60 protein-coding genes (1 of these 60 running past the window's edge) are annotated in these 53,630 nt (G+C 69.1%); 35 read left to right on the top strand and 25 right to left on the bottom strand.

The features are described from left to right. The 5 genes in view from AB4Z01_RS01290 to AB4Z01_RS01270 are tightly spaced (each overlapping or abutting the next) and all read left to right on the top strand, a layout consistent with a single transcriptional unit that may run on beyond the window. Positions 1–428 carry the 3' portion of an ABC transporter ATP-binding protein gene (locus AB4Z01_RS01290; RefSeq protein ID WP_441689692.1) on the top strand. Its footprint begins 370 nt before the window's first position, so only the last 428 of its 798 coding nucleotides appear in the window; its start codon lies beyond the left edge, outside the window; its stop codon occupies positions 426–428. Further along, complete coding sequence (locus tag AB4Z01_RS01285; RefSeq protein ID WP_441689690.1) at positions 428–1,165, top strand: ABC transporter ATP-binding protein; 738 nt, start codon at positions 428–430, stop codon at positions 1,163–1,165. Before AB4Z01_RS01290 ends, AB4Z01_RS01285 begins: the two co-directional genes overlap by 1 nt. Then, the gene (locus tag AB4Z01_RS01280; protein WP_441689688.1) at positions 1,162–2,073 is read left to right on the top strand and encodes a branched-chain amino acid ABC transporter permease; all 912 of its coding nucleotides are present in this window, start codon (positions 1,162–1,164) and stop codon (positions 2,071–2,073) included. Before AB4Z01_RS01285 ends, AB4Z01_RS01280 begins: the two co-directional genes overlap by 4 nt. Beyond that, positions 2,070–3,065 carry a branched-chain amino acid ABC transporter permease gene (locus AB4Z01_RS01275; protein ID WP_441689687.1) on the top strand — a complete coding sequence of 332 codons (996 nt, stop codon included), beginning with the start codon at positions 2,070–2,072 and terminating at the stop codon, positions 3,063–3,065. The genes AB4Z01_RS01280 and AB4Z01_RS01275 overlap by 4 nt, the downstream gene beginning before the upstream one ends. Next, positions 3,049–4,512 (top strand): aldo/keto reductase, encoded by a 1,464-nt coding sequence (locus AB4Z01_RS01270; RefSeq protein ID WP_441689686.1) that lies wholly within the window; start codon positions 3,049–3,051, stop codon positions 4,510–4,512. The genes AB4Z01_RS01275 and AB4Z01_RS01270 overlap by 17 nt, the downstream gene beginning before the upstream one ends. Positions 4,513–4,516: 4 nt before the next feature. Here AB4Z01_RS01270 and rhmD read toward each other — a convergent pair whose 3' ends face one another. From rhmD to AB4Z01_RS01255, 3 genes are read right to left on the bottom strand one after another with little or no spacing between them, the layout of a single operon-like run. Beyond that, positions 4,517–5,707 (bottom strand): L-rhamnonate dehydratase, encoded by a 1,191-nt coding sequence (rhmD, locus tag AB4Z01_RS01265; RefSeq protein WP_441689684.1) that lies wholly within the window; start codon positions 5,705–5,707, stop codon positions 4,517–4,519. A gap of 28 nt (positions 5,708–5,735) precedes the next feature. Next, positions 5,736–6,491 (bottom strand): SDR family NAD(P)-dependent oxidoreductase, encoded by a 756-nt coding sequence (locus AB4Z01_RS01260; protein WP_441689682.1) that lies wholly within the window; start codon positions 6,489–6,491, stop codon positions 5,736–5,738. A 14-nt stretch (positions 6,492–6,505) separates the two neighbouring features. After that, positions 6,506–7,711, bottom strand: coding sequence for a mandelate racemase/muconate lactonizing enzyme family protein (locus tag AB4Z01_RS01255; protein ID WP_441689680.1), 1,206 nt, complete (start codon positions 7,709–7,711; stop codon positions 6,506–6,508). 140 nt (positions 7,712–7,851) lie between these two features. On the opposite strand from AB4Z01_RS01255, the gene AB4Z01_RS01250 reads away from it, so the two are divergent. The 8 genes from AB4Z01_RS01250 to AB4Z01_RS01215 are packed head-to-tail and all read left to right on the top strand — an operon-like array spanning position 7,852 to position 15,239. After that, complete coding sequence (locus AB4Z01_RS01250; RefSeq protein WP_441689678.1) at positions 7,852–9,042, top strand: sugar ABC transporter substrate-binding protein; 1,191 nt, start codon at positions 7,852–7,854, stop codon at positions 9,040–9,042. 8 nt (positions 9,043–9,050) lie between these two features. After that, a complete protein-coding gene (locus AB4Z01_RS01245; protein WP_441689676.1) occupies positions 9,051–10,589 on the top strand; it encodes a sugar ABC transporter ATP-binding protein in 1,539 nt (512 codons plus the stop codon). Further along, positions 10,586–11,572, top strand: coding sequence for an ABC transporter permease (locus AB4Z01_RS01240; RefSeq protein WP_441689674.1), 987 nt, complete (start codon positions 10,586–10,588; stop codon positions 11,570–11,572). The genes AB4Z01_RS01245 and AB4Z01_RS01240 overlap by 4 nt, the downstream gene beginning before the upstream one ends. 2 nt (positions 11,573–11,574) lie before the next feature. Continuing rightward, entirely contained in the window at positions 11,575–12,294 is a 720-nt protein-coding gene (locus tag AB4Z01_RS01235) for a FadR/GntR family transcriptional regulator (protein WP_441689672.1), read from the top strand. Further along, on the top strand, positions 12,291–13,331 hold the full coding sequence (locus AB4Z01_RS01230) for a Gfo/Idh/MocA family protein (RefSeq protein ID WP_441689671.1): 1,041 nt from the start codon (positions 12,291–12,293) through the stop codon (positions 13,329–13,331). Before AB4Z01_RS01235 ends, AB4Z01_RS01230 begins: the two co-directional genes overlap by 4 nt. Positions 13,332–13,334: 3 nt before the next feature. Then, positions 13,335–14,147 carry a sugar phosphate isomerase/epimerase family protein gene (locus AB4Z01_RS01225; protein ID WP_441689670.1) on the top strand — a complete coding sequence of 271 codons (813 nt, stop codon included), beginning with the start codon at positions 13,335–13,337 and terminating at the stop codon, positions 14,145–14,147. Then, a complete protein-coding gene (locus tag AB4Z01_RS01220) occupies positions 14,144–14,908 on the top strand; it encodes an acetoacetate decarboxylase (RefSeq protein ID WP_441689669.1) in 765 nt (254 codons plus the stop codon). Before AB4Z01_RS01225 ends, AB4Z01_RS01220 begins: the two co-directional genes overlap by 4 nt. A gap of 16 nt (positions 14,909–14,924) precedes the next feature. Beyond that, a complete protein-coding gene (locus tag AB4Z01_RS01215; protein WP_441322590.1) occupies positions 14,925–15,239 on the top strand; it encodes an L-rhamnose mutarotase in 315 nt (104 codons plus the stop codon). A 10-nt stretch (positions 15,240–15,249) separates the two neighbouring features. Here AB4Z01_RS01215 and AB4Z01_RS01210 read toward each other — a convergent pair whose 3' ends face one another. From AB4Z01_RS01210 to AB4Z01_RS01195, 4 genes are all read right to left on the bottom strand, one after another. Further along, positions 15,250–15,438: a DUF6726 family protein gene (locus AB4Z01_RS01210; protein ID WP_441689667.1), complete on the bottom strand. Its 189-nt coding sequence runs from the start codon at positions 15,436–15,438 to the stop codon at positions 15,250–15,252. After that, positions 15,435–15,578, bottom strand: a complete 144-nt coding sequence (locus AB4Z01_RS01205) for a hypothetical protein (protein ID WP_441689665.1) — start codon at positions 15,576–15,578, stop codon at positions 15,435–15,437. The genes AB4Z01_RS01210 and AB4Z01_RS01205 overlap by 4 nt, the downstream gene beginning before the upstream one ends. A 161-nt stretch (positions 15,579–15,739) precedes the next feature. Beyond that, positions 15,740–16,426: a DUF3313 domain-containing protein gene (locus AB4Z01_RS01200; RefSeq protein ID WP_441689663.1), complete on the bottom strand. Its 687-nt coding sequence runs from the start codon at positions 16,424–16,426 to the stop codon at positions 15,740–15,742. Between the two features lie 155 nt (positions 16,427–16,581). Beyond that, on the bottom strand, positions 16,582–16,884 hold the full coding sequence (locus tag AB4Z01_RS01195; protein ID WP_441689662.1) for a hypothetical protein: 303 nt from the start codon (positions 16,882–16,884) through the stop codon (positions 16,582–16,584). Positions 16,885–17,169: 285 nt separating this feature from the next. Between AB4Z01_RS01195 and AB4Z01_RS01190 the strand changes: the two genes are divergently transcribed. Beyond that, the gene (locus AB4Z01_RS01190; RefSeq protein ID WP_441689661.1) at positions 17,170–17,637 is read left to right on the top strand and encodes a hypothetical protein; all 468 of its coding nucleotides are present in this window, start codon (positions 17,170–17,172) and stop codon (positions 17,635–17,637) included. A gap of 81 nt (positions 17,638–17,718) precedes the next feature. Beyond that, positions 17,719–18,432, top strand: coding sequence for an N-acetylmuramoyl-L-alanine amidase (locus AB4Z01_RS01185; protein WP_441689659.1), 714 nt, complete (start codon positions 17,719–17,721; stop codon positions 18,430–18,432). 60 nt (positions 18,433–18,492) lie between these two features. Here the strand turns inward: AB4Z01_RS01185 and AB4Z01_RS01180 are convergent, their stop codons facing one another. Continuing rightward, positions 18,493–19,107 (bottom strand): TetR/AcrR family transcriptional regulator, encoded by a 615-nt coding sequence (locus AB4Z01_RS01180; RefSeq protein WP_441689658.1) that lies wholly within the window; start codon positions 19,105–19,107, stop codon positions 18,493–18,495. A gap of 112 nt (positions 19,108–19,219) precedes the next feature. After that, positions 19,220–20,107: a hypothetical protein gene (locus AB4Z01_RS01175; protein ID WP_441689656.1), complete on the bottom strand. Its 888-nt coding sequence runs from the start codon at positions 20,105–20,107 to the stop codon at positions 19,220–19,222. 282 nt (positions 20,108–20,389) lie between these two features. On the opposite strand from AB4Z01_RS01175, the gene AB4Z01_RS01170 reads away from it, so the two are divergent. From AB4Z01_RS01170 to AB4Z01_RS01140, 7 genes are all read left to right on the top strand, one after another. Continuing rightward, entirely contained in the window at positions 20,390–21,526 is a 1,137-nt protein-coding gene (locus tag AB4Z01_RS01170; RefSeq protein ID WP_441689655.1) for an ABC transporter ATP-binding protein, read from the top strand. Between the two features lie 18 nt (positions 21,527–21,544). After that, on the top strand, positions 21,545–22,651 hold the full coding sequence (locus AB4Z01_RS01165; RefSeq protein WP_441689654.1) for an extracellular solute-binding protein: 1,107 nt from the start codon (positions 21,545–21,547) through the stop codon (positions 22,649–22,651). Positions 22,652–22,654: 3 nt separating this feature from the next. Further along, positions 22,655–23,536 (top strand): ABC transporter permease, encoded by an 882-nt coding sequence (locus AB4Z01_RS01160; protein ID WP_441689652.1) that lies wholly within the window; start codon positions 22,655–22,657, stop codon positions 23,534–23,536. Further along, a complete protein-coding gene (locus tag AB4Z01_RS01155; RefSeq protein WP_441689651.1) occupies positions 23,536–24,333 on the top strand; it encodes an ABC transporter permease in 798 nt (265 codons plus the stop codon). Before AB4Z01_RS01160 ends, AB4Z01_RS01155 begins: the two co-directional genes overlap by 1 nt. Further along, entirely contained in the window at positions 24,330–25,409 is a 1,080-nt protein-coding gene (locus AB4Z01_RS01150; RefSeq protein ID WP_441689650.1) for an aromatic ring-hydroxylating oxygenase subunit alpha, read from the top strand. Before AB4Z01_RS01155 ends, AB4Z01_RS01150 begins: the two co-directional genes overlap by 4 nt. An 8-nt stretch (positions 25,410–25,417) precedes the next feature. Continuing rightward, the gene (locus tag AB4Z01_RS01145) at positions 25,418–27,064 is read left to right on the top strand and encodes a phytoene desaturase family protein (protein WP_441689648.1); all 1,647 of its coding nucleotides are present in this window, start codon (positions 25,418–25,420) and stop codon (positions 27,062–27,064) included. Positions 27,065–27,263: 199 nt separating this feature from the next. Beyond that, positions 27,264–27,887, top strand: a complete 624-nt coding sequence (locus tag AB4Z01_RS01140; RefSeq protein WP_441689646.1) for a cupin domain-containing protein — start codon at positions 27,264–27,266, stop codon at positions 27,885–27,887. Positions 27,888–27,899: 12 nt separating this feature from the next. On the opposite strand, the gene AB4Z01_RS01135 is transcribed toward AB4Z01_RS01140, so the two are convergent. The 6 genes from AB4Z01_RS01135 to AB4Z01_RS01110 all read right to left on the bottom strand — a co-directional run bounded on the left by AB4Z01_RS01135 (position 27,900) and on the right by AB4Z01_RS01110 (position 32,539). After that, positions 27,900–28,103, bottom strand: coding sequence for a hypothetical protein (locus AB4Z01_RS01135; protein ID WP_441689644.1), 204 nt, complete (start codon positions 28,101–28,103; stop codon positions 27,900–27,902). 64 nt (positions 28,104–28,167) lie between these two features. Further along, entirely contained in the window at positions 28,168–28,386 is a 219-nt protein-coding gene (locus tag AB4Z01_RS01130) for an acetyl-CoA carboxylase biotin carboxyl carrier protein subunit (protein ID WP_441689643.1), read from the bottom strand. Between the two features lie 163 nt (positions 28,387–28,549). Next, positions 28,550–29,524, bottom strand: coding sequence for a biotin-dependent carboxyltransferase family protein (locus AB4Z01_RS01125; protein ID WP_441689642.1), 975 nt, complete (start codon positions 29,522–29,524; stop codon positions 28,550–28,552). A gap of 10 nt (positions 29,525–29,534) precedes the next feature. Beyond that, positions 29,535–30,404 carry a 5-oxoprolinase subunit B family protein gene (locus AB4Z01_RS01120; protein WP_441689640.1) on the bottom strand — a complete coding sequence of 290 codons (870 nt, stop codon included), beginning with the start codon at positions 30,402–30,404 and terminating at the stop codon, positions 29,535–29,537. 37 nt (positions 30,405–30,441) lie between these two features. Next, complete coding sequence (locus AB4Z01_RS01115) at positions 30,442–31,800, bottom strand: acetyl-CoA carboxylase biotin carboxylase subunit (RefSeq protein ID WP_441689638.1); 1,359 nt, start codon at positions 31,798–31,800, stop codon at positions 30,442–30,444. A 10-nt stretch (positions 31,801–31,810) separates the two neighbouring features. Further along, complete coding sequence (locus AB4Z01_RS01110; RefSeq protein ID WP_441689637.1) at positions 31,811–32,539, bottom strand: LamB/YcsF family protein; 729 nt, start codon at positions 32,537–32,539, stop codon at positions 31,811–31,813. A gap of 228 nt (positions 32,540–32,767) precedes the next feature. Between AB4Z01_RS01110 and AB4Z01_RS01105 the strand changes: the two genes are divergently transcribed. From AB4Z01_RS01105 to AB4Z01_RS01085, 5 genes are all read left to right on the top strand, one after another. Beyond that, a complete protein-coding gene (locus tag AB4Z01_RS01105; RefSeq protein ID WP_441689636.1) occupies positions 32,768–33,679 on the top strand; it encodes a LysR family transcriptional regulator in 912 nt (303 codons plus the stop codon). 247 nt (positions 33,680–33,926) lie between these two features. Then, entirely contained in the window at positions 33,927–34,211 is a 285-nt protein-coding gene (locus AB4Z01_RS01100) for a GIY-YIG nuclease family protein (RefSeq protein WP_441689635.1), read from the top strand. 302 nt (positions 34,212–34,513) lie between these two features. Further along, on the top strand, positions 34,514–35,716 hold the full coding sequence (locus AB4Z01_RS01095) for an ABC transporter substrate-binding protein (protein ID WP_441689634.1): 1,203 nt from the start codon (positions 34,514–34,516) through the stop codon (positions 35,714–35,716). Positions 35,717–35,787: 71 nt separating this feature from the next. After that, positions 35,788–36,645, top strand: coding sequence for an ABC transporter ATP-binding protein (locus tag AB4Z01_RS01090; RefSeq protein WP_441689632.1), 858 nt, complete (start codon positions 35,788–35,790; stop codon positions 36,643–36,645). Positions 36,646–36,658: 13 nt separating this feature from the next. Next, positions 36,659–37,537 (top strand): ABC transporter permease, encoded by an 879-nt coding sequence (locus AB4Z01_RS01085; protein WP_441689631.1) that lies wholly within the window; start codon positions 36,659–36,661, stop codon positions 37,535–37,537. A 10-nt stretch (positions 37,538–37,547) separates the two neighbouring features. Here the strand turns inward: AB4Z01_RS01085 and AB4Z01_RS01080 are convergent, their stop codons facing one another. The 6 genes from AB4Z01_RS01080 to AB4Z01_RS01055 form a co-directional block, all read right to left on the bottom strand. Continuing rightward, positions 37,548–38,954 carry a sensor histidine kinase N-terminal domain-containing protein gene (locus tag AB4Z01_RS01080; protein WP_441689630.1) on the bottom strand — a complete coding sequence of 469 codons (1,407 nt, stop codon included), beginning with the start codon at positions 38,952–38,954 and terminating at the stop codon, positions 37,548–37,550. Beyond that, the gene (locus AB4Z01_RS01075) at positions 38,944–39,618 is read right to left on the bottom strand and encodes a response regulator (protein ID WP_441689628.1); all 675 of its coding nucleotides are present in this window, start codon (positions 39,616–39,618) and stop codon (positions 38,944–38,946) included. Before AB4Z01_RS01075 ends, AB4Z01_RS01080 begins: the two co-directional genes overlap by 11 nt. A 58-nt stretch (positions 39,619–39,676) precedes the next feature. Beyond that, entirely contained in the window at positions 39,677–39,907 is a 231-nt protein-coding gene (locus tag AB4Z01_RS01070; RefSeq protein ID WP_441689627.1) for a hypothetical protein, read from the bottom strand. Further along, positions 39,904–40,659 (bottom strand): COG4280 domain-containing protein, encoded by a 756-nt coding sequence (locus AB4Z01_RS01065; protein ID WP_441689625.1) that lies wholly within the window; start codon positions 40,657–40,659, stop codon positions 39,904–39,906. The genes AB4Z01_RS01070 and AB4Z01_RS01065 overlap by 4 nt, the downstream gene beginning before the upstream one ends. Further along, the gene (locus AB4Z01_RS01060) at positions 40,656–41,549 is read right to left on the bottom strand and encodes a MurR/RpiR family transcriptional regulator (protein ID WP_441689624.1); all 894 of its coding nucleotides are present in this window, start codon (positions 41,547–41,549) and stop codon (positions 40,656–40,658) included. The genes AB4Z01_RS01065 and AB4Z01_RS01060 overlap by 4 nt, the downstream gene beginning before the upstream one ends. Positions 41,550–41,643: 94 nt before the next feature. Further along, on the bottom strand, positions 41,644–41,880 hold the full coding sequence (locus AB4Z01_RS01055) for a hypothetical protein (protein ID WP_441689622.1): 237 nt from the start codon (positions 41,878–41,880) through the stop codon (positions 41,644–41,646). Between the two features lie 253 nt (positions 41,881–42,133). Here AB4Z01_RS01055 and AB4Z01_RS01050 point away from each other — a divergent pair, with 253 nt between their 5' ends. Together AB4Z01_RS01050 and AB4Z01_RS01045 are read left to right on the top strand one after the other, a co-directional pair. Then, positions 42,134–42,811, top strand: a complete 678-nt coding sequence (locus AB4Z01_RS01050; protein WP_441689620.1) for a response regulator transcription factor — start codon at positions 42,134–42,136, stop codon at positions 42,809–42,811. Beyond that, entirely contained in the window at positions 42,795–44,153 is a 1,359-nt protein-coding gene (locus AB4Z01_RS01045) for a sensor histidine kinase (protein WP_441689619.1), read from the top strand. Before AB4Z01_RS01050 ends, AB4Z01_RS01045 begins: the two co-directional genes overlap by 17 nt. Positions 44,154–44,165: 12 nt before the next feature. Here the strand turns inward: AB4Z01_RS01045 and AB4Z01_RS01040 are convergent, their stop codons facing one another. Together AB4Z01_RS01040 and AB4Z01_RS01035 are read right to left on the bottom strand one after the other, a co-directional pair. Then, positions 44,166–44,936 carry a COG4705 family protein gene (locus AB4Z01_RS01040; protein ID WP_441689618.1) on the bottom strand — a complete coding sequence of 257 codons (771 nt, stop codon included), beginning with the start codon at positions 44,934–44,936 and terminating at the stop codon, positions 44,166–44,168. Further along, positions 44,933–45,193 (bottom strand): hypothetical protein, encoded by a 261-nt coding sequence (locus AB4Z01_RS01035; RefSeq protein ID WP_441689616.1) that lies wholly within the window; start codon positions 45,191–45,193, stop codon positions 44,933–44,935. Before AB4Z01_RS01035 ends, AB4Z01_RS01040 begins: the two co-directional genes overlap by 4 nt. A gap of 354 nt (positions 45,194–45,547) precedes the next feature. Here AB4Z01_RS01035 and AB4Z01_RS01030 point away from each other — a divergent pair, with 354 nt between their 5' ends. The 5 genes from AB4Z01_RS01030 (at position 45,548) to AB4Z01_RS01010 (ending at position 51,356) form a co-directional block, all read left to right on the top strand. Continuing rightward, on the top strand, positions 45,548–46,393 hold the full coding sequence (locus AB4Z01_RS01030; protein WP_441689614.1) for a hypothetical protein: 846 nt from the start codon (positions 45,548–45,550) through the stop codon (positions 46,391–46,393). A gap of 382 nt (positions 46,394–46,775) precedes the next feature. Beyond that, positions 46,776–49,427 (top strand): alanine--tRNA ligase, encoded by a 2,652-nt coding sequence (gene alaS / locus AB4Z01_RS01025; protein ID WP_441689612.1) that lies wholly within the window; start codon positions 46,776–46,778, stop codon positions 49,425–49,427. Positions 49,428–49,539: 112 nt separating this feature from the next. After that, entirely contained in the window at positions 49,540–50,004 is a 465-nt protein-coding gene (locus tag AB4Z01_RS01020; RefSeq protein WP_441689611.1) for a GcrA family cell cycle regulator, read from the top strand. A 244-nt stretch (positions 50,005–50,248) separates the two neighbouring features. Continuing rightward, positions 50,249–50,767, top strand: a complete 519-nt coding sequence (locus AB4Z01_RS01015) for a hypothetical protein (protein ID WP_441689609.1) — start codon at positions 50,249–50,251, stop codon at positions 50,765–50,767. Positions 50,768–50,822: 55 nt separating this feature from the next. After that, a complete protein-coding gene (locus AB4Z01_RS01010; protein ID WP_441689607.1) occupies positions 50,823–51,356 on the top strand; it encodes a hypothetical protein in 534 nt (177 codons plus the stop codon). Positions 51,357–51,410: 54 nt separating this feature from the next. On the opposite strand, the gene AB4Z01_RS01005 is transcribed toward AB4Z01_RS01010, so the two are convergent. Both AB4Z01_RS01005 and AB4Z01_RS01000 read right to left on the bottom strand, forming a co-directional pair. Further along, the gene (locus AB4Z01_RS01005; RefSeq protein WP_441689606.1) at positions 51,411–52,625 is read right to left on the bottom strand and encodes an NADP-dependent isocitrate dehydrogenase; all 1,215 of its coding nucleotides are present in this window, start codon (positions 52,623–52,625) and stop codon (positions 51,411–51,413) included. Between the two features lie 74 nt (positions 52,626–52,699). Next, entirely contained in the window at positions 52,700–53,284 is a 585-nt protein-coding gene (locus AB4Z01_RS01000; RefSeq protein ID WP_441689604.1) for a TIGR00730 family Rossman fold protein, read from the bottom strand. A gap of 163 nt (positions 53,285–53,447) precedes the next feature. On the opposite strand from AB4Z01_RS01000, the gene AB4Z01_RS00995 reads away from it, so the two are divergent. Next, positions 53,448–53,630: hypothetical protein (locus AB4Z01_RS00995; protein WP_441689603.1), on the top strand; the 183-nt coding region annotated here is incomplete at its 3' end.

Below are 53,630 nucleotides of genomic sequence, written 5' to 3'. Positions count from 1 at the left end.
GGCTGAACCTGGTCCGGCCCGGCCGCGTCGCCGCCGAGGAGCGGGCGGCGGTGGCGAAGGCACGGGCGCTGCTCGACTTCGTCACCCTGTCGCATCTCGAGCACGAGCCGGCGCGCGTGCTGTCCGGCGGCCAGCGCAAGCTGCTGGAGCTGGCGCGGGTGCTGATGGCCGACCCGCAGGCGATCCTGCTCGACGAGCCGGCCGCCGGGGTCAACCCGACGCTGCTCGAGCTGATCATCGACCGGATCCTCGAGCTCAACCGGCAAGGCAAGTCGATCCTGCTGATCGAGCACAATATGGAGATGGTGGCGCGGCTGTGCGGCCGCGTCGTGGTCATGGCCGGGGGCCGGTACCTGACCGAAGGCGCGCCCGCAGAGATCGCGCGCAACCCGGCCGTGGTCGACGCCTATCTCGGCGGGGTGGCCTGATGGAAGCCGCCGCCCTGTCGACCCGGGACTTCGTCGCCGGCTACGAGCCCGACCTGCCGATCGTGCGCGGCGTCGATTTCCAGGTGGCGCGCGGGGAGCTGGTGGTGGTGCTGGGGCCGAACGGCGCCGGCAAATCGACCCTGGTCAAGGCGATCGCCGGGCTGGTGCCGGTCCATTCCGGCACGGCGTCGCTGGGGACCACGGACATCACCGTCGTGCCGGCGCATCAGAAGATTCGCCACGGCCTGGCCTTCGTGCCGCAGACCGAGAACATCTTCGCCACGCTGTCGATCCACGACAATCTGCGCGCCGCGGCCGACATCCTGTCGAAGGACCGGCGCGCCCGGCGCATCGCCGATCTCTACGCCATGTTCCCCGACCTCGCGGCGCGGCCGTCGCTGCGGGCCGGGCAGCTCTCGGGCGGCCAGCGCCAGATGCTGGCGGTGGCCCGCGCCCTGGTGGTCGAGCCGTCGGTGCTGATCCTGGACGAGCCCTCGGCCGGCCTGTCGCCGAAGATCGTCGCCGAGGTCTTCGCCCGGCTGCAGGCGATCAACCGGGCGGGCGTCACCATCGTGCTGGTGGAGCAGAACGTGAAGGCGGCCCTGGCCATCGCCGACCGCGCCGTCATCCTGGTCGAAGGGCAGGTGCGCCACGAGGGACCGGCCGCCGGCCTCGCCGACGACCCGATCGTGGCCGAGCTCTATCTCGGCGCCCGCCGCCACGGGGCCGCGCCATGAGCCCGCAGGTGCTGATAGACGGGTTGATCACCGGCGCGATGATCGGGCTCGGCGCGATCGGCGTGACCCTGACCTATTCGATCCTGCGCTTCGCCAATTTCGCGCATGGCGAGCTCTTGTCCTGGGGCGCCTATGCCGCGCTGGCCGCCGCCGGCGCGCTCGGCAGCGTCTCCGGCGGGCTGCTGACACCGATCGGCCCGTTCTCCTTCGGCTGGGGGCTGCCGATCGCGGCGGTGATCGCCGTGGCGTTCACCGGCGGGCTGGCGCTGCTGGTCGACTGGCTGCTGTTCGGCCGCCTGCGCGACAAGCGCAGCAGCATCATCATCCTGGTGATGGCCAGCTTCGGCGCGGCGCTGACGCTGCGCAGCCTGCTCGAATTCATCTTCACCTCGAAGCCGGCCTACTACACCAAGGCGCTGCAGATCGCCCTGCCGCTCGGCGGCGGCCTCAGGGCCACGCCCGACCAGCTGCTGTCGCTCGGTGTCGCCGCGATCCTCGTCCTCGCCGTGCATCTGATGCTGACCCACACCGCGACCGGCCGGGCCATGCGCGCGGTCAGCGAGAATCCGCAGTTGGCCGGCGTCGTCGGCATCGATGTGCGCAAGGTGGTCCGCACCGTCTGGCTGATGGGGGCGGGGCTCGCCGCCGTTGCCGGCATCTTCGCCGGGCTCCTGGTCCAGATCCGGCCGCAGATGGGGCTCGACCTGCTGCTGCCGCTGTTCGCCGCGGCGATCCTGGGCGGCATCGGCAGCGTGCCGGGCGCCATGCTGGCCGGCCTCGTCGTCGGCCTGGCCGAGGCGGTGGCCGTGCCGCTGGTCGGCGGCGAATGGCGCGCCGCAATCGCCTTCGTCGTGCTGGTGCTGGTGCTGCTGGTCCGCCCGCAGGGCCTGTTCGGGAGGGCGGAATGAGCGTCGAGCTGGTCGCCTATGGCTGCTTCTTCCTGACCATGGCGCTGACCTACGCGGTGATGTGCCTCGGCCTCAACCTGCAATGGGGCCAGACCGGGCTGTTCAATGTCGGCGTCGCCGGCTTCGTCGCGATCGGCGCCTATGTCTCGGCGCTGCTGACCACGCCGGACGCGCCCGACCGCCTCGGCGGCTTCGGCCTGCCGATCGTCGTCGGCTGGCTCGGTGGGGCGCTGGCCGCGGCCCTGATCTCCTTCCTGATCGGGGCGCTGACCATCCGGCTGCGGGCCGACTACCTTGCCATCGCCACCTTCGGCGTCGCCGTCACCGTGCAGCTCTGCGCCCTCAACCTGATCCCGGTGACCGGCGGGCCGTTCGGCATCGGCTTCATCCCGCGGCCCTTCGCCGAGCTGGCGAGCGACCCGCTGCTGTTCGGCCTGGCCAATCTCGGCGTGCTCGCCGCGGTCGTCCTGGCCCTCTATCTCGCGCTGGAGCGGCTGGTGCGCAGCCCGTGGGGCCGGGTGCTGCGGGCGATCCGCGAGGATGAGACCGCCGCGCGGGCACTGGGCAAGAATGCCCGGGCGTTCCGGCTGCAGGCCTTCGCCATCGGCGGCGGCATCATGGGGCTGGCGGGCGCGGCGCAGGCGCATTTCATCGGCTTCATCGCGCCCGACAACTACCTGCCGCGGCTGACCTTCCAGGTCTGGGCGATGCTGATCGTCGGCGGCTCCGGCAACAACCGCGGCGCCATCCTGGGCGCGGTCTTCGTCTGGGGCCTGTGGGCGGCCTCGGGCGGCGCCATCTCGGCCCTGTTCCCGCCCGACCAGCAGGCCCGCGCCGCCGCGCTGCAGATCGTCATGATCGGCGTCGCCCTCTGCGCCGTCCTGCTGCTGCGCCCGCGCGGCATGCTGGGCGAGGACCGGGTGGTGTCGCGCCATCTCGGCCGGCTGTCGCGCCGGACCACCAAGGAGACGTCTCGTGCCGGCAACCCCTGAGCGCATCGATCTCGGCCCCGGCCTCTCGATCAGCCGCCTGGTCTGCGGCCTGTGGCAGGTGGCGGACCTGGAGAAGGACGGCACGATTCTGGACCCGGAGCGCGGCGCCGACGCCCTCGACGCCTACGCCCGGGCCGGCTTCGACAGCTTCGACATGGCCGACCATTACGGCAGCGCCGAGCTGATCGCCGGCCGGCTGCTGGCCCGCCACGGCAAGGGCCCGGGGCGGCCGCTTGCCTTCACCAAATGGTGCCCGGAGCCGGGGCCGATGACCGCCGAGGTGGTCCGCCGCGGCGTGCAGGACCGGCTCGACCGGCTGGGCGTCGACCGGGTCGATCTGCTGCAGTTCCACTGGTGGACCTTCGAGCATCCGGCCTGGCTCGACGCACTGCATGAGATGGCACGGCTGCGGCAGGAGGGGCTGATCGGCGCGATCGGCGTTACCAATTTCGACGCCGCGCATCTGGCCGTGGCGCTGGCCGACGGCGTGCCGGTGCTGACCAACCAGGTGTCGTTCTCCCTGGTCGATCGCCGCGCCGCCGGCGCCCTGTCCGAGCTGTGCCGGGCGAAGGGCGTGAAGCTGCTGGCCTACGGCACGCTGTGCGGCGGCTTTCTATCGGACAAATGGCTGGGCCGGCCCGAGCCTGCGGCGATGCCGGATTGGAGCCGCTCGAAATACAAGCGCTTCATCGATGCGGCCGGCGGCTGGAATATCTTCCAGGGGATCCTGCGGGCCGCCGCCGAGATCGCGGCCAAGCACGGCGTCTCCCTCTCCAACGTCGCGACCCGGTGGGTGCTGGAGCATGAGGCGGTCGCCGCCGCCATCATCGGCGCAAGGCTGGGCGAGAGCGAGCACCGCGACGACAATCTGAAGGCTTTCGGCTTCACGCTCGATGCCGAGGACCGCGGGCGGCTCGACGACGCCTTCGCCGCGGCCACGCCGATCCCCGGCGATTGCGGCGACGAATACCGCCGCCCGCCCTACCTGACCGCGTCGGGCGATCTCAGCCACCATCTCGCCGCCATCCCGTCGATCTTCACGGCCGAGCCGGTGCCCGGCCGGCCGGACCGGCTGCGGGTCTCCTCCGGCAGCGTGTGGGAGCCGATCGCCGGCTACAGCCGCGCCGTCCGGGTGAAGGACACCATCCGCGTCTCCGGCACCACCGCCACCCATGGCGGCGACCGCTGCGTCGCGCCGGGCGACCCGGGGGCGCAGGCCACCTACATCCTCGACAAGATCGCCGCCTCGATCACCGCGCTCGGCGGATCGATGGAGGACGTCGTGCGCAGCCGCATCTATCTGCGCGACGCGTCGAAATGGGAGCCGGTGTCGCGCGCCCATGGCCGGGTCTTCGGCGCGATCAAGCCGGCCAACACCCTGGTCGAGGCCGGTGCCCTGGTCGGCGACTACGAGGTCGAGATCGAGGTCGAGGCGGTCGTTTCGTAGCGGGTCAGAACACGGACGCGTCGAACCGTCTCAGCGGGGCGTCCGGGTTGAGCTCCAGCCCGAAGCCGGGGGCGTCGGAGACGTCCAGCCGGCCGTCCTGCGGCACCGGCTCGTTCCGGAACAGGCTGCCGAACACCGGCCGCACGCTGCGTCCGTCCGGGCTGTTCGCCACATATTCGCAGAACGGCGCGTTCGGCTGCGACATGACGTAGTGATAGCTGTAGGGCCCGCTGCCATGCGGCACCACGGGGATGTCATAGGCGGCGGCATGGGCGGCGATGCGCAGCAGCTCGGTCAGGCCGCCGGCCCACATCACATCCGGCTGCAGGATGTCGATGGTCCGCCCCTCGATCAGCCGGCGGAAGCCGTAGCGGGAATATTCGTGCTCGCCGGTGGTGAAGCGCGTGGCGGGCAGGGCCCGCTTCAGCAGRCCGTAGCCCTCGACGTCGTCGGGGTGCAGCACCTCCTCCCACCAATGGATGCCGAGATCGGCGCAGGCGGTGGCCAACTCGACCGTGTAAGGCACGTCCAGCGCCATGTAGCAGTCGACCATCAGCGGGAAGTCCGGGCCCACGGCGGCGCGATGCCCGGCCAGGAATTCGCGGTTGGTCCGCACCCCCTGGCGGCCGTCGGCGGGGCCGTGCGGCAGCGGCACCTTGCCGCCCCAGAAGCCCATGCGCTTGGCCTCCGCGGGCAGGGGCCCGGTGCAGTAGAAGCTCAGCTCCGGCTTGGTCCGGCCGCCGATCAGCTTGTACACCGGCTCCTGCCGGATCTTGCCGACCAGGTCCCACAGCGCCAGGTCGACCACGCTGATCGTGGCCAGGGGCAGGCCCTTGCGGCCGTAGAACATGCTGGCGCGGAACATCTGGTCCCACAGCAGGTTCAGGTCGCGCGGGTCGGCGCCGACCAGGAAGCGCTGGAAATGCTTCTCGATCAGCCAGCAGGCCGGCGGGCCGCCGAAGCCGGTGGCGAAGCCGACCCGGCCCTGGTCGTCCTCGATCTCGACCAGGATCGAGCCCAGCACGTCGATGCCCCAGCTCAGCCGCGACGCCTTGTAGGGCGCATAGCCCGACATCGGGTTGGCGATCAGCGAGTCGATGATCCAGTGGCCGCCCTTCTGGCGGTGATAGTCGCCGCCGTCCCCGGTGCCTTCGATCAGATGGGTGCGGATGTCGGCGATGCGCGGTGCGGTCATGATGGTGTCCGGAGGGTGGCGGGAACGGCTAGCGCATCAGCTGGCCGCCATTGACGTCGAGCGTGTGGCCGGTGACGTAACCGGCCCAGTCGCTGGCCAGGAAGGCGACGCAGCGCGCCACCTCCTCCGGCGTCGCGGCGCGGCCGAGCGGGATGGTGGCCAGGAACCGGGCCAGCACGTCGGGGGCCACGCCGTCATGCAGCATCGGTGTGTCGGCGGCGCCCGGCGACACGACATTGACCGTGATCCCCTCCGGCGCCCAGGCCCGGGCGAAGGACTTGGCCAGCGCGATCACCCCGGCCTTGGTCGCGGCGTAGATGGCGGAGCCGACATAGCCGCCGGTATGGGCGCCCTGGCTGGCGAACAGCACGATCCGGCCGCGGCCCTGCGGCGCCATCGCGGCATGGGCGGCGCGGCACAGATGGAACGGGCCGGCGAGGTTGACCCGCATCTGCCGGTCGATGGCGTCGTCGCCGACCTCGTCGATCGGCTGCCGGATCATCAGCGCCGCCGCGTTCACCAGGATGTCCAGTCGGCCATAAGCCTGGGCGGTGGTCTCGACCAACTCCCGGCAGGCCGCGGGATCGGCCAGGTCGAACACCGCCGGCGCGATCCGGCCGTCCGTCCCGTGCCGCGCGGTCTCGGACACTCCGTCGGCGTCGCGGTCGGCGGCGGTGACGACGCAGCCCAGCCGGGCCAGCAGCGGCGCCGTCGCCCGGCCGATGCCGCTGGCCGCGCCGGTGACGATGGCGATGCGCCCCGCCAGGCCCAGATCGTCGGTCATCTCCGGTGTCCCCGTCACAGCGGCAGCCGGTATTTCTCGATGCAGGCAGGGCGTGGCTCGACGCCCAGGCCGGGGCCCTCGGGCGGCCGCACCAGCCCGTCCGTGTGCCAGATCGGCATGTCGACCAGCTCGTGCTGCATCGGGTTCTCCAGCGGCTTCAGCTCGAACAGCCGCGCCGCCGGGCTGGCGACCGACAGATGCAGGCTGGCGGCGCTGGTCACCGCCGTGCTCCAGGCATGGGCGTTGACGGCGATGCGCGCCGCCTCGGCCAGGGCCGCCACCTTGCGGAAGCCGGTGATGCCCTCGGCCCGGGCGGGATCGACGCCGAGCACATCGACCAGCCCGGTGCGAATCAGCCGGGCATAGCCGGCCACGGTCCATTCCCGCTCGCCCGTGGCGATCCGGGTGGCGACGGCGGCACGCAGCCGGGCCAGGCCGTCCAGGTCGTCGGGATGCAGCGGCTCCTCGACCCAGTCGATATCGAAGGCCTCGAAGCGGCGGATGGTGGCGATCGCGGTTGCGGCGTCCCAGCGCACGCCGTTGCCGATATCGACCATCAGCCGGGCGGCCGGGCCGGCGGCCTGGCGCACCGCGCGGACGTAATCGACATCGTGATCCGGGTTGACCCGCGACAGGCTGCGCTTGCCGAAGCCGGCGACCTGGCGCACCGCGGGGACATAGCCGACATCGTGGTCTGGGTCGTGGCCGACCCGCGACAGGCCGCGCTTGCCGAAGCCCAGCTTGGCGCCCTTGAAGCCACGGGCAATGTGGCCCGCCACCTCGGCCGCGCCCTCCTCGATCGTGGCGCGGTTGACATGCATGCTGGCGATCGCCGGCAGCGCCTCATGGACCCGGCCGCCGAACAGGCGCCACAGCGGCAGCCCGGCCGCCTTGCCGCAGGCGTCCCACACCGCCATGTCGATGCCGGCCAGCGCCATGGTGGCCAGGCCAGCTTCGCCGTACCACCATGTATGCCGCTTCAGCGCCTGCCACACCGCCTCGGGCTCGCGCACATCCATGCCGGCGACCACATCGGCCAGGCCGCCCTGGACCAGCGCGGCGACGGCGCGGCAGGCCTCGGGCCACATGGCGATGCATTCGCCCCAGCCGGTCAGCCCCCCCTCGGCCTCCAGCCGCAGCAGCACGGTGTGCCGGATATTGCCGTGGTCGTTCGGCTCCGGATAGCGCAGCACGATCGGGGTGATGCCCTGGATGCGCATGCTTCCTCCTCCCACCGGCGGCCGCTTCGGCGGCTCGCCCTTTCCACCCCCTTGCCAGGACGGCGGAACCGACATTACGATGCCTCAAAAGAATTGGCCTGTCCAATTTACCAGTGGACCGGATATGAGGGAGGAAAGGGATGATCCGCGCGCACCGCTTCCGGGGTCTCGCCATCGCCGCCATTGCCCTGCTTGCCACCGGCGCCACGGCATGGGCCCAGGATTTCCACGGCTTCGACCCGGGGTCCTTCTCCGGCGCCATGCTGTCGGCCGACCAGCTCAAGGCCATGGTGGCCGACGCCAAGGCGGCGACGCCGCCGCGCAACGGCTCCGGCTACGTCATCGGCTTCGCCAACCTGCAGCGCGACATCTCCTTCGGGGTGAAGGTCGAGGGCGGCATCAAGGCCAATGCCGACGCCGCGGGGGTCGAGCTCACGGTCGCCGACAACCGGCTGGACGGGCCGACCGCCCTGGCCAATGCCGAGAGCTTCGTCCGCCGCAACGCCGACTTCGTCATCGAATTCCAGACCGACGTGAATTTCGGCCCGGCGGTGATGAACCAGTTCGACACTGCCGGCATCAAGGTGGCGGCGATCGACATCCCGATGCCGAACGCCACCTTCTTCGGCGCCAACAACCCGCGCTCCGGCTTCATGGGCGGCTCCTACCTGGCCCAGGCCGCGGTCGCCGAATACGGCGCCGACAAGGTGGCGCAGGGCTATCTCGTGGTCGGCGAGCTGCCGCAATCCGGCGCCATCCCGGCGATGCGCACCGGCGGCCAGGTCGCCGGCTTCCAGGCCGAACTGCCGAATTTCCCGGCCGACCACATCCTCAAGATCGACACCAAGAACACGCTGCAGGAGAGCTTCCAGCAGATGAGCAACCTGATCGGCCGCATCCCCGCCGGGGTGCCGATCATGGTGACCGCGATCAACGACCAGGCGGCGACCGGCATGCTGCGCGCCGCCCAGCAGGCGGGCCGCGAGGCCGACACCATCGTTGTCGGCATGGGCGCGGACGAGACCGAGACCCTGGCGAAGGAGCCGCGCTTCGTCGCCTCGGTCGGCTACTTCCCGGAGCGCTATGGCAACTACCTGATCCCGATCGCCCTGGCCACCCTGGCCAACAAGCCCCTGCCGCCGGCGGTGCTGGTCAACCACGTCATGGTGACCAAAGCCAACATCTGCGAGTTCTACCCGGACGCGGCCTGTGCCAAGGACGCCAAGGTCCTCGACTACAAATTCCCGCAGGAGGCCTTCGCCAGGCACCTCGCCGCCCTGCGCGGGCTGGAGGAGCTGAAGGGCTACGAGACCCTGATCCCGAAGGAGTGACCCCCCGCATGGCGATTCCCGCCCCCCGTCTCGAGATGCGTGGCATCCGCAAGGCCTTCGGCGGCGTCGACGTGCTGCGGGAGGTCGAGCTGACGGTCGCGGCGGGGGAGGTGCTGGCCCTGCTCGGCTCGAACGGCGCCGGCAAGTCGACGCTGGTGAAGATCCTGGCCGGCAGCTACGGCCGCGATGCCGGCACGGTGCGGCTGGACGGGGCCGAGGTCAGCTTCGACCAGCCACGCCAGGCCGTTGCCGCCGGGGTGCGCCTGCTGCCGCAGGAGATCTCGGTGATCCCGGACATGACCGTGGCCGAGAACATCTGCATCGGCGACCTGCCGATGCGCGCCGGCCCCGGCTTCCGGGTGGTCGACACGGCGGCGATGCGCCGCCAGGCCGAGGAGCTGCTGCAGCAGCTGGGCTATCCCGGCATCGACCCCGCCGCCCGGGTCAAGGGCCTGAGCGTGCCGGAGCAGCGGATCGTCGAGATCGCCCGCGCCCTGGCCGGCAAGGCGCGGGTGCTGATCATGGACGAGCCGACGGCGTCGCTGACCGAGCAGGAGGCGGCGACGCTGTTCGCCATCATCCGCCGGCTGAAGGCGCAGGGCGTCGCGGTGATCTACATCTCGCACTACCTGTCCGAGGTGTTCGAAGTCTCCGACCGCATCGCCGTGCTGCGCGACGGCCGCAACGCCGGCAGCTTCCGCACCCATGAGGCGACGCCGGCCGAGGTGTTGCGCGCCATGCTGGGCGGCGTGGTCGACGACCTGTACGGCGCCGGCCCCGCGGCACCGCCGGGCGAGGCCGTGCTCGCGGTGGAGGGGCTGCGCATCCCCGGCGAGATCGAGGATGTCGACCTGACCGTCCGGGCCGGCGAGATCGTCGGCCTGTTCGGCCTGGTCGGGTCCGGGGTCGAGACGTTGGGCCGGGCGCTCTACGGCGCGCTCGGGCCGGTGGCGGCGCGGCGGGTCGCGATCGGCGGCGCCCCCTACGCGCCGCGCAATCCGCAGGCCGGCAAGGCCGCCGGCATCGGCTTCATCGCGGCGGAGCGCAAGCGCGAGGGCATCGTCGCCGAGCTGACGGTGCGCGAGAACATCGCTTTGCCGTTCCTGGAGCGCTTCCGCGCCGGCCCGTTCATGGATGTGGCGGCGGAACGGCGCCACGCCGAAGGCTGGATCGATCAGCTCGGCATCCGCACGCGGGGCAGCGAGCAGCGCCTGCGCACCCTGTCCGGCGGCAACCAGCAGAAGGTCTGCATCGCCCGCTGGCTGGTCGACGGCATGCGCCTGCTGATCCTGGAGGAGCCGACCCGCGGCGTCGATGTCGGCGCCCGGCGCGAGATCTATGCCGAGCTGCGGCGGCTGGCCGATGCCGGCCGGGCGATCCTGGTCCTGTCCTCCGATGTCGAGGAGGTGGCGGGCCTGTGCGACCGCGCCATCGTGCTCGACCGCGGCCGGGCGGTGGCGGAATTTTCGCGCGGCCGCGAGCCGGCGGAGCTGATGGCCGCGGCCGGCGGACCGGCTGTGGCGGAGAATGGGGAGCTGAGGGCATGACGACGATCGACACTCCCCGCCGTTCCCGGGGCTTCGCCCGTGGTGCGCTCGGCCGGTCCTGGTCCGGCGTGGTGGTGCTGCTGCTGTTCTATGTGGCGCTGCTGGTCGCCTTCTCGCTGCTGTCGCCCTGGTTCCTGTCCTTCAACAACATGATGAGCATCGGCTCCAACGTCGCCTTCATCGGGCTGATGGCGGCGACCGGCACGCCGCTGATCATCGCCGGCGGGCTCGACCTCTCGGTCGCCGCCGTGGCCGGGCTGACCGGGGTGGTGCTGGCGCTGCTGCACGGGCTCGGCCTCGACATCTGGGTGGCGGCCGTGGCGGCGGTGCTGTGCGGCGCCGCGATCGGCCTGGTCAACGGCATCTTCACCACCGGGCTGCGGCTGAACCCGCTGATCGTCACCCTGGCGACCATGAGCATCATCACCGGCAGCGCCCTGGTGATGACCGGCGGGCTGACCCGGCCGCTGATGGTGCCCGGCTTCAACTGGATCGGCAGCGGCCGGCTGTTCGGCGTCCCGGTGCCGCTGATCCTGATGCTGCTGTGCTACGGCGCGCTGTGGGTGGTGCTGGCGAAGTCCCGCTTCGGCCGCTTCGTCTATGCTTCGGGAGGCAATCCGGAGGCCAGCCGCCTGGTTGGCGTGCCGGTGGCGCGCACCCAGATCACGCTCTATGTCCTGTCCGGCATCAGCGGCGCCGTCGCCGGGCTGGTGCTGGCGGCGATGCTGGGGGCGGCAGCGCCGGACGCGGCGGGCAAGCACCTGCTGACCGTGATCGCCGCCATCATCCTCGGCGGCACCAGCCTGTTCGGCGGCCGCGGCAGCGTCTGGGGCACGCTGCTGGCCGTGCTGATCCTGGGCACGCTGAACAACGGGCTGACCCTGCTCGACGTCTCCAGCTTCTGGCAGGACGTGACCCGCGGCATCGTGCTGCTGCTCGCCGTCAGCCTCGACCAGATCCGCAGCCGCGCGGCGGGGGATTGATCGTGGTCACCGGCCTCGACACCGTCGCCCCGATCGAGCGGCAGTCGGTCGCCGAGCAGGTGGCGAAGAAGCTCATGGAGCTGGTGCGCACCGGCAGCCTGAAGCCGGGCGACCAGCTGCCGCCGGAGCGCGAGCTGGCGCAGATCCTGCAGGTCAGCCGGCCCAGCGTGCGCGAGGCGCTGCGCGGCCTGCAGATCCTCGGCGTCGTCAAGATGCGGCAGGGCGGCGGCGTCTATGTCACGGCGCTGGAGGCGCTGGACCTGCTGGCGCCGCTGCAGTTCCTGCTGGAGCTGAACGCGCCTACGGTCGACGCGCTGCACGAGGCGCGGATCCTGGTCGAGGGCACCATCGCCGGGCTGGCGGCGCAGCGGATCGACGCCGCCTCGCTGGCCCGGCTGCACGCGCTGCTGACGGTACAGCGCGGCCTGCTGCGCGAACCGGTCGGCTTCCGCGTCTCGGACATGGAGTTCCACCGCATCATCTACGCCGCTTCCGGCAACCCGTTCCTGGAGCGGGTCGGCGGCTCGTTCTTCGTGCTGGGCATGGAATACCGCCGCATCGCCTCGGAGACGCCGGGCGTGCTGGAGCGCAGCTTCGCCGACCATCAGGCGATCCTCGCGGCGCTCGACGCCCGCGACGCCGTCGCAGCAGGTGAGGCGATGCGGCGCCACATGACCAGCGTCTACGAGACCACGCTGGCGGCGATGGAGAAGGCGCGATGAGCAGGAAGGCACGGATCGCCGTGGTCGGCGCCGGCTGGTGGGCGGCGCAGAACCACATCCCGGTGCTGCAGCGGAATCCCGATTGCGAGGTCGTCGGGGTGAACCGGCTGGGCGCGGCAGATCTCGCGGCGCTGCAGCAGCGCTTCGCCATCCCGGAGGGCTCGGAGGATTATCGCGAGTTGCTCGACCGGGTGAAGCCGGATGGCGTGGTGGTGGCCTCGCCGCATGTGCTGCATCACGAGCACGCCGCCGCGGCGCTCGACCGTGGCTGCCACGTGCTGGTGGAGAAGCCGCTGGCGACAAGCTCTGAGGACGCCCGCGACCTGGTCGCCCGGGCCCGCCGCGCCGGCCGCGCCATTCTGGTGCCCTATGGCTGGAACTTCCTGCCCTGGGTGCGCCAGGCGCGCCGGCTGGTCGGCGAGATCGGCACGGTCGAGCATGTCGTGCTGCAGATGGGCTCGGCGCTGGAGGACCTGTTCGCCGGCCAGCCGATGGCCGAGACCAAGGGCCACATGTTCCGGCCGCCGCCTTCGACCTGGGCCGACCCGAAGCGCGCCGGCGGCTATGGCTGGGGCCAGCTGGTGCATGCGCTCGGCCTCTTGTTCCGCATCGCCGAGCTGGCGCCGCGGGAGGTCTTCGCCATGACCGGCGCCTCGCCCACCGGGGTCGACTATTACGACGCCGCCACGGTGCGGTTCGAGGGTGGCGCCACCGCGGCGCTGTCCGGCGCCTCCACCGTGCCGAAGCATCGCGGCCCGCATATCGACCTGCGCATCTACGGCTCCGAGGGCCTGCTGCTGCTCGACATCGAGCGCGAGCGGCTGGAGGTGCGGCGCCGCGACGGCCGCGACACCACCGTGCCGATGGCGCTGGGCGCCGGCGAATACGACTGCGAGCGGCCGGTCGACGTCTTCGTCGACCTCTGCCTCGGCCGCGACGTCGAGAACGACGCGCCGGGCGAGGTCGGCGTGCGCGCGGTCGAAGTGCTCGACGCCATGTATCGCTCCGCCGCCAGCGGCCAAGTCGAGAGGGTGTGACCCATGCAGCTTTCGCTCACCTCCTGGTCCCTGCGCGCCTGCTCGCTGCAGGAGGCGGCCGGCATCGCCCGGGCGCTTGGCATCGGTGCGCTCGATCTCGGCTATTTCTACGGCCCCGCCCTCGACAAGGCGGCGCTGCTGGCCGATCCGGACAGGATGGCAGAGACGGTGCGGGCGCTCGGCATCCACGTGCCCAGCTTCTATCATCTGTTCGGCGACGGCCTGTCCGACCGCAATCTGGCCGATCCGCGCCACCGCGACCGCAACATCGCGGATTTCCGCAAGGCGGTGCAGTTCTGCGCCCGGGCGGAGATCGACACGATCTTCATCCTGCCCGGCGTGTGCAACCCGGGGCAGGGGCGGGCGCAGGCGTTGGCGGAATCATCCCGCTCGCTCAACGCCCTGGTGCCGATCGCCCTCGAGGCCGGGGTGACGCCGACGATCGAGCCGCATGTCCACTCCTTCCTCGAAACCCCGGCCCTGGTCGAGGAACTGCTGGGCCGGGTCGAGGGGCTGCGGCTGACGCTCGACTACGCCCATTTCGTCTGCCTCGGCTACCGGCAGGAGGAGATCGACCCGCTGGCCCGCCACGCCGCGCATGTCCATCTGCGCCAGGCCCGGCCGGGGGCGCTGCAGGCCAAGGGGCATGAGGGCACGATCAACATCGAAGCCCAGCTGGCCACCCTGCGCGACGCCGGCTTCCAGGGGCATCTCGCGCTCGAATACGTGCATCAGGACTACATGGCGACACTCCATGACGACGTGCTGACCGAGACGATCCGGATGCGCGACCTGGTGCGGGGATGGCTGGCATGACCGGGCGCCGGGTGACGGTCGAGGAGATCCTGCAGGGCGGCTTCTCCACTCCCTGGGATGCGCCGATGGTGCCGCCCTTCCCGTTCAGCTTCCGCGACGTCGAGGTGCTGACCCTGGCCTGGCGCACCGACCCGGAGGCGGTGGAACGGCTGCTGCCGCCGCCGCTGGAGCCGACCAGCGACGTGGTGCTCGCCCACATCTACAAGATGAACGACACCGACTGGCTCGGCCCCTATGGCGAGTCCAACATCATGGTCGGCTGCCGGCTGCCCGGGACCGGCGAGGCCGGGTCCTACTCGCCCTACCTGTTCCTGTCCTCCGACATCGGCGTCGCGCATGGCCGCGAGGTGCACGGCCAGCCGAAGAAGTCGGGCATCCCCACGCTGGAGGCGCGCGGCGACGCCTGGGTCGCCACCGTCGCCCGCAACGGCATCGACGTGATCACCGGCACGCTGGCCTACAAGCAGCGGCGCGACCGGATCGAAAGCCTGGCCGCGCATTTCGACTTCGCCACCAACATCAACCTGAAGGCGATCGACCATATCGACGGCCGGCCGGCGATCCGCCAGCTCACCGCCCGGCGCCTGGCCGAGGTGGCGGTGCATGAATGCTGGAGCGGGCCGTGCACGGTCGAGCYGCGGCCCAACATCCAGGCGCCGGTCTACCGGCTGCCGGTGCGCGAGATGCTCGACGGCTTCTACTGGCGCGCCGATTTCACTCTGGCGCCCGGCCGCATCCTGCACGACTACCTCGCCGCCTGACGACGGAGACAGCGCAATGACGCAGCACGCCTGGATCCTGGAGATCCGCCCCGGCTATGAGGAGGAGTACAAGCGCCGCCACGACGAGATCTGGCCGGAGATGGTGGCGGCGCTGCAGGCGGCCGGGATCCGCAACTACTCGATCTTCAAGCACGGCCTTGCCCTGTTCGGCCATTTCGAGACCGACGACCTCGACCGCACCATCGCGGCGCTGCGCGACGACCCGGTCAACCGGCGCTGGGGCGAATACATGGCGCCGATCATGAAGGTCGAGATCGACAGCCGCACCGGCTTCCCCTTCCTGCTGCCGCTGCAGTGGCACATGGACTGAGGGCGCCGGCTCAGTCGATCGCGTCGGCGGTGATATCCAGCGGCGCTGCGGCGACATGGCCGGCCACCGGCACCACCTTGACCACGGCGCTGGTGGTGCGGAAGGGCAGGGCCACGAGGCCGCAGCCGCACAGTCCGGCGGCCGCGGCCAGGATCAGCAGCACGGCCATCGGGCGGCCGGATCGGGCGAGGCGGGTCACCGGCTTTTCTCCTTCCCGGCAGCGGCTCGGGGTGCGTGCGGCAGGCGCCACCGCCGCGGCAGGACGTTCGCGGCATAGCCCCACAGATACAGCCCGGCGCACAGCAGGATGCTGCCGAGCCAGAGCATCTCGAAGATCATGGTGGACCTCCTCTGAGACCCTTTCGGAACCCCCCAACCCGTCATCCCCGCGAAAGCGGGGATCTCGCGCCGCTTTGACGGGAAAGAGATTTCCGCTTTCGCGGGAATGACGGCAAAGGATGGATGGCTGTTCTGAAAGCTCTCTTCCGCGTGACGATCGATCACTTGAGCTGCGCGACCAGGGCGTCGGCGCCCTTCTCGAGGCCGGTCTTGGCCGCGGCCAGCGAGCCGAAGGTCGCCCCGATGTTCATCGATCCCGGGTACTGCTTCGAGACGAAGGCGTTGAGCAGGCGGTCGCTCGGCGCGTCGTAGATCTCGACCGCATAGATCACGGCCCCGGTAAACGAGCCTTCGCCGCCACGCACCGCCTGCACCCCGTTGTAGAGGCCGCCGCCGATATCGATGCGCGAGACGGTGCTCAAGACCGGAGTGCTGGTCGACGCGCCGGTCAGCGTCAGCCGCAGGCGCAGGGTGCCGGGGGCCGGGTCGCCGGCCAGGGTGAAGCGGGTCTTCAGCTTCTCCACAAACGCGGTCTGCATGCTGTGGGCCAACTCGGCCTTGTCCGCCTCGGACATGTCGCCGAACTGGTTGTCCGGGCCCCGGTAGATCGCGATCGGGTCGATGATCATCCGGTTGTAGCTGCGCCAGTCCACCGGGGTGGCGTAGCGGAACGGGATGTGCCCGGTGTCGTCCTGCGGGTTGGGCGCCAGCTGCGCCGACGACGCGATGCCGGAATAGGGCACCGGATCGGCGCTGCCGCAGCCGGCCAGGGCCACGCCGACCGCCGCGAGCGACAGCCACGCCCGGGCAGGGATCGGCCGTCGCGGCCGTTCGAGGAACGCGTGCATTCAAGTCTCCAAGTCGAAGTCTGGGCTGCAGGGAGCCGTTCTCTGCCGGGAGATCCCGGAGAGTGCGGTCGTCGTTGATGCGGGGAATTGAGAGGTGTTGACGGCGCCGCCGTCAGGTCGTGGTCAGCGCCGCGGCGCCGATGTTCGGATTTGAATCAGATCACGCCGATGAGATCGAATTTGGTGTTGCCTCTCCCGCTTGCGAGATCTTTCCACAACTCCCATCCCTCGCCGTCATTGCGAGGAGGCGAAGCCGACGAAGCAATCCAGGGGCCGGTGCGTGCGGCCCGTGGATTGCTTCGCTGCGCTCGCAATGACGACGTTTGGAGTTTTGAAAAGGTCTCGCATGCGGGAAAGGCAATGCGAAAACGCTCGGCATCCCATCGTTCTGTGGCCGGCTGCCCGCCGGTTCCGCCGATGCCGCGTTCCCCTGCCGGGTGCGGAGCGCCCTGTGCCATGCCGTCGTCCTCTCGATCTCGTGTGAGAAGACCATAACAGCGGATTTCCGAATTTGCAAACCGTCTGGACGGTTTTTATCAACATCGATCGATGCCCGCGAGAGCGCCTGAGGCGCTTCGGGGTGCCTGCGGGGATCGGAAGCCCTGGCGGCGGTCCGCCGCCAGGGTTCTTTGCCGATCTCCCATTCTTCTGTATAGTGCGAAAACAAGTGCTCAGATCTCTCGGTAGAATATAGTGCACCCCATTTGAGACGCGGGGTTTGTTCCTATTTTGAGGCTCATTCAATGCGCCTATTTTATTTTATTGCGCTGACAGCGCTGTCGACCGTTGCCGCCCGGGCCGACATCATCCGGTCTGATAACGCCTGGACGGTGAAGCCGCATTTCGAGAAGACCGAAGCCCGAGAGGCGACCAGCCCGCTGGCGCTCGGCGACAATGTCGGGATTCGTGATCTCGCCAAGGTCAAGGACGGCGTGCTCATCCTGTCGGGCCGAAGCGATGATGAGCGCGGGGACCAGAAGTTCACCTGCGAAGAACAGAGGACACCGCCATGGCCTTTGTCATCGGTCTGGTTCTGGAGCGGCAAGGACGGAGAAGTCGCGAAGCCGCTCGGACCACTTCCCGGCGTCGCAGCCACCGACAGCGCGGAAACGCTCCTCGTGCTTGACGAAAGCACAACGGCCTACCGCGTGCTCGTCCTGTTCGACGGCGTCGCCAACGGCAAGCCGGTCGAGTTCAACATCCGCAAGTAGTCGAGCCGGAATTCAATCGTGGCGCCTCCAGACCAGCCAAGCCGGCCGGGAAGGGTGCTCGCAAACCACAGGAGAGGGATCATGGCCTGGAACCCCAAGGTGCCCAAGGAGCGGCGCTTTCCCGGGAAGATGACGCCTGGACGCTCTGCCCCGCCGACGCATGTCGTGTGTCACATCACCGGCACGAACAGCTTCGAGGCGGTGCGGAAGGAATTCACGACTTCGGCGAGCGCCCACTACGTGATCGACAAAGAAGGCATTCTCTACCAGTTCGTCGAAGAAGAGAATCAGGCCTGGCACGCGGGCATCAAGGCTCCGGTCCAGGCGCAGTACGACGAGGCCGGCAATGGGTGGCGCAAATTGCTCTACCACTTCGACTGGGCGACATACCCGGCCGACTCGGTCTGGCTCGATTCAAAGCTGAAGCCGGTGCCGAGCCGCCCCGAGGCAACGTTCGTGGGTCGGCCGGGCGGTCAGGAGTGGTCCGACTACGCGTACTTCCGTGCGAGGTGGGGCGAGGACGCCAAGCCGGTGAACTACGATGTCAGCAAGCGGCCGAACGACTACGCGGTCGCCATCGAAATCCTGTCATTCGGTGCGAAGACACCGTCTTCCAGCGCTTACACCGAGAAGATGTATGCCAGACTCTCCGAGCTGGTGACCGAGATCTGCGAGCGCTATGGGATCCCTCGGACAAAAGGCCGGGTCGTTGGCCACGAAGATGTAAACCCCGTTCAACGCTACGGCTGGGACCCCAATCAGGGGTTCGACTGGTCGCGCGTTTGGCAGGTGTGAGTGGCGACGATACTGAGCTGGATCTCACGAGCTTCCTGACAGGGGAATGCGGGCTCGCCGTCAGCCGGCGCCGCGCTTCCGGCCGCGGGACGCGGAGGCCGGCTTCGCGATCTTCGCGAGGGCGGGCGATCGCGCATCGTCGATCAGGCGGTCGAACAGCCGGTCGCGCTCCTCCACGGACAGGGGGCAGGTCCCCAGCAGCGTCATGATGTGCAGGCCCCTGGCCGCCATCCAGCGCAGGACCGCCAGCTCCGGATCGGCGGCCTCGGCCTTGACGGCCTTGAGCGCCTGGGCGTCCGCCTCTCGGTTGATGGAGAGGAGGTCGGGGTTCTCGGCCACTGCGCCGAGGATGGCGAGGAAGGCGGAGTGTGGCGTGGCGAGGGATTCGCGCAGCGTCGCGATCTGCGCTTCCAGAAAGGCACCGGGCCTGTCGGGGCCGATCTCGGCCAGATAGTCCTGGGTGAACTTTCCGAAGCGCTCGGTCAGGTGTTCCAGCAGGGCGGTCACCACCGCTTCCTTGGTGCGGAAATGGTGCATCACCCCGCCCTTGCTGATGCCGCTCTCGCGCGCGATGGCGTCGAGCGTCAGCCGCCCGGGACCGTCGCGGGCGATGACGGCGAGCGCCGCCTGGATGGCGGCGGCGCGGGAACGTTCGGAACGGGTGGCGTTGTCCATGCTCTCTCACAAGGCCGAGGCGGGTACTCGCCGCCGGGCGGGTCGTGTCCGACAGACATAGCGTGCCGGCTGGGGAAAAAACAGACTGTGAGGTCGGTTTGTAATCGTCCGGCTACGGCGCCGCTTCGGCGTCCACCCGGCGGCGCTCCTGCAGCCGCTCGCGGATGCGGGCGGTGCGCCGGGCCTGGCGCAGCTCCTCGCGGGTCGGCTGCCACCAGCCGCGGGTCTGCTCGGCCGGGCCGGCCTCCGCGCGGGCGGGCCAGACCCCGATCAGCTCCTCCAGCGACGGACGGCGCCAGCGGACCCAGACATAGTCGCCGGCCGCCGGGTCGGCATGGGCGTAGATGCCGGCCGGGTCGGGGATGTCCGCGATCTCGCCATCGGTCCCGGTGAACACCAGCATGCCGAACCGCTCGGTCATCACCGGCAGCTCCAGCGGCGGCGGGTCGCCGGCCAGCACCGGATAGCGGTGCCGGCGGCGCTCGGCGGCCAGGAGCGCGGCGCGGCGCTGCCGCTCCGGCGTCCACTCGGCCTCCCGGCGCTTGCGGCGCTCCTCCGGCTCGTTGCGGCGGGCCGCGGCCTCGATCTCCGGCCAGCGCCGCCACAGCTCGTCATAGGACCGGAACGGCACATGCCAGGTCTTTGTCTCGGCGTCCCACCACGACCACGGGATGGCGTGCATCTGCTCGACCACGGTGCGGGAGTAGGGGGTGCGGACCAGCAGCTCGTCGGCGACCTCCAGATAGCGGCTCTCGATCGGATCGAATTCATGGGCGTCGCGGCCCTTGGCGTCCGCATGGTCGGCGCCGTCCGGCAGCTGGTCGGCCAGAAAGCGGGTCAGCCGGCGCTCGGCGGTGGTGCCGGGGATGAACCACACCCCCTCCGCCTCGCGCCAGCGGGCGCGGGGGAACGCCGCCATCAGCCGCTGCATCATGGCCCGGTCGTAGGGCAGCCGGGCCTCGATGCCCGGCTTGTCGCCCCCGACGGGCCGGATCGTCACCCGGCTCAGGATCCCGCTTTCCGCTTGCATGCCGATTCAGATGGGGGCGCCGCGCCGTTCCGTCGATGAAACTGCAACGGACGGGACGAGTCCAGGCTGAGCCGTTTGCTCGATTTTCACAGGATTGAAAACGGGCATCTGCCCAAGACGAAGGCAGCGATCCTCCACGGCGATCAGAATTCCGCATCTATGCAGCCTTTCTGATCCTTGACACGCTCCGTCATCGCCTCCAGGCTTCTTTCACAAGAATGAAAAAGATCGCAGGAGGCAGGATCGATGCTGATGCGGGCCGATCGAGCGCAAGCCCCCAAGGCCGCCGCGAGGGCACATGGCCTGGCGCTGACCCGGCTGTCGCGCCGCTACGGCCCGGTCCGCGCCGTCGACGACGTGTCGCTCGACATCCCGGGCGGTCAGTTCCTGACCCTGCTCGGCCCCTCCGGCTCCGGCAAGACCACGCTGCTGATGATGATCGCCGGCTTCGTCGCGCCCAGTGCCGGCCGGATCGCGGTCGATGGCCGCGACGTCACCGCCGTGCCGCCGGAGAAGCGCAACTTCGGCATGGTGTTCCAGGGCTATGCCCTGTTTCCGCACATGACGGTGGCCGAGAACATCGCCTATCCGTTGCGGGTCCGCGGCGTGTCGCGGGCGATGATCGCGGAGAAGGTCGCCGGCGCCATCGCCCGGGTGCGGCTGGACGGCTTCGACGACCGCCATCCCAGGCAGCTCTCCGGCGGCCAGCAGCAGCGCGTCGCCGTGGCCCGCGCCCTGGTGTTCGACCCCGACATCGTGCTGTTCGACGAGCCGCTCGGCGCGCTCGACCGTCAGCTCCGCGCCGAGATGCAGCTGGAGCTGAAGACGCTGCATCGCGACCTGGGCGCCACCTTCATCCTGGTGACCCACGACCAGGACGAGGCGCTGTCGATGGCCGACCGGGTGGCGGTGATGAATCGCGGCCGGCTGGTCCAGGCCGGCGCGCCGGACGAGCTGTATGAGCGGCCGCGCACCCGCTTCGTCGCCGAATTCCTGGGCAAGAGCAACTGTATCGCCGGCCGCATGGCCGGCCGCGACGGCGAGCTGATCCGGCTCGAGACCGGCGGCGCCGTGGTGCTGCATCGCGGCACTGCGACGCCGCCCGAAGGCCGCGGCGTGCTGCTGGCGCTGCGGCCGGAGAAGCTGCGGGTCGCGGCGCAGGAGCCGCACGAGATGGCCAACCGGGTGCCCGGCCGCATCCTCGACATCGCCTATCTCGGCGCCACCCGCCAGGTGGTGGTCGGCACCGACGCCTTCGGCCCATTGACCGCGACCGGCTTCGCCTGGGCGGCGGCGCCGGATCTCGGCCTCGGTGCCACCGCCTGGGTCGGCTGGGCGCCGGAGGCCACCGTTCTGATCGAAGACGAAGCCGACGACAGCTCGGCCTGAAACAGACAGGGGGTTCCAATGACGGCATCTCGATATCGCGCGGATCTCGCTTCCATCGCGGCGGAGCGGTTCGCCGACGGACACATCGACCGGCGCGGCTTCCTGGCCGTGCTCGGCGCGCTCGGCGTCACGCCGCTGCTCGTCTCCGGCCCGGCCAGGGCCGCGGCGCAGGAGGTGGTGGTGGTCAACTTCGGCGGCGACGCCGTGCCGGCTTGGGGCAAGGCCTGGGGCGACCCCTTCACCAAGGACAGCGGCCTCAAGGTCACGGTGCTGGGCGCCGAGCCGACGCCCGGCGCGATCAAGGCGATGATCGAGAGCGGCAATGTGGTGTGGGACTGCACCGACGCCGACGGCTTCTACCTGCCGATCCTCAGCAAGCAGGGGCTGATCCAGCCCTATGACTATTCCAAGGTCGACAAGGCGAAGGTGCGGCCGGAATTCACCTTCGAATATGGCTGCGCCGCCTACATGTACTCGACCGTCAACGCCTTCAGCCTGGAGAAGACCGGCGGCAAGACGCCGAACGGCTTCAAGGACTACCTGAACTTCAAGGACTTTCCCGGCAAGCGCGYGATCTACAAATGGCTGGTCGGGTCGCTGGAGGCGGTGCTGCTCGGGTCGGGGGTCGAGCCGGACAAGCTGTATCCGCTCGACGTGAAAAAGGCCTTCGCCATCATCAAGGACAACCGCGACCAGTTCCTGCTGTGGGGCGGCGGGGCGGAAAGCCAGCAGCTGTTCCGCGAGGGCGAGGTGACGATGGGCCCGATCTGGTGCACCCGGGCCTCGGTGCTGGACCGGGATTCCGGCGGCAAGATCACCTGGACCTGGGACCACGGCATCGTCGCCCCCGGCGTGCTGCCGGTGCTGGCGAAGAACCCGGCCGGGCCGGCGGTGTTCGACTTCATCGCCTCGACCCAGAACCCGGAGCGGCAGGTCGAGCTCCTCAAGCTGCTCGGCAACGGCCCGGCCAACCCAGCCGCCAGCGCCAGTTTGACGCCGGAGCTGCAGAAGATCGATTGCGGCTACGAGCCGAACTACAAGCGCCAGATCCCGATCGACAGTGCCTGGTACGCCGAGAACTACGACACCGTGCAGAACGACTTCCTCGACCTGATCGCGAGCTGAGGCATGACAGCACGCGCCGCCTACGCCAGCGCACCCCCAGCCGTCGCCCGGCGCCGGACGCCGGCGGCGGCCTGGGGGCTGGTGCTGCCGCTGATGGCGGCGCTGCTGCTGCTGTACCTGCTGCCGCTGGCCAACATCCTGTGGATCAGCGTCACCGACCCGGCGCCCGGCCTCGGCAACTACCAGCGGCTGGTGGACTCCGACGCCATGCAGCGGGTGCTGTGGACCACCTTCCGCGTCGCCGCCTGGACCACGCTCTGCGCCGTGGTCCTGGGCTATCTCGTCGCCTATGTCATGCTGCACGCCTCGCCGCGGCACCGGGTCTGGATCACCGCCTTCGTGCTGGTGCCGTTCTGGGTGTCGGTGCTGGTCCGCGCCTTCGCCTGGCTGACGCTGCTGCGCAGCGAGGGGCTGGTGAACGGGGCGCTGGCCGGCCTCGGCCTGATCACCGAGCCGCTGCCACTGGTGCGCAACGAGTTCGGCGTGCTGGTCGGCATGGTGCACTACATGGTGCCCTACGCCGTGCTGCCGCTCTATGCCGGGATGAAGGGCATCGACCCGACCCTCGGCGCCGCCTCGCGCTCGCTCGGGGCCGGGCCGCTGCGCACCTTCGCCAAGGTGTTCCTGCCGCTGTCGCTGCCCGGCATCTTCGCCGCCAGCCTGCTGGTCTTCGTGCTGTCGCTCGGCTTCCTGGTGACGCCCGCGATCCTCGGCGGCGGCAAGGTGGTGATGATCGCCGAATACGTCCGGCTGCAGATCTTCCAGACCGTGCGCTGGGGCGTCGGCACCATGATGGCGTCGGTGCTGCTGCTGTCGGTCCTGCTTCTGATCGCGGCGCTGTCCCGCGTCGTCGATGTCCGCCGCCTGTTCGGGGGAGGGGCCTGATGCGCTGGTCCGTCCTCGTCGCCCTGTGCTGGGCCGTGCTCTTGTTCCTGATGCTGCCGACCCTGGTGGCGATGCCGCTGTCGGTGACGCCGAACCGCTATCTGTCGCTGCCGACCGACGGCATCTCCTTCCAGCATTACGAGACCCTGTTCGGCGACGAGCAGTGGCGCTCGGCGATGCTGCAAAGCCTCGGCATCGGCCTCGCCGTCACCGCGCTGTCGGTCGCGCTGGGTACGCTGGCGGCGATCGGGCTGTGGCGGCTGTCCTCGGCGCTGGGCGAGCTCGCCCGGATGCTGGCCCTGGCGCCGCTGATCGTGCCGCCGGTGGTCTCGGCGCTGGCCTTCTACCGCTTCTTCGCCGGCATCGGCCTGCTCGACAGCTTCGCCGGGGTGATCCTGGCGCACACGCTGCTGGCTGCGCCCTATGTCCTGGTCACGGTCTCGGCCGCTTTGGCCTCGGTCGACCCGCGCCAGGACCAGGCGTCGCGCTCGCTCGGCGGCTCGCAGTCCCAGACCATCCGCTGGGTGATCCTGCCGCAGATCCTGCCCGGCATCCTGGCCGGCGCGGTCTTCGCCTTCCTCACCTCCTGGGACGAGATCGTGGTCACGCTCTTCATCGCCGCCCGCGCGGTCTACACCCTGCCGCGCAAGATGTGGGACGGCATCAACGAGCGGGTGGACCCGACCATCGCGGCGGCGGCCACCGTGCTGTTCGCCGTCACCCTGCTGCTGGTGATCCTGCAGATCCTGCGCGCTGGCCGCGAGCCGGCGGCAACCGACCGAGAGGTTGCACCATGACAATGACGAGCCCCACCGCGGCGGACGGCTTCACCTGGACCCTGCCCGCCGCCTGGTACCGCGACCCGGAGCGCTATGAGGCCGAGCGCCAAAGCATCTTCGCCCGGCACTGGATGCTGTTCACCTGGTCCGCCCGGCTGCGCAATCCGGGGGACTACGTCACCGGCACGGTCGCCGGCTATCCGGTCTTCGCCATCCGCGGCGAGGACGGGCAGGTCCGCGCCTTCCACAATGTCTGCCGCCACCGCGGCGCCCAGCTGCTGACCAAGCCGGAGGGGCAATGCCCGCGCTTGGTGGTCTGCCCCTATCACAGTTGGAGCTACACGCTGGACGGCAAGCTGAAGCGGTCGCCGGATTTCGGCTCCGCCCCCGCCTTCGACCCGGCGGAATGGGGCCTGTACCGCATCGCCGCCGAGGAGTGGCGCGGCCTGGTCTTCCTGCGCATCGCGCCGGAAGGGCAGGGGCTGCGTGACTGGCTGGGCCCGATCGACGCCCTGGCCGCCGACTATCCGCTGGAGCAGCAGCACTGGTTCGCCGAGAAGAACCGCGACTGCGAGGTCGACTGGAAGACCTATGGCGAGAACTACCTCGAATGCTACCACTGCCGGACCATGCATCCCGGCCTCTGCGCCTCGCTGGACATGGAGCGCTACAGCATCGACGTGCATGACGAGATGTTCCACCTGCACGCGCCGAAGCGGGATGGCGGGCTGACCCGCGGCGTCTATTTCTACCGCTTCCCGTTCCTGATGCTGAACCTGTACGACTGGGGCAGCTCGATCGCGACGCTGGAGCCGCTGGGCGCCGGCCGGCTGCGCCACATCAACTGGTACTTCTTCACCGACGTCTCGCCGGAGAAGGCGGCGGAGAACCGCCAGTCGATCGACTGGTCGGCCCAGATCGTCAGCGAAGACCTCGACATCATCACCGGGGTGCAGCGCAACCTGAACGCCGGCATCTACCAGCGCGGGCCGCTGTCGCCCAAGCACGAGCATGCCGTGCACGCCTTCCAGGACATGGTCCGCCGCGGCATGGCCGACCATCCCGCCCCGGCCCACCGCGCCGCCGCCGAATAGAGAGAGCGATGACCACGACTTCCCCTTCCCAGCCCGACGGCGCGGCGGCGGCCAAGCGCTACGACGCCATCATCATCGGCGCCGGCCATAACGGCCTGGTCTGCGCCAACTACCTGGCCCGCTCCGGCCTCAAGGTGCTGGTGCTGGAGCGCCGCAAGGTGCTGGGCGGCGCCGCGGTGACCGAGGAGATCGCGCCCGGCTTCCGCGCCTCGATCTTCTCCTACCTGATGAGCCTGCTGCACCCGCGCATCATCCGCGACTTCGAGCTCAAGAAGCACGGGCTGGAGGTGCTGCCCTGCTCGGACATGATCTCGCCGGTATCGAATGACGACTACATCGTCTTCTCCGACGACATGGCCAAGACCCAGGCCAGCTTCGCCAAGTTCTCGAAGAAGGACGCCGCGATCTATCCCGAATTCGACCGCTATCTGCAGGAGGCGGCGCAGATCGTGCGCAAGCTGCTGTGGGAGACGCCGGTCGACCCGGCAAGGCGCGACTGGCGCGGCTTCCGCGACGGCGCGTCCCTGCTGTGGCGGCACCGCAAGATCGGCCGCAAGATGTACCGCGTCGCCGACATGCTGAGCATGAGCGCCTACGATTTCCTGCGCGAATGGTTCGAGGACGACCGGGTGATGGCCGTCCTGGCCTATTACGCCTCGATCGGCACCTTCGCCGGGCCGAAGACCCCGGGGTCGGCCTACGTCATCATGCACCACATCATGGGCGAGCATGAGGGCGCCGGCGGCTGGGGCTTCATCAAGGGCGGCATGGGGGCGATCACCCAGGCGCTGGCCTCCTACGGCCGGACCATCGGCGTCGACCATGTCACCGAGGCGGAGATTGCGGAGGTGCGGCTGACCGGCGACCGCGCCACCGCGGTGACCACGACCAAGGGCGACACCTATTCCGCCCGGATCATCGTCTCCAACGCCAGCGCCAAGACGCTGTATCTCGACATGATCGGCGAGGCGCATCTGCCGGCCGAGGTGCTGCGCGAGATCCGCGGCTATCGCAGCTTCTCCACCGCCTTCAAGATGAACATCGCCTGCGAGCGGCCGCCGCAATACCGCATCCTGGACAAGGTCAAGGCCGACGGCGCGCTGGGCAATTTCAGCTACCCGACCTACATGCACATCGCGCCGGACATCGACTATCTCGAACGGGCCTATGACGACGCGAAGTACGGCTGGTACTCCAGCCGGCCGTTCCTGACCCCGGTGGTGCCGACCATCGTCGACGACAGCCTGGCCCCGCCCGGCAAGCATGTCGTCAACCTGTTCGGCGGCCATGCCCCCTACACGCTGAAGGGCGGCGACTGGGCGACGGAGAAGGAGAATTTCCGCAAGACGGTGTTCGACACGATCGAGGAATACGCCCCCGGCTTCTCCAACGACGTGATCGAGGCCCAGCTGCTGGTGGCGCCGGACATCGAGCGCATCGTCGCCCTGCCGCAGGGCCACATCTTCCATGGCGAGCTGTCGACCGACCAGCTGTTCTTCCAGCGCCCGGTCTCCGGCTATGCCGATTACCGCACGCCGTTCCGGGGGCTTTACATCTGCGGCTCGTCGATGCATCCGGGCGGCGGCGTCTCCGGCATTCCGGGCCACAACGCCGCGCGCGAGATCCTGCGCGACGTCAAGGCCCGGCGGGCGTGAGGCGGGGGCGGATGCTCCTTTGCGTTGCCTCTCCCGCTTGCGGGAGAGGTCGGAGACGCGAAGCGGCTCCGGGTGAGGGTTCTTTGTCGAGGCCCGGACCAGCCCTCACCCGGTCGTCCTCCGGACGCCCGACCTCTCCCGCCAGGCGGGAGAGGCAATCTGAGGCGGGCGGCGGCAGGCCGATCCGCTGGAGAGACGGATGATGACCGAAGGCGAGAACACCGATCCGGAGCTGCAGACGGTGGACTCCGATCCGTCCCCCGGCGATCCGGTCGACACGATCGGGCCGCAGATCCGCGAGCTGCGGCAGCAGCGCGGCCTGACCCTGACCAGGCTGGCGGCCACCACCGGCCTGTCGGTCGGCCACCTGTCGCAGGTCGAGCGCGGGCTGTCGACGCCGACGATCCGCCAGCTGCAGCTGATCAGCAGCGCCATGGGTGTGACCATCGGCTGGTTCTTCCGCGACCCCGCGCCACGGGACGACGAAGACCGGGTCGTGGTCCGCGCCGGCCGGCGCAAGGTGCTGGACATGGGCGGCCTCGGCCTGACCGACGAGCTGCTGGTGCCCAATCTCGACGGCAAGCTGGAGCTGCTGCTGTGCACCATCCAGCCCGGCGCCGGCAGCGCCGACAGCTACACCCATGAGGGCGAGGAGGCCGCCTTCATCCTGTCCGGCGCGCTGGAGCTGTGGGTCGACGAAAAGCTGTACGTGCTGGGCGCCGGCGACAGTTTCGCCCTCGCCAGCACCCGGCCGCACCGCTACCGCAACCCGGGCCCCGGCATCACCCAGGTGATCTGGGCGATCACCCCGCCCAGCTTCTGAGCCGCGGCGCCGTCAGTCCGTCCGGTGCCGTTTGTCGCTGTGGTTCACCACCTTGCCGACATCGCCGAAGGCGATGGCGTTGCCCTGTTCCGGGATGATCTGCTGCTTCTCCAGATCGACCTCGGCGACGACGATGTCATCCGTGTCGCCGTTCGAATTCGTCACCTCCAGCCGGTCGCCGGGCTGGCTGCGCTTCAAGATCACGAGCGGATCCATGGTGGGCTCCCTTACGCTGCGTTCCACCAGTCAACACGCCCAACGCCATCCCGGTTCGGCCCGGTCAGCCGATCACCACCACCGTCTGGTCGGCGTCCAGCCCCTCGGCGCCCTCCTCGACATGGACGGAGGACACGGTGCCGGCCACCGGCGCCTCGTGCGGCACCTCCATCTTCATCACCTCCATGATGAACAGCGTGTCGCCGGCCGCCACCGTATCGCCGGGCTTGACCAGCACCTTCCACATGTTGCCCGCGGTCTGGGTCTTCACTTCGGTCGCCATGGACTTCCCTGTCGTCAGATGTGTTCCCTTGGTGTCATCACCGGGCTTGACCCGGTGATCCAGGGCCACGAAGAGCTGCTCGGGCCGCCCTGGWTTGCCGGGTCAAGCCCGGCAATGACAGGAAAAGTGGAGCAGCCAGGGCTAAGCCCCGGCTGCCTGCTGGTTACGCGGTCTCGATCGATGCCTCAGAGCACAGTTCGCGCAGCCGGCGGGCCATGGCCTGGGCCTCGTCGACCGAGACCGCCTTGAAGTTGTAGATCTCGCCGGGCCGCGACTGGCCCAGCTTCCAGAACGCGGCCTGCGGCACGGTGTAGGGGTTGATGAAGCCGCCCATCGACGGGCCGTCATTGACCAGGATGATCGGCGTCTGCCCGGCCAGGTTGATGGCGCCCAGCGGATAGCCCTGGTCGATGATGTTGGACGGCAGCGACCCGTGCTCCGGCGCCTTGTCCGTCGCCTTGTCGGTGAAGCTCCATTGCGGCCCGTCCAGGCGGAAGCCGGTGCGGTCGGACTTGGCCGACAGCTTCCAGTCGGCCGACAGGAAGCGCTCATGTCCCGCGGCGTCGATCCAGTCGTCGTTCGGCCCGGCCACCACCTCGACGGTCCAGCGCTTCGCCTTGGCGAAGTCCGGCCGCGCCTCGGCCTTCACCCGGCGCCCGGGCTGGCCCGCCGCCTCGGCCACCGGCACCGACTGCCCCTCCTTGATCGCCCGGCCGTTCATGCCGCCGACCCCGGCCTTGTGGAAGGTGGCGCGGGCGCCCAGCCAGGGCTCGGTCTCGATGCCGCCGGCCACCGCGATATAGGTGCGGGCGCCGGTGCGGGCGAAGGCCATGGCCAGGGTCTGGCCGGCCTTGACCGCCACCGACTGCCACATCGGCAAGGGCTCGCCGTCCAGCGCCGCCTGCATGTCGGCGCCGGTCACGGCGATCACGCCGTCGCGCTGGAATCTCAGTGTTGGCCCCAGGAACTGGCACTCCAGCCCGGCCGCGCCGGGCGCGTTGCCGACCAGCACATTGGCCAGGCGGAAGGACCAGGAATCCATCGGCCCGGAGGGCGGAAAGCCCTGGTTCCAGAAGCCGATCCGGCCCGGCCAGTCCTGCACCGAGGTCTCGAGCCCCGGCTTGATCACGTCGAGCATGCGGGCCTCCTCAGAACCGGCGGGCGAGGTCGAGCGACCCGACCCAGCGTTTGTATTGGCGGACGGAGAATTTCTGGTATTCGACCACGTTGTAGACGTAGCTGCCGTCGGCGACGCGCTGCTCCGCCTCCTCGAACTCCTCGACCGTGCAGGGCACGAACTTCACCCGGTCGCCGGGGCGGAACAGGCAGATCGACTCCGTGAACACGTCGAAGCGCTTCTCCGGGTCCCAGATCGGCACCGGGATGCGGCCGAAGATCTGGTAGCCGCCGGGCAGGTGCTCGGGATAGATCGCGGTCGAGGCGCCGCCCATCCCGACCGTGCCCTTCGGCGTCCAGGTCCGCGGCGGGTTGTATTTCGGCGCGGTCAGCTTGCAGCGCGGGTCCAGCGCCATCATGAAGGGCAGGCCGGGCCAGAAGCCCAGCGCCGCCACCCAGTATTCGGTGCCGGAATGGACCTGGACGAACTGGGCCACGTCCGACAGCCCGTTCAGCTCGGCCACGAATTCCGGGTCGGTCTGCTTCGGCGCGATCTTGGCGATGTAGTCCTGCACGCAGTCGCGGGTCCAGGGGTCGAGATAGACCGTCGGGAAGTAGAAAATCCGGCTCTCCAGCTCGATGTCGTCGGACGGGCCCAGGGCGGCGATCAGGCGCTCCAGCTCGCGCGACAGGTCGGCGTAGGAGATCTCGTCCGGCTCGTAATGGATCAGCATCGACGCGAAGCAGGGCGCGGTCTCGATCACGCCTTTGGTCTTCTGCTCGGCGATGGCGGTGGCCAGGCCCTGGGCCATGAAGTTCAGCTCGAGATTCATCTCGTTGCCGAACTCGATCAGCATGTACCGGTCGCCCCCGGGCCGGAATGCCGGCGTCTCGTAGATCATCCCTGTCTCCCTGCCTGCCCTGTCTTCCCGGTTTCGCTCAGCCGATCAATTCGGCCTTGTAAGTGTCGACGAAGCTCGTGGTGGTGCGGCCGTCGCGGAAGGCGGGGTGCCCGATCACGCGCGCCAGGAACGGCGCGTTGGCCACCAGCCCCTCGACCTCGACCCGGTCCAGCGCCGCCAGCATCCGGTCGATGGCGGCGGCGCGGTCCGGGCCATGGGCGATGATCTTGGCGATCATCGGGTCGTAGAACGGCGTCACCGTGTCGCCCTGGCGCACCCCGGTGTCGACGCGGATGCCTGCCATCCCCACCGGCAGCGCCAGCCGCGCCAGCGTGCCGGGCTGCGGCAGGAACATCTTCGCCGGGTTCTCGGCATAGAGCCGGCATTCGATGGCATGGCCCTGCTGGCGGATGTCCTCCTGCCGCAGGGAAAGGTCCTCGCCGGCGGCCAGGCGCAGCTGCAGCGCCACCAGGTCCAGCCCGGTCACCGCCTCGGTCACCGGATGCTCGACCTGGATGCGGGTGTTCATCTCCAGGAAGAAGAACGCCTCGCTGTCGGCGTCGACCACGAACTCCATGGTGCCGGCGCCGCGATAGCGCACCGCCTCGGCCAGGGCCACCGCCGCCGTGGTCATCCGGGCGCGGGTGGCGGCGGCGATTCCGGGGGAGGGGCTCTCCTCCACGATCTTCTGGAACCGGCGCTGCACCGAGCATTCGCGCTCGAACAGATGGATGGCGCGGCCGTCGCCGAAGCCGAACACCTGGACCTCGACATGCCGGGCGTTGCGGACATAGCGCTCCAGGAACAATGCGCCGTCGCCGAAGCTGCGTGCCGCCATGCCCTGGGTCGACTCCGCCACCTTGCGCAGGTCCGCCGGCGCGTCGACCACCCGCATGCCGATGCCGCCGCCGCCGGCCGAGGCCTTGACCAGCAGCGGGTAGCCGACCGCGTCGCCGGCCGCCTCGATGCCCTCCAGCTCGCCCTCGGCGAAGCGCCGGCTGCCGGGCAGCACCGGCACCCCGGCGGCCTCGGCCAAGGCGCGGGCGCGGGCCTTGTCGCCCATCGCCTCGATCGATTCCGGCGTCGGCCCGACCCAGGTGAGGCCGGCCTCGGCCACCGCCCGGGCGAAGCCCTCATTCTCGGCCAGGAAGCCATAGCCGGGATGGACGGCATCGGCCCCGCTGCTGCGGGCGGCGCCCAGGATCGCGCGGATCTTCAGATAGCTCTCGGCCGGCTTGGACGGGCCGATATGCACCGCCCGGTCGGCCAGCGCCACATGCAGCGCCTTGGCATCGGCGTCGGAATGCACCGCCACGGTGGCCAGGCCCAGCGCCTTGGCGCTGCGGATGATGCGGCAGGCGATCTCGCCGCGATTGGCGATCAGCAGCGTCTTCACCGTCCCGCCCTCACGCCGCGCGCAAAAACGGGCCGATGGCGTCGCGCACGGCGCGCGCCACATCGACCGCGTTCGGCGTGTCGGAATGGATGCAGATCGAATCCGGCGTCACCGCGATATCCTTGCCGCCCTGGGACGCGACCTTGCCCTCGGTCAGGGCCCGCAGCGACCGCTCCGCCGCCCGCTTCGGGTCGATGGCGCCGCGCGACCGCACGATCACCAGGTAGCCGTCGTCGCCATAGTCGAGATCGGCATAGAACTCCGACACCATACGGTGGCCGCGGCTCTGATACACCGTCTCGTGCAGCGTCCCGGCCATGCCCAGGATCGGCACCCGGAACACGTCCGCCGCGTCGCAGACCGCATGCGCGATCGGCTCCTGCTGCGCCGCCATGCCGTACAGCGCGCCATGCGGCTTGATGTGGTTCAGCCGCATGCCCTCGGCGTCCAGAAACCCCTTCAGCGCGCCGATCTGGTAGATGATGCAATTGGCCAGCTCGTCGCGGCCGATCTTCATCTCGCGCCGGCCGAAGCCCTGCAGGTCGGGCAGCGACGGATGGGCGCCGACCCGCACGCCGTGCTTGCTGGCCAGCTGCACCGTGCGGCGCATGTGGTTGAAGTCCGAGGCATGGAAGCCGCAGGCGACGTTGGCGACCGAGATCAGCGGCATCAGCGCGTCGTCGTCGCCCATCCGGTACAGGCCGAAGCCCTCGCCCATGTCGCAGTTGATCTCGGTCATGCGTCAGAGCCTTTCAAACCGCTCGAGGGCACGCCGGTGCGGTGGCGCGGACCGCGCATGGAGGCCTCTCTGTCTGGATCCGGCCGCTTGGCCGAAGGGCGATGCCGTTCGGGTCCGGGCCGGTTGTTGGCCCATCATTGCGCCGCGCCACGGCCCTGTGAAATAGTATCTTCTTCAGATCGATATCTGATTTTCCGATATCGCTCGACCTCAGGTTGCAGGTGCCGGTTGGCCTTCTCCTTCCGCCAGGTCCGCTACTTCATCGCCGCGGCGGAGCTCGGCCAGATCAGCCAGGCGGCGGTGGAGCTGAACGTCTCGCAATCCGCGGTCACGGCGGCGATCCGCCAGCTCGAGGACCTGCTCGGCACGCGCCTCCTGTTCCGCCATGCCAGCGGCGTGTCGCTGACCCATGAGGGCGGGCGCTTCCTGCCGCAGGCCCGGGCCATCGCGGCGGCGGTGGCGGAGGCGATGCGCGTCTCCAGCCACACCGCGCCGGTCGAGGGCCGGGTGCGGGTCGGCGTCACCTACACCGTGGCCGGCTATTTCCTGCCGCCCTATCTGGCCCGCTTCCGCCGCGCCTATCCGCAGGTGACAGTCGAGCTGCGCGAGACCCACCGCACCGCGATCGAGGACGGGCTGGTGCGCGACGAGCTCGACCTCGCGGTGATGCTGACCTCGAACCTGGAGAACACCGACCAGATCGCGGCGGAGACGCTGTTCCGCTCCGCCCGCCATCTCTGGCTGCCGGTCGACCACCCGCTGCAGAAGCAGGAGCGCGTGTCGCTGGCCGACGTGGCGCGAGAACCCTACATCATGCTGACGGTGGACGAGGCCGCCTTCACCGCCAAGCGCTACTGGGAGCGCACGCCGCACCAGCCGACCATCATGTTCCAGACCTCCTCGGTCGAGGCGGTCCGCTCGATGGTCGCGGCCGGGATGGGGGTGACGATCCTGTCCGACATGGTCTACCGCCCCTGGTCGCTGGACGGCCAGCGGATCGAGAAGCGGGCCTTGGCCGAGCCGGTGCCGACCATGGATGCCGGCCTGGCCTGGAAGCGCGACTTGGCGATGACCCCGGCGGTGCGCGCCTTCCGCGACCATCTCGGGCTGGCGTTCCATGCGGCGGGGGTGGGGGGCTGAGCGGCGGCGAAGGGTGATTTGCGGATACGATGAGTCATCCCGATCAATGCTCGCGATCACCCGGATCTCGACGATCGTGCCCTCGCGCCGGAGTGCCCCTGCCCCCACACCGTCATTGCGAGAAGGCGAAGCCGACGAAGCAATCCATCGTCCCGCGGGCCCCTCGGGACGAGTCGATCCAGCTTGGCGCCGCAGAGCAATCGAACAGGTTGCGTCCCCCTGCTCCCGATGACAGGCTCCCGGCCTGATGCAGCCTTTCGTCTACATCATGGCGAACAAGCCCAGCGGGACCCTGTATGCCGGCGTGACGTCCAATCTTTCACGTCGGGCGCATGAGCATCGGACAGGACTCATCAAGGGTTTCACCTCCCGGTACGGCTGCAAGCTCCTGGTCTGGTACGAGCCGCATGCGTCGATGCTCGACGCCATCGCCAGGGAGAAGCAGATCAAGGGCGGATCCCGGAAGGCCAAGCTGGCCCTGATCGAGGCTATGAACCCGGGCTGGCGGGATCTCTATGACGATCTGGTCTGAGCCCGGCCGGTTCGTCGCGCGTGGCTGACGGCTTGGCAAGCCGCCCCGGCCATCCCAACACCGTCATTGCGAGGAGGCGAAGCCGACGAAGCAATCCATCGTCCCGCACGAGCTGCGCCATGGATTGCTTCGCTGCGCTCGCAATGACGGTTCAAGTTGAACCGACCCAGCCAGCCTTCGCCGTGATCACAAGCCTCGCAGGGGCGTGGCGATCCAGCCCATCATTGACCGGACGCCCGGCCCGGCCTCTCACAGCACCGGTTTCACGGGTTCCCTGAATCGGCCAAGTCCTTCGCTCCACCATGTCACGAGAACTCCCTCGGATCGAACACCAGGATGAAGCCGGCCGCCGACCCGGCCCGAGGAGGCCGTATTGCGCAACATTGCGAGCCGATGGTTGTAAGCTGATTGAAAGCTGGCTGCGCTATTCACTGGGCGAGCACCTCCATCCGTTCCTGCGGGGCGAGAACAAGGAGGAGCCGAAAAATGCAAAGGGAGACGTCATGTCGAGGAAACGCATTCTGCTTGCCACCGCCGCTTTCGCGGCGGCCATGAGCGTCGCGTCGTTCGCCCAGGCGGCCGACAAGATCACGCTGATGGTCGGCGGCTATGAAAAGCATATCTACCTGCCCGCCAAGCTTGCCGAGGACCTGGGCTATTTCAAGGACGAGGGCCTCGACGTCGAGCTTCTGAATGAACCGGCAGGCGTCGATGCCGAAAACGAGATGCTGGCGGGCAACGTCCAGGGCGTGGTCGGCTTCTACGACCACTGCATCGACCTGCAGGCCAAGGGCAAGTTCGTCGAATCCGTCGTGCAGTTCAGCCAGGCGCCCGGCGAAGTGGAGATGGTCTCCGCCAAGCATCCAGAGATCAAATCGCCGGCCGATTTCAAGGGCAAGAGCCTGGGCGTCACCGGGCTTGGCTCCTCGACCAACTTCCTCACCCAGTACCTCGCGGTGAATGCGGGCCTGAAGCTCGGCGAGTTCACCTCCGTTCCGGTCGGCGCCGGCGACACCTTCATCGCCGCGATCCAGCAGGATGCGATCCAGGCGGGCATGACGACCGAACCCACGATCTCGCGCCTGCTGAAAACGGGCGATGCCAAGGTCCTGATCGACATGCGGACCATGGAAGGAACCAAGGCCGTCCTGGGTGGAACCTATCCTGCCGCCTCCCTCTATATGGAAACCGCATGGGCGGACAGCCACAAGGAAGAGACTCAGAAGCTTGCCAATGCCTTCGTGAAAACGCTGCGCTTCATCAGCAGCCACAGCGCGGCCGAGATCACCGAGAAGATGCCCAAGGATTTCTATGTCGGGGACAAGGACGCCTATATTTCCGCCCTGGCAGCCGGCAAGGCGATGTTCACCCAGGACGGGGTGATGCCTGACGGCGGCCCGGAGACCGTGCTGAAGGTACTGTCCGGTTTCTCCAAGGACATCAAGGGCAAGCAGATCGACCTGTCGAAGACCTATACGACGGTCTTCGTCAAGAACGTGAAGTAAACCGCTTTCTTCGGGCGTTTTCGCCGCGCCGGCCAGGAGCAGCTTCCGACCGAACCGGATCGGGAGGGCGCTTGCGGCGGGCGGGAACGCCCCTGGCTTCTGTTCGGGATCAAACCATGGTCGCTTCCCATCCGGTGACACCGGCAATCGAACTGGTCAATGTCAGCCGCAGATTCCTGACCCCGGGCGGCAAATCCATGACGGCGATCAGGGACTTCAACATGAGCGTGGCGCCGGGCGAATTCGTCTCCGTCGTCGGCCCGACCGGCTGCGGCAAGTCGACGACGCTCAATCTGGTGACCGGGCTCGCCCGGCCGTCGAGTGGCGAGGTCCGCGTCATGGGCGGGCCGGTGAGGGGCATCGATCCGCGCATCGGCTTCACGTTCCAGACGGATGCGCTGTTTCCCTGGCGCAATGTCATCGACAACGTGGTTGCCGGCCCCCTCTTCCGCGGCAAGCCGCGCAGGGAAGCCTATGATGCCGCCCACACATGGCTGGCGCGGGTCAATCTCTCGGGCCATGAAAACAAGTATCCGCATSAATTGTCCGGCGGCATGCGCAAGCGCGTGGCGCTGGCGCAGACCTTCATCAACGAGCCGCAGATCCTGCTGATGGACGAGCCGTTCTCGGCCCTCGACGTGCAGACCCGCGTGCTCATGCATGACGAATTGCTGCGCCTGTGGTCCGAGGCCAAGGCCTCGGTGATCTTCGTGACGCATGATCTCGAAGAGGCGATCGCCCTGTCGGACAAGGTCTATGTGCTGACCCGGGGACCGGCCACGGTGAAATCCGTCTACCCGATTCCGCTGGCAAGGCCGCGCATCGTCGAGGACATCCGCTACGACAAGGCTTTCATCGATATCTCCCGCACCATCTGGAACGATCTGCGCGACGAGGTGCATGCCAGCGCCGCACGCGAAGCGGCATGACGGAGGAACGCCGATGATGGATACGACCCTGCAGGCCAGGCCGCCGGCTTTCGCTCCCGGAACCTCCGATGCCGAGATCGAAGCGGCTGCGGCACGCGCCGCCAGGCGCCGGCGCGTCATGGTGCTGTTCTGGCGCTGGTTCATTCTGGCCATCCTGCTCGGCGGCTGGGAGCTGGCCTCGCAGCTGCAATGGATCGATCCGTTCTTCTATTCCGCGCCCAGCTCCATCGGCGCCCGCCTGTGGGAGTGGACCACCGAGGGGACCTCCATCGGTTCGCTCTGGTACCAGCTCTGGGTCACGATGGAGGAAGCCGCGATCGGCTTCGTGGCGGGCGCCGTGATCGGGGTGGTCGTGGGCATCGCACTCGGGCGCGACCGCTTCCTGGCGGACATCTTCTCGATCTACATCAAGGTGTTCAATGCGATCCCGCGTGTCGTGCTGGCGCCGATCTTCGTGATGATCCTGGGCCTGGGCCTGGGGTCCAAGGTGGCGCTCGCCTTCATCATGGTGTTCTTCGTGGTGTTCGCCAATGCCTTCCAGGGCGTGCGCGAGGCCGACCGGGCGATGATCGCCAATGCGCAGATCCTCGGCGCGTCGCCCTGGGCCGTCACCCGCTCGGTGACAATTCCGGCGGCGATGAGCTGGATCTTCGCCTCCCTTCATGTGAGCTTCGGTCTGGCGATCGTCGGCGCGATCGTGGGCGAGTTCGTCGGTTCACGCTTCGGCATCGGGCAGCTGATCAGCATTGCCCGCGGCTCCTACGATCCGGCCGGCATGTTCGCGGCCATCGTGATCATCATGGTCGTGGCCCTGCTGGCCGGACATCTGATGACCATGGTCGAGCACCGCCTCGCCAAGTGGCGTCCGGCTCCCTTGCAGGAGACCAACTAGCTCGCGACGATCAGGAGGGCGGCAGCGCCGGCAGGCTCACCACGGCAGCCAGGCCGGGACCTGCCGCCCGATCCTGCAGTTCGACCATACCTTCGTGGGATGCGACGATCTCCCGCACGACGGCGAGGCCGAGGCCGCTGCCGTCCACCCCGCTGCCGAGGCGGCGATAGAAGGCCTCGAACACCTTCGCGCGCTCGATCTCGGGAATGCCTGGGCCGCTGTCCTCCACGCGCAAGACCGCCATGCCTTCCTGGGCGGACAGCTTCACCGTCACCACTCCGCCCTCCGGCGTGTAGCGCAAGGCGTTCTCGACCAGGTTGAGGATCATCTCCCGCAGCAGCATGGCATGGCCATGGACGTTGAGAGGCGGCGACGGCGCTTCGAAGGCCAGGTCGATCGAGCGTTCGACGGCAGTCAAAGCGAGACTCTCCACGGCATTGCGGCAGATCATGACGAAGTCGAGCGTCTCGCGGTGAAGCAGGGCGCTGCCCTGCTCGGCGCGGGCCAGGGACAGAAGCTGATTGGACAGGCGCTTCATGCCCTCGACGGTGGACCTCATCCCTGCAAGCGCCTCGCGCGGCGCGTCGGCGTCGGCATCGGCAGCACGCAGGCCGACGCCGATCTGAGCCTTCAGCGACGTCAGCGGCGTTCGCAATTGGTGGGCTGCGTTGGCGACGAAGCGCCGCTGCGCGGCGACCTGCCGGCGGACCTGCGCGAGGGCTTCGTTCAGCGCGGTCACAAGGGGCTTGAGCTCCTGCTGGACGTCGCCGCTGTCCAGGGGTTCGAGTGAATCGGGGGCTCGGCGGCGCACGGCATCGCGCAGGCGCAGCAGCGGCTGCAAGCCGAATTGCAGGCCGAAGAGGGCCAGGATGACCGCGACGGCCATCAGCATGACCTGGTCGCGCAAGGACCGAAGCCAGAGCTCCCGCTCGAACCGGTCACGGCTGCGCAAGGTCTGGCTCAGGGTCACCACCGCCTCGCCGCCATTGGTGCCGTCCGACACGACGAATTGCGCGAGGGCGACGGCTCGGATGGGCTCGTCGTGATAGGTGCCCTGATAATAGATCGGCTGGAAGCCGGTCGGCCGCTGTGGCGGGTCGGGGGCGTCGGGATAGCCGGTGAGGAGTTCGCCATGCGGTCCGTTCACACGGTAGATCACTCGGTCGCGGTCCTCGCTGGCGAACATCTCCAGCGCCGCCGGGGGGATCGGGGCCTGGATGACGCCGTCGCTTTCGTGGACGCTCTCGGCGATCATCCGGGTCGATGAGAGAAGCGTCCGATCGGTGATCAGGTCGGCGATCTGCCGCGCATCGCGATAGGTGGTCCAGGCGTTGAAGGCCACCATCGCCGCAAGGGGCAGCAGCAGCCAGCCGAGCAGTTCTCGCCGCAGGCTGCGCGCATGCCAGCTAGCGCGCATGGGCCTGCCGCAGCATGTAGCCGAGCCCGCGCAGCGTGACGATGCCGACGTCGCTGCCTTCGAGCTTGCGACGCACGCGATGGACATACACCTCGATGGCGCTGGGGCCGCCCTCGTCGTCGAAGCCGAAGACGGCCTCGACCAGCCGCTCCTTGGGCACCGGCCGCCCGGCGCTGAGCAGCAGGGTCTCCAGGACGACATGCTCGCGTCGCGTGACGGGCAGATTGGCGCCGGCGAGGCTGAAGCTGCGGGACTGGGTGTCGAGGGAGAGGGCGCCGAAGGTGACGACCTGTTCCAGCGTGCCGCGGGCGCGGCGCAACTGCGCCCGGATCCGGGCCTCGAGCTCCTCGACCTCGAATGGCTTGACCAGATAGTCGTCCGCGCCGCTGTCGAGCCCGCGCACCCGGCTCGAAAGAGCGTCGTTGGCAGTGAGGATCAGAACGGGAGTCCTGTTTCCTCGGGCCCTCAGGCGCCGCAGGACTTCGATGCCGTCGAGTTCCGGCAGGCCGAGATCGAGGATCACCAGCGCGTAGTCCTGCGACTGCAGGGCCGCATCGGCGTCGTCGCCGCGATGAACGCAATCCACCGTGTATTTGCTCTGGCGCAACAGGCGACTTACCCATTCAGCAAGGTCGCGATTGTCTTCCGCCAGCAGGATGCGCATCGGATTATGGGCTCTTATGTCCCGCCATGCTCGCGAGAGCGGGCACAGACGTTCTCACTTAATTCGCACCGCCGCCGCGGCGTTTCGCCCGCGCCGCCCGGGCCAGGCTCTCGGCCAGGATCAGCAGGCAGCCGAAGAGAATCAGCAGTCCACCCTCCAGCCCCGGCAGCCCGGCCCAGCGGACCGCCGCGGCAACGGCCGCGATCAGGGCGATCGCGGCCAGCGCCAGGGCGCCGTCATCGATGAACAGGCCCAGCAGCTCGGACAGCACGGCCTTGATCGCGGTCATGGCGTGGCCCCCCGGGCCGATGGGCTGGCGGCGGGCCGCAGCAGCCGGACCGCGGCGAAGGATACGGCCGCGACCAGCGCCAGGATGCCGAGCAGCGACAGGTCGGCACCCGGCCAGTCGGCGCCAAGCCCCTCGCCGGTCCAGAACACGCCGAAGGCGGTGAGCAGCAGGCCGACGGCGAATTTCAGCGAGTTCTCGGGCACCCGCGACAGCGGCTTGTGCACCGCCAGACCGATGATCAGCACCAGCAGGCAGGCCGCGGCGGCGCCGAGGCTGGCATAGCCGGTCAGGCCGCGCCCGGCACCGACGGCGACGACGATGAACACCACCTCGGTGCCCTCCAGCAGCACCGCTTTGAACGCGGCGATGCCGGCCAGCCAGTCGGCCCGGCGCTCGGCGCTGCGGCGGCGCAACTGGTCCGTCTCCTTCTCGAAGGCGCGGGCCTCGTCGCGCAGCGCGATCAGGCCCGACGCCCGCAGGATCGCCTTCCGCAGCCAGCGCAGCCCGAACAGGATCAGCAGCGTGCCGATGACGAATTGCAGCGCCTCGATCGGGACCAGCTCCAGCAGCGGGCCGAGCAGCAGGATCAGCAGCGCCAGCACCGCCAGCGCCGCCGCGGTGCCGATGAAGGCCGGCCGCCAGCTTTGCGACAGGCCGACGGCCAGGATGATGGTGAACGCCTCCACCACCTCGACGAAGGAGCCAAGGAAAGCGGCGGTGATGGTGGAGAGGATGGCGGTGGTATCGGTCATGGCGTCCGTTTCGGCCCCCGTCTCAGCCACAGCTTGTCGATCTCGCCGCGCAGGGCGCCCACCGTCTCCAGCCCGGCCAGCGCGCGCTCGCGGTCGCGGGCGGCCAGGGCGACGACCAGCGCCTCGATCAGCAGCATGGTGCCGGCATGCATCGCCAGGTGGTCGGCCCGGCCGCGCGGCACCGGCAGGATCTCGGCGACGCGGTCGCGCACGAAGGGGCCCAGGCTGTCGCTGACCAGCAGCACCGGCACCCGGTGCCGCTCGGCGACGTCCAGCGTCACCGCCACCTCGCGATAGACCGGCGCATAAGCGATCAGGACCACGGCGTCGCCCTCGGCCACCCGCAGCAGCCGGTCGGCCAGGCCGATGCCGGTCGCCGCCAGCGCCTCGCTGGGCAGGCCGATGCGGGCGAACTGCAGCGCAGCGTATTCCGCCAGGCTGCCGGACGGTCCGATACCGAAGACATGCCGGCACCGGGCGGCCGCGAGGATCTCGACCGCATGCGCGAAGGGCTGCTGGAATTCCGGCCGGGCCAGGACCTCGGTCGCCTCGCGATGGATCGACAGGACATGCTGCAGCGCGCCGGCCGCGTCGTCGCCGACGTCATCGAGGGTGCGGCGCATGCGGCTGCCCGGCGTGGTCGACCCGGTCAGGTCGGCCAGCAGCGCCTCGCGCAGCTGCGACAGCCCCTCGAAGCCGAGCGACCGCGCCGTCCGCACCACCGTGGCGTCGCTGGTGCCGGCCCGGGACGCGATCTCCGCGGCCGAGGACAGCAGCACGGCCTCCTTCTGCTCGACGACGAAGCGGGCGACCCGCAGCTCCGCCGGCGACAGCCGGCCGAGCGCCGCCTTTACGCGCTGTTCGATCGGAAGAGGGGCGGGGTCGGTCACGTCTGGACACGTCGATGTTGCAACTGCTACAAACACTCATACACGAAGCAGTTACTACAGAGAAGCGTGGAGGTGCGGCCTTGCCGCCATCGGGTCAGGCGTCGTCCCGGCGCGCGGCGGACAGAATCGTCTTCAGGTGGTCGACGATGCGGGCGGCGTTGGTCGGCCGGGCGGCGGGACCGGCCTCGACCTCCCGCGGAGGACCCAGGCGGTCCGGCGCGTACCAGCCGTCCGGGGCGTCGCCTGCCGCGGACCCGTCGAGCGGATCATCGGCCGCGGAACGGACGATGGACAGTTTCGGCTCGGGGATCGGCTTGCTGTCGCCAGACATTTCTAACCTCTGAACCGTACTATCAGGAAGAAATCGCAATGAGTCTCATATATAGTTCAGCCGAACGGCCCGGTGAACCTGGTTAAGGAAGATAACGGATTTTTAATATTGGCCATAATTTACGGGTCGTTGCTTTGTTGTGGTCTATTATATTTTCAAAGTAGAGATTTTTGGTGAGATTATTCTATGGAAAATCGGTTTGGCCATTGATGGTGTCCGGCGCGGGCTGGACCATTGGGAGTTGCGCAGTGTGATGAGGATCCTGCTGATCGAGGACGATGCGGACACCGCCGCCTATGTCGCCGAGGGCCTGACGGCCAATGGCCATGAGGTGGAGGCGGTGGATGAAGGGCCGCGCGGCTTCCTGGCCGCCGCCAGCGGCGCCTTCGACATCCTGGTGGTCGACCGCATGGTGCCCAGGCTCGACGGTCTCGCCCTGGTGCGGCGGCTGCGCGCCGCCGAGGTCGGGACGCCGGTGCTGTTCCTGACCGCGATGGGCGAGATGGAGGACCGGGTCGCGGGGCTGGAGGCGGGGGGCGACGACTACCTGCCGAAGCCCTTCGCCCTGCCGGAGCTGCTGGCCCGGATCGAGGCGCTGGGCCGCCGCGCCCGGCAGAGCACGGCGGAGACGGTGCTGCGCTGCGGCGACGTCGAGATGGACCTGCTGCGCCGGTCGGTCACCCGGGCCGGCGATCCGGTCGAGTTGATGCCGCGGGAGTTCCAGCTGCTGGAATACCTGCTGCGCAACGCCGGCCACGTGGTGACCAAGACCATGCTGCTGGAGACTATCTGGCACCTGCGCTTCGACCCGAACACCAATGTCGTCGAGGCGCATATGAGCCGGCTGCGCGGCAAGCTGCACCGGCCGTCGGCGGGTGAGCTGATCACCACGATCCGGGGCGCGGGCTACCGCCTTGGCCCACCGGCTTAGGATCCTCCGCACCACCAGCTTCCGGCTGACGGCCCTGTACACGGTGGTGTTCGGGGCGTCGGTGGCCGTGATCCTGGGCATCCTGTACTGGGCCACGGAGGGATACACCGAGCGCCAGTTCGACAGCACGCTCACGACGGTCGTGACCGAGCTGACGGAGGATTACCCCAACGATCCGCCGCAGGAGATCGCCAGCGACATCGAGCAGAGCCTGACGCAGGACCCGCTCGGGCCCGGCTTCTACCTGTTCCAGGCGGCCGACGGCCGCCGCCTGGCCGGCAACCTGCCGGTCATGGCGCCGGCGCCCGGCCCGATCGACCTGGCCATCCCCGGCGGCGGCAAGGATGGCGGCGAGCAGCGGCTGCGCGGCATCGGCAAGGTGCTGGCCGATGGCGCCTTCGTCCTGGTGGCGGCCGACCGGGCGCCGATCGACGACCTGCAGGAGCTGTGGCTGCGCGGCCTGGGCTGGGGGCTGCTGGCCACGGCGGTGCTGGGCGTCGGCGGCGGGCTGGTGGTCAGTGCCGGCGTGCTGCGGCGGGTCGACGCCATCAACCGGATCTGCCTGAAGATCATGGAGGGCGACCTGAGCCAGCGCCTGCCCGGGCGCGGCACCGATGACGAATTCGACCGGCTGACGGCCATCGTCAACGCCATGCTGGACCGGATCGAGGCGCTGCTGGAGGGGCTGCGGCAGGTGTCGACCGACATCGCCCACGACCTGCGGACGCCGCTCGGCCGCCTGCGGCAGCAGCTGGAGGGCGCGCTGCTGCGGTCGGGCACGGCCGCCGACCACGAGCGGGCGACGGAGCGGGCGATCGCCGAGGCCGACCGCCTGCTCGCCATCTTCAACGCGCTGCTGCGCATCGCCCAGGTCGAGGCCGGCAACCGGCGCCGGGGCTTCGCCCGCGTCGATCTCAGCGCCCTGGTCGGCACGGTCGCCGATGTCTTCCAGGCCTCGGCCGAGGAGCAGGGCCGGGCCATCCGCTGCCGGATCGCGCCCGAGGTGGCGGTGACCGGCGACGCCGACCTGCTGTCGCAGCTGGTCGCGAACCTGATCGAGAACGCGCTGCGCCACACCCCGGCCGGAACCGGCATCGACATCGGCCTGTCGCGCCGGCGGGACGGCCGGGCCGAGCTGCTGGTGGCCGACCGGGGCCCCGGGATCCCGCCCGAGGAGCGCGAGCGGGTGTTCCGCCGCTTCTACCGGCTGGAGCAGAGCCGCCACACCCCGGGCAACGGGCTCGGCCTCAGCCTCGTGGCGGCGACGGCGCAGCTGCATCGGGGCGAGGTCTCGCTCGGCGACAACCAACCCGGGCTGCGTGTCACGGTGCTGCTGCCCTAGCCGCTTCCCGTGTCAGGCTGATCCGTCAGGTGCGGTGCGGGTCCCGCTTCCGGTCAGCGTCATGTACAGGACGATTGCGGCGATGCAGCCCAGGAACGCCAGCGACGTGGTCGTGGTGCCGAAGCCGAGGCCGCCATAGTCCGTCGGCTGCGAGAGCAGATCGCCGGTGGACGCGCCGAGCGGCCGAGTGAAGATATAGGCCAGCCAGAAGGACACGATCCCGTTCATCCCGAACAGGTAGTGGGCGAACGCGATGGCGCCGATCAGCGCAGCGAACAGGATGCCGGTCACGACATAACCGAGATCGAAGGCCTCGGATACGAGGTCGCCCACCGCCGTTCCGAAGGCGAAGGTCAACAGGATCGCCAGCCAGTAGAAGGCCTCCCGCCGCGTGGTGACGATCGTATGGATCGACAGGGTGCCTTCGCAGGTGAACCAGGCGACGAATACGGCGATCAGCGCGACGCCGAAGACCAATGTTGTCGTCTCCAGGCTGACGCCCAGATTGTCGACCAGATTGTCGCTGACCAGCGTCCCGACGACGCTGACCATCACCACCGCCAGCCAGTACGCCCATGGCACGTAGCGCTTCTGCGCGAACTGGGCGGCGAGGGCGACGACCAGGATCGCGCTCATGATCAGGGAGGTGGCGGACAGGCCGAGGCCGAGATTGACGGCCAGGTAATCCGCTGCGGTTTCGCCCATGGTCACTGCCATCAGCTTGATCAGCCAGAAGTCGATTGTGACGCGAGGGACCCGGTTCAGGGGCGGGCGCGCGGTCATTTGCCGAGGAGCTTCAAGGCCTGTGCGAAGAAGTCGTCGGCGCGCTTGTCGTCATCGGCGTTGCACCGCTCGATGCCCTTGGCCTGCAGATCGGTGATCGCAGCCTTGTCGGTGTCGCTCGGCGTCGCCGTCGCCAGGGCGGCCCTGAGTTGCTCCAGCATGTCCTCGCAGGGGGGCGGCGCGGCCTGGGCCGGCGCGGCAAGGACGGACACGGTCGCGAGCAGGCAGCAGGCGGCGCCGATGAGACGCATTGTCATGCCGAGGATCTCCTGAAGGCCAGGCTGTCGCGCCTGGGCAAGGGCAGCCGGACATTCCGCGTCGGGTGTTCGCGTCCGGTGGTGCCATTGCACGGCAGCGCCGGTTACCGCGGTCTTGCCGTGACTGTACAATTTTGTAACCCGACCGGCCTGTGACGACGTTCAGGACGTACTCGACCATCAGCGCCGAACAGGATGGTCAGCAGCGCCACGATCGGGGGCCATGACCTGCGGTTCGCCTCGCGGCAGGAATGGAGATGTCGGTTCGGCCTGCGATCCCACGCACACGGCCGCAACGGTTGTTAACGCAATGTTCATTGCGCGCCGGTATCGATCTCGTTCATGATACGTTCCATGGAAAGAGGTGCAGACTCCGATCTCGACGTCCAGGCCCACTGCCGCAGCCTCGCGCTGCAGCAGATCGGCATGCTGACGCGCATCGCCGAGATCGGCATGAGGCTGGTCGAGGCGGAGGGCGCCAAGGCCATCGCCCAGGCCGAACAGCCCGAGGGTGAGACGCCCCGGGCCGAGGCCCCGGCGACCGTGGACCACGGCCTCGCCTTCGCCCGCCATGCCCAGACGGTGCAGCGCGCCCTGGCGCTGCGGGCCCGCACCGCCGATCGCCTGTGCGCCCGCGACAAGGGCCAGGCTGCCGACCGCGCGGCCGCCCACCAGGCCCGCCGCGATCGCCACCGCCGCGAGGTCGAGGATGCGCTGCGCGGCATGATCTGGGATCAGGTTGAGGATCAGGCCCGCGTCGACGCTTTGCACGCCGARCTCGAGGAGCGGGTMCAGGATCTCTACGACGACGAGGTGTCGGTCGAGGACCGGCCGCYCGGCTCGGTGATGGCGGGGCTGGCCTGCGGCCTCGGCCTCGCYGAGGAATGGCGCCGCTGGGCCACCGGCTGGCCCGGCACGCCGTGCCCGGCCCGGCCGTCCGGCAGCGAGGCGCAGATCCGGGCCGAGCGGACCCGGCGCCGGGACGCCGCCGTCGCCGTGGTCGAGCGGGCCTTTCCCGAGATCGACCCGGCCCGGATCCCGGGCATCAGGGCCGGGCTGGCGGTCCGGCTGCAGGAGGCCGACGTGGTCGAATGGCTCGACACCGAGACCGCCTTCACCGTCGGCCGCCGTCTCTGCCGCTCCCTCGGCATCGACCCCTATCTCTGCTACGACCGCCCGGACATCGCCGACACCGGGTGACCGGCTACCGGCCGACCGAATGGGCCGGARCCACYYCCTCACCCGAAATCGCTGCGCGATGTCGACCTCTCCCCAGGGAGGGGTATCGGAGCGCYGCRCCTTGTTTTCCCTCTCCCTCGGGGAGAGGGCGGGGCCCGTCGYGTTGGCGAGGGGGGTGAGGGGGCGGCCCGGTGCCCAAAATGATGCGCCCGCCCGATGTCCTCGGCGCGGCCCAGGGAATCCGCCCCGGCCAGCGCCGTGGCGCCGACCGACGACACGACATCGGCAACGTTTCAACCGCGTCCCTTCCTGGACAGCGGTCGCCCCGGCGCGCTACAAGCGTCGGCTCGGCCGTCGGGTTCTCCGGGGCCGCACCATCAAGACGCCCAGGCCGACCTCCCCGATGCAGACCGTCAACGACATCCGCTCGACCTTCCTCGATTTCTTCGGCGAGAACGGCCACGAGGTGGTGCCGTCCAGTCCGCTGGTGCCGCGGAACGACCCGACGCTGCTGTTCACCAATGCCGGCATGGTGCAGTTCAAGAACGTCTTCACCGGCATGGAGACGCGGCCCTACAAGCGCGCCACCACCTCGCAGAAATGCGTGCGCGCCGGCGGCAAGCACAACGATCTCGAGAATGTCGGCTACACCGCCCGGCACCACACGTTTTTCGAAATGCTGGGGAATTTCTCGTTCGGCGACTATTTCAAGGAACAGGCGATCGAGCTGGCCTGGACCCTGATCACCCGGGAGTTCGGCCTGCCGAAGGACAAGCTGCTGGTCACGGTGTACCACACCGATGACGATGCGGCCGGGCTGTGGCGCCGCATCGCCGGCCTGTCGGACGACCGGATCATCCGCATCCCGACCTCGGACAATTTCTGGGCCATGGGCGACACCGGCCCCTGCGGTCCGTGCTCGGAGATCTTCTTCGACCACGGCCCGGGCATCGCCGGCGGCCCGCCGGGCAGCCCGGACGAGGATGGCGACCGGTTCATCGAGATCTGGAATCTCGTCTTCATGCAGTACGAGCAGGTCACCAGGGAGACGCGGGTCGACCTGCCGCGGCCGTCGATCGACACCGGCGCGGGGCTGGAGCGCGTCGCCGCCGTGCTGCAGGGCAAGCACGACAATTACGACATCGACCTGATGCGGGCCCTGATCGAGGCCTCGGCCGACGCCACCAACAGCGATCCGGACGGCCCGCACAAGGTCAGCCATCGGGTGATCGCCGACCATCTGCGCGCTACGTCGTTCCTGATGGCCGACGGCGTCATGCCGTCGAACGAAGGCCGCGGCTACGTGCTGCGCCGGATCATGCGCCGGGCCATGCGCCATGCCCATCTGATCGGCGCGCGCGACCCGGTGATGTACCGGCTGGTGCCGGCGCTGGTGCGCCAGATGGGCGCCGCCTATCCCGAGCTGGTGCGGGCCGAGGCGCTGATCACCGAGACGCTGAAGCTGGAGGAATCCCGCTTCAAGCAGACCCTCGACCGCGGCTTGCGCCTGCTGGAGGATGAGACCGGCCGGCTCGGCTCCGGCCAGGCTCTGCCGGGCGAGGTGGCGTTCAAGCTGTACGACACCTACGGCTTCCCGCTGGACCTGACCCAGGACGTGCTGCGCGGCCAGGGCCGCACGGTCGACACCGGCGGCTTCGACACGGCGATGGAGCGGCAACGCGCCGAGGCCCGGAAGAACTGGGCCGGCTCTGGCGAGGCGGCCACCGGTGCCTTGTGGTTTGAATTGAAGGAAAAGCTCGAACCCACTGAATTCCTTGGTTATGATACCGAGGTGGCCGAAGGCGTCGTCACCGCGCTGGTGGTCGACGGTCAGATCGTCGACCAGGCCGGGCCGGGCGCCGAGGTCGTGGTCCTGGTCAACCAGACCCCGTTCTATGCCGAGAGCGGCGGCCAGATGGGCGATGCCGGCACCATCACCCTGGCCGGGGGCACCGGCGGCGTCACCGTCGCGGTGCGCGACACCCAGAAGCAGGCCGGCGTGCTGTGGGCCCATATCGGCACGGTGCAGGCCGGGACGCTGAAGGTCGGCGACGCGGTCGAGCTCAAGGTCGACCATGCCCGCCGCGGTGCCATCCGCGCCAACCATTCGGCCACCCATCTGCTGCATGCGGCGCTGCGCCGCCGGCTGGGCGAGCATGTCACCCAGAAGGGCTCGCTGGTGGCGCCGGAGCGGCTGCGCTTCGACGTCAGCCAGCCGCGGCCGCTGACGGCCGAGGACATCGCCGTGGTCGAGGCCGAGGTCAACGCCCGGATCCGCGAGAACGCCGCGGTCACCACCCGGCTGATGACGCCGGAGGACGCGATTGCGGCCGGCGCCATGGCGCTGTTCGGCGAGAAATATGGCGACACGGTGCGCGTCGTCGGCATGGGCCATGACGGCAACAAGGCCTATTCGCAGGAGCTGTGCGGCGGCACCCATGTCGGCCGCACTGGCGATATCGGCGCCTTCCGGCTGGTCTCGGAAGGCGCGGTCGCCGCCGGCATCCGCCGGATCGAGGCGGTGACCGGCGAAGGCGCCGTGTCCTACGCCGCCCATCGCGACACGCTGCTGGCCGACGCCGCTGCGGCCCTGAAGGTGACGCCGGACGAGCTGCCGGCGCGCCTCGCCGCTTTGGTCGAGGAGCGGCGGCGGCTGGAGCGCGAGGTCTCCGACCTGCGGCGCAAGCTGGCGACGGCGGGCAGCGGCGGGGCCGCGCCCGAGGTCAAGGACATCGGCGGGGTCAAGTTCACCGGCCGGATCATCGACGACCTGCCGGCGCGCGAGCTGAAGCCGATGGCCGACGCGCTGAAGCAGCAGATCGGTTCCGGCGTGGTCGCGCTGGTCGGCCGGGCCGAGGGCAAGCTGTCGGTCTGCATCGGCGTGACCGAGGATCTGACCGGGCGGTTCGACGCGGTGGCGCTGGTGCGCGCCGCGGCCGAGGCGGCCGGCGGCAAGGGCGGTGGGGGTCGCCCGGACATGGCGCAGGCGGGTGGGCCGGATGCGGCCCGCGCCGACCAGGCACTGGCAGCGGTCGAGGCGGCGCTCGCCGCCTGACCGGAGGGGCTTGAAAGGATCTGTCGCGGCTGTCCCGGATGTGGTAGCGTCCGTGGACTGGGCCGCAATATATGGTACGCGCATCGATTGCGCGTGATCTTGGGAGAAGCGGATGTCTTGGACCGAAGAAAGGGTGGCGCAACTGCGCCAGCTCTGGGGAAACGGGAAGAGCGCAAGCGAGATCGCCGAGATCCTGGGGGGCGTCTCTCGCAATGCGGTGATCGGCAAGGCGCATCGGCTGGAGCTGTCCGGCCGGCCGTCGCCGATCAAGCGCAAGGACGGCGAGGACGAAGAGGAGGGTGTCGTCACCACCACCGCCGTCGCCACCGAGGCTCCGCCGGCGGTGGAGAAGGTGCCGGCCAAGCCGGTGCCCGAGCGCAAATCCGGCGGCGCCACCATCCTCAATTTGACCGAGCGGATGTGCAAATGGCCGATCGGCGATCCGCGTGACAAGGACTTCCACTTCTGCGGCAAGTCGGCCCACGGCAACCTGCCGTACTGCACCGAGCACGCCCGGATCGCCTACCAGCCGCCCGGCAAGCGGCGCGACGACGATCGCACCATCCTGCGGGCGTGAGTTGCCGGTGATTTAACGAATTTTCTCGCCAACCCGCCATAGCTTCGGCATTAATTCCTCCCAGATATTCGGGGGAATTTCATGAAGCGAGGCATTTCATCCTGCGCCGCCGGGCTGTTCGTCCTGGCGGCGTTTTGTTTGCCGGCGTGATCGCTCCCTGAACCATCGAACGGGTGGGGCCGCAAGCCCGGGCGGCCTGCACCGTTCAATCACGGGCGGAGGGGGAGCAATGTTGAATCGAGCGATGCGGTGTGCCGCGGGTGTGATCGCCGCGGCGGTATTTTCATGGCCGGCGCTGGCCGAGGACTCTCCGATCAGCTTCATGTCGGGGCCGCTGCAGGGCGTCGCGGCGGAGAACGTCAAGCACAAGGAGGAGTCTCTCCCCCATTCCGCCTTCGGTGCGGTGACCAGCGACTCGGCGGTGTTCAAGGCCGGCCCGATGCTCGCCTGGATCGACTGGTCGCGCCTGGGCGGTCATTACCGATGGCAGGACAACGACGTCGCTTCCCTGTCGAACGAGGTGAAGGACGTCTTCGACGCCACCGGCTTCACCATCCTGGAAAGCGACACGCTCACGGTGAACGGCTATGCCGCGCGGTACCGGAAGATCAGCCTGATCGGCATCGACCGCCGCTGCGGCGTCTTCGCGCTGATGCGCCGGAACCACATGGTCCAGGGCTTTGCCTGCGCTCCGGCTGCCCGCGCCTTCACGGTCCAGGCCGTCATGGAGGGCATTTCGATCGACGGCGTGATCGGGCCCTGAGCGACCGGTCCGAGATGGCAATGGGCGGAGACGCCCGATCATGCGGAGGGGGAGCATGTTCAATCGAGTGATGTGGTGTGCGGCGGGGCTTCTCATGCTCGTGGCGGCGTCCGGGTTTGCCCGGGCCGAGGAGTCGCCGATCAGTTTCGTCTCGGGGCCGTTGGCCGGCGCCGTGGCGGAGGAGACGGACCACCAACAGGAAACGCTGACCGAGATGGCCGGCACCAAGACGTCGGACTCGGCGGTGTTGCGCGCCAACGGCATGGTCGCCCTCGTCTATTGGGCGCGCCTGTCGATGGATTACCGATGGGAGGAGGGGAACGACATCGAAGCCCTGACCCGTCTGGTCCAGCGTGCCTTCAACGCGAGCGGTGCCGTCACTCTGCGGAGCGACCGCCGCAGCGTGGATGGCTTCGACGCGCGGTATCGGATCGTCAGCCTCACCGGGACCGGTGATCGCTGCGGGGTGTTCGTCCTCAGGCGGATCAAGAACCTGATTTCCGGGTTCGCCTGCGCCCCAAGCGGCCGGGACGTGCCGGTTGAAGCGGTGATGGAGGGCATCTCGATCAACAACGTGATCGGCCCCTGACGGCAGAAAGGCCGGCGCGAGCCGGCCTTTCGTCGCTTTGGTTGGGCCCGGGCGTCAGCCCATCGCGGCCTGCAGGTTCTGGTCCAGCTTGTCCAGGAACTGCTCGGTGGTCATCCAGGGCTGGTCCGGCCCGATCAGGATGGCCAGGTCCTTGGTCATGTGCCCGGCCTCGACCGTCGCGACGCAGACCTTCTCCAGCGTCTCGGCGAAGCGCAGCAGCTCCGGCGTCTCGTCGAACCGGGCGCGGTAGGCCAGGCCCTGGGTCCAGGCGAAGATCGAGGCGATCGGGTTGGTCGAGGTGGCGCGGCCCTTCTGGTGCTCGCGGTAGTGGCGGGTCACCGTGCCGTGCGCCGCCTCGGCCTCGACGGTCTTGCCGTCGGGGGTCAGCAGCACCGAGGTCATCAGGCCGAGCGAGCCGAAGCCCTGCGCCACCGAATCCGACTGCACGTCGCCATCGTAGTTCTTGCAGGCCCAGACGAAGCCGCCTTCCCACTTCATCGCCGAGGCGACCATGTCGTCGATCAGCCGGTGCTCATAGGTCAGGCCGGCCTTCTGGAACCGGTCCTTGAACTCGGCCTCGTAGACCTCCTCGAAGATGTCCTTGAACCGGCCGTCATAGCCCTTGAGGATGGTGTTCTTGGTCGACAGGTAGACCGGCATCTGGCGCAGCAGGCCGTAGTTCAGCGACGACTGGGCGAAGCCGCGGATCGACTCGTCCAGGTTGTACATGCTCAGCGCGACGCCGGCGCCCGGGAACTTGAACACCTCCAGCTCGGTCGGCTGGCTGCCGTCGGCCGGGGTGAAGGTCATGGTCAGCGTGCCGGGGCCGGGGACCTTCAGGTCGGTGGCGCGGTACTGGTCGCCGAAGGCATGGCGGCCGACGATGATCGGCTTGCGCCAGCCGGGCACCAGGCGCGGCACGTTGCGGCAGATGATCGGCTCGCGGAAGATGGTGCCGCCGACGATGTTGCGGATCGTCCCGTTCGGCGACTTCCACATCTTCTTGAGGTTGAACTCCTTCACCCGCGCCTCGTCCGGGGTGATGGTGGCGCATTTCACGCCGACGCCGAACTTCTTGATCGCCTCGGCGGAATCGATCGTCACCTGGTCGTCGGTCTGATCGCGATACTCGACCCCGAGGTCGTAATAGCGGAGATCGATGTCGAGATACGGCAGGATCAGCTTGTCCTTGATGAACTGCCAGATGATGCGCGTCATCTCGTCGCCGTCGAGCTCGACGACCGGGGTCTTGACCTTGATCTTGGCCATATCGGGATCTTTCCGCTTCGGACAGGAATGGCCGGGCTTATAGCACCCGGCCGCGGGGGGCGAAAGGCGCGGGGCTACACCGGTTTGTCGCTGCCGCGGGCGGCGATCGGCTGCGGCGCGGCGATGGCGCCGAACACCTCCTCGACCGTCTCCACCACCTGGAACAGGTCGCGGTTTTCCGGCCGGCAGAAGCCCTGGGCGACCATGTGGTCGACCAGGCGCAGGAACGGGCGCCAATAGCCGTCGATGTCGACGAAGACGACCGGCTTCTCGTGCAGCTTGAGCTGCCGCCAGGTCAGCATCTCGAAGGCCTCGTCCAGCGTGCCGAGGCCGCCGGGCAGCACGACGAAGGCGTCGGACCGGTCGAACATCATCCGCTTGCGGGTGTGCATGCTGTCGACGACATGCAGCTCGGTCAGGCCGGTGTGCTCGACCTCCAGCGCCTGGATATGCTCCGGGATGATGCCGACGACCCGCGCGCCGGCGCCGAGCGCGGCGTCGGCGACGATGCCCATCAGCCCGACCCGGCCGCCGCCATACACCAGTTGCAGGCCGCGGGCGGCGATCAGGCCGCCCAGGGTGGCGGCGGCGGATTTGTAGCGCTCGTCGACCCGGGAGGCGGAGCCGCAATAGACGCAGAGGGAACGGAGTTCGGCCATGATCGCACGGATGTGGTCGGGTCGGAGGCCGGCGGCGCCGGCGCGCGACATTAGGAAGGGATCGCCGCCGGGGCAAGTTTCGATGCGGCCGAAGCAGGGGTTTGTTGCGAGTCGATGACTGCGCGGATACCTTGGCGCGAATTATATCGGGGCGGTTCCGGCGTTGAAAAAACTTTTGCTGATCGGCGGCGTTGCGGTCGCTGTGCTCGCGGCCATCCTCGCCGTGGTCGAATACACCGGGCAGTCTCCACGGGATGCGACGCCGCCAAGGGCGGCGCCGGTCCCCGCCGCCGCTCCGGCCGCTCCGCTCGCGGCTGCCCTGCCGAAGCCGGCGGCGCGGCGGCGC

It is taken from the genome of Inquilinus sp. YAF38, assembly GCF_052113205.1.
In the GTDB taxonomy this organism is placed as follows: Bacteria; Pseudomonadota; Alphaproteobacteria; order DSM-16000; family Inquilinaceae; genus Inquilinus.
Note: the sequence above shows the minus strand (reverse complement) of the source record. Positions and strands in the feature narration are given on the sequence as shown.

What these genes read in the sequence shown, in the direction of transcription:
- AB4Z01_RS01005 (WP_441689606.1), bottom strand. Translation starts at nt 52,625, where the DNA reads ATGGCCAAGATCAAGGTCAAGACCCCGGTCGTCGAGCTCGACGGCGAC.
- AB4Z01_RS01185 (WP_441689659.1), top strand. Translation starts at nt 17,719, where the DNA reads ATGGCCTGGAACCCCAAGGTGCCCAAGGAGCGGCGCTTTCCCGGGAAG.
- AB4Z01_RS01240 (WP_441689674.1), top strand. Translation starts at nt 10,586, where the DNA reads ATGACGACGATCGACACTCCCCGCCGTTCCCGGGGCTTCGCCCGTGGT.
- AB4Z01_RS01065 (WP_441689625.1), bottom strand. Translation starts at nt 40,659, where the DNA reads ATGACCGATACCACCGCCATCCTCTCCACCATCACCGCCGCTTTCCTT.
- AB4Z01_RS01160 (WP_441689652.1), top strand. Translation starts at nt 22,655, where the DNA reads ATGACAGCACGCGCCGCCTACGCCAGCGCACCCCCAGCCGTCGCCCGG.
- AB4Z01_RS01135 (WP_441689644.1), bottom strand. Translation starts at nt 28,103, where the DNA reads ATGGATCCGCTCGTGATCTTGAAGCGCAGCCAGCCCGGCGACCGGCTG.
- AB4Z01_RS01195 (WP_441689662.1), bottom strand. Translation starts at nt 16,884, where the DNA reads ATGGCACAGGGCGCTCCGCACCCGGCAGGGGAACGCGGCATCGGCGGA.
- AB4Z01_RS01140 (WP_441689646.1), top strand. Translation starts at nt 27,264, where the DNA reads ATGATGACCGAAGGCGAGAACACCGATCCGGAGCTGCAGACGGTGGAC.
- AB4Z01_RS01095 (WP_441689634.1), top strand. Translation starts at nt 34,514, where the DNA reads ATGTCACGAGAACTCCCTCGGATCGAACACCAGGATGAAGCCGGCCGC.
- AB4Z01_RS01120 (WP_441689640.1), bottom strand. Translation starts at nt 30,404, where the DNA reads ATGATCTACGAGACGCCGGCATTCCGGCCCGGGGGCGACCGGTACATG.
- AB4Z01_RS01015 (WP_441689609.1), top strand. Translation starts at nt 50,249, where the DNA reads ATGCGGTGTGCCGCGGGTGTGATCGCCGCGGCGGTATTTTCATGGCCG.
- AB4Z01_RS01150 (WP_441689650.1), top strand. Translation starts at nt 24,330, where the DNA reads ATGACAATGACGAGCCCCACCGCGGCGGACGGCTTCACCTGGACCCTG.
- AB4Z01_RS01225 (WP_441689670.1), top strand. Translation starts at nt 13,335, where the DNA reads ATGCAGCTTTCGCTCACCTCCTGGTCCCTGCGCGCCTGCTCGCTGCAG.
- AB4Z01_RS01020 (WP_441689611.1), top strand. Translation starts at nt 49,540, where the DNA reads ATGTCTTGGACCGAAGAAAGGGTGGCGCAACTGCGCCAGCTCTGGGGA.
- AB4Z01_RS01230 (WP_441689671.1), top strand. Translation starts at nt 12,291, where the DNA reads ATGAGCAGGAAGGCACGGATCGCCGTGGTCGGCGCCGGCTGGTGGGCG.
- AB4Z01_RS01080 (WP_441689630.1), bottom strand. Translation starts at nt 38,954, where the DNA reads ATGCGCGCTAGCTGGCATGCGCGCAGCCTGCGGCGAGAACTGCTCGGC.
- AB4Z01_RS01110 (WP_441689637.1), bottom strand. Translation starts at nt 32,539, where the DNA reads ATGACCGAGATCAACTGCGACATGGGCGAGGGCTTCGGCCTGTACCGG.
- AB4Z01_RS01145 (WP_441689648.1), top strand. Translation starts at nt 25,418, where the DNA reads ATGACCACGACTTCCCCTTCCCAGCCCGACGGCGCGGCGGCGGCCAAG.
- AB4Z01_RS01040 (WP_441689618.1), bottom strand. Translation starts at nt 44,936, where the DNA reads ATGACCGCGCGCCCGCCCCTGAACCGGGTCCCTCGCGTCACAATCGAC.
- AB4Z01_RS01285 (WP_441689690.1), top strand. Translation starts at nt 428, where the DNA reads ATGGAAGCCGCCGCCCTGTCGACCCGGGACTTCGTCGCCGGCTACGAG.
- AB4Z01_RS01275 (WP_441689687.1), top strand. Translation starts at nt 2,070, where the DNA reads ATGAGCGTCGAGCTGGTCGCCTATGGCTGCTTCTTCCTGACCATGGCG.
- AB4Z01_RS01035 (WP_441689616.1), bottom strand. Translation starts at nt 45,193, where the DNA reads ATGACAATGCGTCTCATCGGCGCCGCCTGCTGCCTGCTCGCGACCGTG.
- AB4Z01_RS01085 (WP_441689631.1), top strand. Translation starts at nt 36,659, where the DNA reads ATGATGGATACGACCCTGCAGGCCAGGCCGCCGGCTTTCGCTCCCGGA.
- AB4Z01_RS01075 (WP_441689628.1), bottom strand. Translation starts at nt 39,618, where the DNA reads ATGCGCATCCTGCTGGCGGAAGACAATCGCGACCTTGCTGAATGGGTA.
- AB4Z01_RS01250 (WP_441689678.1), top strand. Translation starts at nt 7,852, where the DNA reads ATGATCCGCGCGCACCGCTTCCGGGGTCTCGCCATCGCCGCCATTGCC.
- AB4Z01_RS01155 (WP_441689651.1), top strand. Translation starts at nt 23,536, where the DNA reads ATGCGCTGGTCCGTCCTCGTCGCCCTGTGCTGGGCCGTGCTCTTGTTC.
- alaS (WP_441689612.1), top strand. Translation starts at nt 46,776, where the DNA reads ATGCAGACCGTCAACGACATCCGCTCGACCTTCCTCGATTTCTTCGGC.
- AB4Z01_RS01205 (WP_441689665.1), bottom strand. Translation starts at nt 15,578, where the DNA reads ATGATCTTCGAGATGCTCTGGCTCGGCAGCATCCTGCTGTGCGCCGGG.
- AB4Z01_RS01130 (WP_441689643.1), bottom strand. Translation starts at nt 28,386, where the DNA reads ATGGCGACCGAAGTGAAGACCCAGACCGCGGGCAACATGTGGAAGGTG.
- AB4Z01_RS01100 (WP_441689635.1), top strand. Translation starts at nt 33,927, where the DNA reads ATGCAGCCTTTCGTCTACATCATGGCGAACAAGCCCAGCGGGACCCTG.
- AB4Z01_RS01260 (WP_441689682.1), bottom strand. Translation starts at nt 6,491, where the DNA reads ATGACCGACGATCTGGGCCTGGCGGGGCGCATCGCCATCGTCACCGGC.
- AB4Z01_RS01190 (WP_441689661.1), top strand. Translation starts at nt 17,170, where the DNA reads ATGCGCCTATTTTATTTTATTGCGCTGACAGCGCTGTCGACCGTTGCC.
- AB4Z01_RS01255 (WP_441689680.1), bottom strand. Translation starts at nt 7,711, where the DNA reads ATGCGCATCCAGGGCATCACCCCGATCGTGCTGCGCTATCCGGAGCCG.
- AB4Z01_RS01000 (WP_441689604.1), bottom strand. Translation starts at nt 53,284, where the DNA reads ATGGCCGAACTCCGTTCCCTCTGCGTCTATTGCGGCTCCGCCTCCCGG.
- AB4Z01_RS01180 (WP_441689658.1), bottom strand. Translation starts at nt 19,107, where the DNA reads ATGGACAACGCCACCCGTTCCGAACGTTCCCGCGCCGCCGCCATCCAG.
- AB4Z01_RS01050 (WP_441689620.1), top strand. Translation starts at nt 42,134, where the DNA reads ATGAGGATCCTGCTGATCGAGGACGATGCGGACACCGCCGCCTATGTC.
- AB4Z01_RS01055 (WP_441689622.1), bottom strand. Translation starts at nt 41,880, where the DNA reads ATGTCTGGCGACAGCAAGCCGATCCCCGAGCCGAAACTGTCCATCGTC.
- AB4Z01_RS01070 (WP_441689627.1), bottom strand. Translation starts at nt 39,907, where the DNA reads ATGACCGCGATCAAGGCCGTGCTGTCCGAGCTGCTGGGCCTGTTCATC.
- AB4Z01_RS01215 (WP_441322590.1), top strand. Translation starts at nt 14,925, where the DNA reads ATGACGCAGCACGCCTGGATCCTGGAGATCCGCCCCGGCTATGAGGAG.
- AB4Z01_RS01125 (WP_441689642.1), bottom strand. Translation starts at nt 29,524, where the DNA reads ATGCTCGACGTGATCAAGCCGGGGCTCGAGACCTCGGTGCAGGACTGG.
- AB4Z01_RS01200 (WP_441689663.1), bottom strand. Translation starts at nt 16,426, where the DNA reads ATGCACGCGTTCCTCGAACGGCCGCGACGGCCGATCCCTGCCCGGGCG.
- AB4Z01_RS01170 (WP_441689655.1), top strand. Translation starts at nt 20,390, where the DNA reads ATGCGGGCCGATCGAGCGCAAGCCCCCAAGGCCGCCGCGAGGGCACAT.
- AB4Z01_RS01280 (WP_441689688.1), top strand. Translation starts at nt 1,162, where the DNA reads ATGAGCCCGCAGGTGCTGATAGACGGGTTGATCACCGGCGCGATGATC.
- AB4Z01_RS01245 (WP_441689676.1), top strand. Translation starts at nt 9,051, where the DNA reads ATGGCGATTCCCGCCCCCCGTCTCGAGATGCGTGGCATCCGCAAGGCC.
- AB4Z01_RS01010 (WP_441689607.1), top strand. Translation starts at nt 50,823, where the DNA reads ATGTTCAATCGAGTGATGTGGTGTGCGGCGGGGCTTCTCATGCTCGTG.